Source organism: Sulfuricaulis sp., from assembly GCF_040901545.1.
In the GTDB taxonomy this organism is placed as follows: Bacteria; Pseudomonadota; Gammaproteobacteria; order Acidiferrobacterales; family Sulfurifustaceae; genus Sulfuricaulis.
Map to the genome: position 1 here is coordinate 87,365 of NZ_JBBDYL010000024.1, position 55,093 is coordinate 142,457.

Consider the following 55,093-nt stretch of genomic DNA (forward strand, 5'->3'; position numbering starts at 1 on the left):
CACTTAACGTGTGTACGCGCCGCTGAACGCCAGGCCACGGGCGAGGCGGGGATTTCGCAAAAGCCCACTGGGCTTTTGCGCCGCCGAACGGGCAGGCCACGGACGGCCTGCCCCGGACCGGCAAGCGAAGCGGGATGCGTAGCGCAGCCGGGCCTGGCTGGGGATTAACGAAGCAATAACGTCGCGCCAAGGATGGCATGCATCATGCTTGAGTCGGCGGAAATACAAAGTGCCATACCGCAAGCGCGCTGAACGCGCCTGCGGATAAAAGACCTATCGTCGCCGGCCATGATGTTTCCGAAGCTGACAGTTCGGTGCGGGGCGGAATGACTTGTAAGACGGATTGGCTTCTGAAGACCGCGGCAATCCATGGCGCCTCTTGAGTGTGCTCCTGACCCGGGGTAACGTTCATACACCCTTTTATCGCTGCCACGCTCCATGTCCATCGGCATCCTAGTCATCGGCGATGAAATCCTGAGCGGCCGACGCCAGGATAAACACCTTAGCCACGTCATCGAGGTGCTCGGTCACCGCCAGTTGCGATTGCGTTGGGCCCGATTCGTCGGCGACGAGACCGCCGCGCTCATCCGCGAATTCCGCGCGATTCGCGACCGCGGAGATATCTGCTTCAGCTTCGGCGGGATTGGCGCGACACCGGACGACCTTACCCGACCATGCATCGCCGAGGCATTCGAAATCCCCTTGCGACGGCACCCGGAGGCACAGGCAATCATCGAAGAGCGCTTCGGTGCCGAGGCCTACCCAAACCGAATCCTGATGGCCGATTTCCCTCAAGGCGCAGAGATCATCCCGAATCCGGTCAATCGCATTCCGGGCTTCCGTATCGGGCAGATTCATTGCCTGCCGGGGTTTCCCAACATGGCCTGGCCGATGATGGAATGGGTCCTGGATACCTATTATGCGCAACTGCACCGTGACAAACCGGCCGAGGCCAGCGTAGTCGTCCATGAGGTTCCGGAGAGCGTGCTCATCCCCTGGATGAACAGCTTCATCGCGCGCCATCCGGACCTCAAGCTTTTCAGCCTGCCGCGTTTTACCGAGAACGGCGGTGCCGAGATCGAACTGGGGATCGCGGGCAACGAAACAACCGTGCGCGACGGTCTCGCGGAAATCAGGCATATGCTCGATTCCCGGGGTTACCGCTACAGCGAATGCAAATAAGTGTTATCAGGCCGTACACAGGGAAGTGTTATATATCTGCTTAAGTCAAGGGAATGGTATTCACCCTTTTGAAACAGGAGTAAAGTAAGTTCCTGCCATAGCTGACTCCGTTTGAAGTAGGAGGGTGTCATGAGAAGGCGGCTTTATTTCCTGCTACCGAATGTCAAGCATGCCAAACAGGTTTACCACCAGCTGTTGCTGTCACATATCGAAGAGCGCTATATCCACGCGCTCGCCCGCGAGGGAATTACGCTCGGTGATCTGCCCGAGGCCACCGTCATGGAAAAAAGCGACGCACGCCATGGTCTAGGGCTCGGCTTGATCGTGGGCGGGCTAACCGGTGCGCTGGCCGGCGTCGTCGCGCTCATGTTCCCGCCATCCGGTCTGGCCATGAACTTAAGTGTCATTCTGGCGATGAGTGTTATCGGCGCCATTATGGGTCTCTGGATATCCGGGATGATTGCCTCGGATGTGCCCAACACGCATCTGAAGGAATTCACCAAAGAAATTGAAAACGGGAAAATTCTGCTGATCGTGGATGTGCCCAAGGAACAAGTCCAGACGGTCACGCGCAAGGTGAAGAAACTTCACCCCGAAGCTGACATGCGCGGCCGCGATCCCACGATACCGGCGTTTCCTTAATCGTATAACGTCAACTTCCGGCACCTGCCCTGCCCAGACGTATGTTGCAAGACAGATCCATCCCCCGGTATACGGCGTCCGACAATCAAACCTGGCAGTGCTGAAAACTATTCAGCCTTCCACACCTCGATGCTGCGGATGATATGTTTATTTAGATGAAACCTGCCCGCTTGCCTCGCGCGCCGGCTCCCGGCGGCAAGGCTTCAATTGCCGTGTTAAAACCGGATTCCGTCACCGCGCTGATGGCGGCGGCGAATCTGGCGCAATCGCTGGAATTTCCCCTGGTAACTGCCGATCTGGCAGAAAACTATGATCTGATTCTGGCGGCCACCGGGGAACATCTCGAGTTGCGTGACAACCTCAGCCCGCGCATGAAACCGGTGAGCGTGGATTTCACGGATATGGACCTGCGGCGATACGGTCTGAACCTTTCCCGGCGCCAGCCGTTGGCGCGCGCGATTGGCAAGAAATCGCGCCTGGTGGTAGATGCCACCGCGGGTTTTTGCCGGGATGCATTACTGCTCGCCCTCATGGGCTTTCGCGTGACGGCGCTCGAACGATCACCGGTCATCGCGGCCCTGGCGCAAGACGGCCTCCGGCGTTTCACCGCGCGCACCGGCGTCGCTCTCACCCAGCGTCTCCAACTTGTCACGGGGGATGCCCGCGACCTGCTTGCTTCGACTGTGCCCCGCCCGGAGACGATTTATCTTGATCCCATGTTTCCATCCAAACGCAAGAAATCGGCGGCGGTAAAAAAAGAGATGCGCTTGCTGCGTGCGATTGTCGGTGAGGATCCGGATGCCTTGGAACTGCTCGACATCAGCCGCCGCGTGGCGATCGATCGCGTGGTAGTGAAACGCGCGGATGACGCCCCGCCGCTCGCTCCCGGCCCGAACTTGTCATTGTCGGGCAAACTGGTGCGCTATGACATTTATCTCACCCGCCGCTGACCGAGACATGACTGATCCGTTATTTTATTGCGAGCATCTGGCCGAACCCGGTGCGCTGCTCAGCCTGTCAGGCGACGAAGCGCACCACGCGGTGGCCTCCCGCCGGCGGCACCCTGGCGATACACTGTGGCTTTTTGACGGGCGCGGCGGCGGGGCGCGCGCCACTGTCCTGCGCGTGACCGGGCGCGGCCGGACACTCGATCTGCGGATCGAAGAACGCTATACCGAACCGCCGCCGAAACAGGTCATTCACCTCGCCAGCGCCCTGCCCAAGGGGGACCGCCAGACTGTTATGCTGGACATGGCGACTCAGCTAGGCATGGACGAATTCACTCCGCTGGAATGCGAACGGGGAATTGTAAAACCAGGCAAGAACAACACCGATCGCTGGCGACGTATCTGCATCGAGGCATGCAAACAAAGCCGCCGGTTACATTTACCCTTAATCCATCCACCCGCTACAACCCAGGAAGTAATAACCGGTGCCGCGGCACGAGGAGATGCCGTTTGGATCGCCCATCCCTCCGACCAGGCAATATCCCTGGCCGCTGCCGTGCAACCGGGAAACTCGGGATTTACTACAATTCTGCTCGGGCCGGAGGGTGGTTTTACGGATAAAGAAATAACTCTGGCCATCCGTGGCGGCGCCAGATTGTTGTCGCTGGGAACCGCAATTCTAAGAATAGAAACCGCGGCGGTGGCATTGGTCAGCGCTTTCGCCACGCTGGCTGATCGCACGCGCCGGTGAAAACAGGATAAAAACTTTAAATTAATCCGTGATGTGGGGGGATCCCCTGCCGGGGCATTCAGGCGTTGTAGACCAGATTCACCAGGCTGAAATATGTCTCCATTGCGACATCGCCGAAACTCAGGCCGGCGCCTTTTTCCGTTACCCGCCGGATTTTCGCCGGGATGCGGATTTGTTTGGATTCGCCACCGGCGTTCAGGGTAAGCCCGAGTTCCACGGGCGCGTTGAAAAACGGTACTTCCATCGGCAAATCCCCGATTAGCGCTCCGTTCAGGCTGATATCCCGAATCGTGCAGGCCATGATCTGTGCCTGATAATTCAACACAGCATTCATCTCAACCGGGATGCGTTGGCTGTCGCGCCTCTCGTTCATTATTCCCCCAATCCCTAACCAGCGGACCCGAATTACCCGACCTGAGTTTTCCACCGATAGAACAGTGCGCGATTTTATTATTAAAAGCGTAACTCCACCAGCGGATAATATTGCTCCATTTAACCGGATTTCTTGAAGATGGCCGATAACAGGTCGTTACCAATACTATTTTTCCGCTGGTCAGCGCCATGGCATGGCCACGATGTCATTCCGGAACCAGCCACGCCAGGCGTGACCGACCGGTACTTTGCGACTGCAGCAGCTTCAACAACTGCGGCAAAAGAGTTTGCAGCGTCTCCTCCAGCATCCAGGGCGGATTGATCACGATCATTCCGCAACCGTTCAAGCGGAAACTGGTATCTTCGGGATAAGGGGCGAATTCCGCCAGTAGCATCTTGCGAATTCCCGTGGCCACGAGGGCTCGGTGGAAGCGTTCGACCGGGGGACGGGTTTTGATGGGATACCACAGTGCGTAGATGCCAGAGGACCAGCGGTCATGAGCTACTTTCAGACCTTCCACCACCTGTTCATATTCCCTATCCGATTCGTATGGAGGATCGATGAGCACCAGGCCGCGTTTTTCCTTCGGCGGCAGATACGCCTTGAGGCCGGCATAACCGTCTTGCACCCGAACGGTAACCTGCCGGTTTCCCGCAAAGGTTGACTGCAGTTTTGCACACTCATCCGCTTGGCGCTCGAGCAGCACCATGCGATCCTGCGGCCGCAGGAAGTACCGCGCGATCACGGGTGATCCGGGATAGTAACGTAATGCTCCAGCTGAATTTTGCGCGCGAACCACTGCGAGGTATTCGGCGAGTTCCGGCGGAGTCTGCGTGTCCCACAGACGTTGAATGCCGTCGAGACATTCGCCGGTTTTCTGCGCCGCTTCGCTAGCCAAATCGTAACGACCCGCCCCGGCATGGGTGTCGAGATAGCAAAACGGAGTGGTTTTGTTGTGCAACGACTTGAGGAGCAAAGCCAGCACGACGTGCTTGGTGACGTCGGCGAAATTGCCGGCGTGGAAGATGTGGCGGTAATTCATAACGGCAGTAGCAAGTGAAAAGTGGCAAGTGGCAAGTAAAATCTTCTCTTGCTACTTGAACCTTGCTACTTGCTACTGTCTTTCAACCACCCAGCGGCGCGTTCGGCAAAATAGGTGAGAATGCCGTCCGCGCCGGCGCGTTTGATGGAGAGCAGGGATTCCATAACGCAGGCGCGTTCATCGAGCCAGCCGTTTTTCACGGCCGCCATGAGCATGGCGTATTCGCCGCTAACCTGATACACGAAGGTCGGAACGCCGAACTTGTCTTTCACCCGGCGGACAATATCGAGGTACGGCAACCCGGGTTTCACCATCACCATGTCCGCGCCCTCTTCGATGTCGAGCGCTACTTCGCGCAGCGCCTCATCCGAATTGCCCGGATCCATCTGGTAGCTGTATTTATTGCCGGCGCCGAGGCTGGCCGCCGATCCCACGGCATCGCGAAACGGTCCGTAGAAATTCGAGGCGTACTTGGCGGAATAGGCCAGAATACAGGTGTGGATCTGGCCGGCCTTTTCCAGTGCGTCCCGAATCGCGCCGATACGCCCGTCCATCATGTCCGAGGGCGCCACAATATCCGCGCCGGCCTCGGCATGCGTCAGGGCCTGTTTCACCAGCACCGCAACGGTTTCATCGTTCAGCACATATCCTGAACTATCGATAAGACCGTCCTGACTATGCGACGTATAAGGATCGAGTGCGATATCCGTGATCACGCCAAGTTCGGGAAAATTTTTTTTGAGCGTGCGCACGGCGTGCGGCACCAGGCCCTGGGGATTGTAGGCCTCACTGGCATTGTTATTCTTCTTCGTGGCCGGTATAACCGGGAACAACGCCATCGCCGGCACCCCCACACTCAGCAATTTCTCCGCCTGCTTGAGTAACAGATCCACTGAAACGCGGCTGATGCCAGGCATGCTCGGGACCGGCTCCGTGCAGTTCTTGCCTTCGATGACGAACACCGGCTGAATCAAGTCATCCGCATGAAGTCGCGTCTCGCGCATGAGCCGGCGCGAAAAGTCATTGCGGCGCATGCGGCGCATGCGGACTCGCGAAAATTTTCTTGTGTCAGTCGCCATGACGCGGTTGTCGTTATTCAAGGAGATCAATCTTCTTAAAAGAAAGAACGACCGGCGTTACTTGACCTTTTTGGCTTTGGCTTTGGTCTTGATCTTGGATTTGGCTTTTGATTTGACCTTGGCCGCCGGTTTGGAAACTTTCCTGGCTTTGGCTTTCGGTGCCGCTTTCCTGGCCAGCGCTTTTTTCGCGACGGGCTTGATTTTCAACGCGGCGGCCGCTTTGACTTTCTCCTTCGCCGCCGCCTTGGCCGCTGCCGCTTTCTCCTTCGCCGCCGCCTTGGCTTCGGCTTTTGCCGCCGCCGCCTTCGCCACCGCGGCCGCCTTTTCCTTGGCCGCTTGCCTGGCCGCTGCCGATTCAATTTTACCCATCACGTCCGCCAACGGCCGGATCTGGGATTCGATGATGTCGGTGACATTCTTGAATATCACGCTCACGGCGCCCACGCCGCGTACGGTGCGGAGCTTGCCCTGGGCCTTGTAGTAATTCACCAGCGGCGCGGTCTGCTGTTGGTAAACCTTGAGACGGTTGCCGACCGTTTGTTCGTTGTCATCGGAACGATGCATCAGCGTGCTGCCGCATTTGTCGCATTTGTTGGCCGTCTTCGGCGCGGAAAAGTAGATGTTGTATATCGCGCCGCAGGAGCCGCAGTTGCGCCGTCCGGTGAGGCGCTTCAGCAATACATCGGTATCCACGTCCACCAGCAGCGCGAGTTGCAGCGGCAATCCCAGGCGCGCCAGCATGGCATCCAGCGATTGCGCCTGCGGAATATTGCGTGGAAACCCGTCAAGGATGAAGCCGCTTTTGGCGTCGGGTTTGGACAAGCGCGCCTGGATCATGCCGAGTACCACCTCGTCCGAGACGAGTTGACCCGCGTCCATGGCGGCCTTGGCCCGCTTGCCCAACTCCGTTCCGGCCGCGACCTCCGACCGGAGCAAGTCGCCGGTAGACATCTGCGGTATCTTGTATTTTTCTACCAATAACTTAGCTTGCGTTCCCTTGCCGGAACCCGGGGCTCCCAAAAGGACAATTCTCATGGCGCTCTCGCTTTTTAAGTTCTTGGACGTGCGGTTGCTTCGGATTTTCCCTGGTTCATTCGCAGGGGCGCGTAAACTACAATTTTGCCCACCCCGGCGTCAATGGTCTGGACCCGGTCCCGCCATATAACAACGAAGATCGGCGTGTCCCGGGGCAGAAAAATTGATAAATTTGGCATATCCGCGCCGAATGGCCCCCATGCATCCCGTGGCAAGTCTGCCCCCATCCATGCCGGAGAAGCTTGCGAATATCGAATATTATAGATACTGACAGCATTATTCCTTGAGGCAACTGAAAATCCATGCCGCAACAACATGCCAAAAACGCCTTCTACGCCCAATCGGGGGGCGTGACCGCCGTGATCAATGCCTCGGCCGCCGGGATCATTGAAACGGCTCGGAAATACCGGAACAAGATTGCCAAGGTCTACGCCGGGCGCGACGGCATCATCGGCGCGCTGACCGAAGACCTGATCGACACCAGCAAGGAATCCGCCGCCGCCATCAAGGCGCTGCGTCACACGCCCTCGGGCGCCTTCGGCTCCTGCCGCTACAAGCTGAAAAGCCTTGAACAAAACCGGCGCGAGTATGAACGACTGATTGAGGTATTCCAGGCGCATGACATCGGTTTTTTCTTTTATAACGGCGGTGGCGACTCGGCCGACACCTGTCTCAAGATTTCACAATTGTCCGATACCATGGGATACCCCATCCAGGCCATCCATGTCCCCAAAACCGTGGACAACGATTTGCCGGTCACCGATAACTGCCCCGGATTCGGCAGCGTTGCCAAGTACATCGCCGTATCCACGCGCGAGGCCAGTTTTGACGTGGCTTCCATGTCGAAAACCTCGACCAAGGTATTCATCCTCGAGGTAATGGGCCGTCACGCGGGATGGATCGCCGCGGCCGGCGGGATCGCCTCCAGCAAGGATACCGAGATTCCGATCGTGATCCTGTTCCCCGAGGTGGCGTTCGATAAATCCAGGTTCCTCGCCAAAGTCGACGAGATGGCCGGTCGCTACGGTTACTGCTCGGTGGTGGTATCGGAAGGAGTAAAAGGCGCGGACGGAAAATTCCTCTCCGACCAGGGTCTGCGCGATGCCTTTGGGCATGCGCAACTCGGCGGCGTCGCGCCGGTGGTGGCAGGTATCGTCAAGGAGGGTCTCGGCCTCAAGTACCATTGGGCCGTGGCCGATTATCTCCAGCGCAGCGCACGCCACATCGCCTCGAAGACCGATGTCCAGCAGGCCTACGCCATGGGCAAGGCCGCCGTGGAACTGGCCGTGAAAGGCTGTAACTCGGTGATGCCCACGATCGTCCGTCTCGCCGACAAGCCCTACAAATGGAAAATCGGCAGCGTGCCGCTCGATCAGGTGGCCAACGTCGAAAAGATGATGCCCAAGGATTTCATTTCCGACGACGGCTTTGGCATCACGGCCAAGTGCCGCGCCTACCTGGAACCGCTCATACAGGGCGAGGATTATCCGCCGTATAAGAACGGCATGCCGCAATATGTCCGGTTGAAAAACGTGCCGGTGAAACGGAAGCTCAGCGTCGAATTCAAAATTTGAATCCGTAATTAAATAATGCCAGACGGGGATCGTCGATTACACTCGGGATCGGTAACAGGATAAAACGGTTCAAGGTCCGCCAAACCGTGGAGAAAATAATGTCTGGATCGATTTAAGAAATGCGGACCGCACGCCTGGTTCCGGCGACAAAGCCGATTCGGCAGTAATAAATTTATGCTCGGTTGGTCTTGATTTGGCTCAGCGATAGGGTACATTCTGTTCCGGTTATCGCGCACTGCGCGTCGTACGGCGCGTTTCGTCCAACCTGCGGGAGGAAAACATGTCTGACAGTCTGCTCATCGCGCTTTTCTGCGCCATCGCCGCCATCGTGTACGGAGTTTTGTCCATCAAATGGGTGCTCGACAAACCGACGGGGAGCGATCGGATGCGCGAAATCGCGGCCGCGATTCAGGAGGGCGCCACGGCCTATCTCAACCGCCAGTACAGCACCATCGCCTTCGTAGGAGTCGGGCTCTTTATCGTCATCTATTTCGGGCTCAACGCCAAAACCGCCATCGGGTTTGCCATCGGCGCTGTCCTCTCTGCCGCCACCGGCTACATCGGCATGAACATCTCGGTGCGCGCCAACATCCGCACCGCCGAAGCGGCCAAAAGCGGTCTGAACCCGGCCCTGCAAGTGGCGTTCCGGTCGGGCGCCATCACCGGAATGCTGGTGGTGGGACTCGGCCTGCTGGGGGTCGCCGGGTACTATGCGATTCTCGAGTATCTTTCACCCTATGCCAGTCAAACCGATCTGATTGCTCCGCTGGTGGGGCTGGCTTTTGGCGGATCGTTGATTTCCATCTTTGCGCGGCTGGGCGGCGGCATTTTCACCAAGGGCGCGGACGTGGGCGCGGACCTCGTGGGCAAAGTCGAGGCCGGCATTCCCGAGGACGATCCGCGCAACCCGGCGGTGATCGCGGACAACGTCGGCGACAACGTCGGCGACTGCGCCGGCATGGCCGCCGACCTGTTCGAGACCTATGCCGTGACGCTGATCGCGACCATGCTCCTGGGCAGCCTGCTGCTGCCGGACTTCAGCAACGCCGTGCTCTATCCGCTGGTTCTCGGCGGCGTGTCCATCATCGCCTCCATCATCGGCACCTTTTTCGTCACGGTCAAAAAGAAAGCCAAAATCATGAACGGCCTGTACCGGGCCGTAATCGTCTCCGGCGTGCTGGCGGCCAGCGCCTTTTATTTTGTGACGGACATCATGATGACCGGCAACGGCCTCTACGGCGCTACCCGGATTTTCGGTGCAGCGTTGATCGGGCTTGCGCTGTCCACCGTCATGGTGGTCATCACCGAGTACTATACCGCGACCCAGTACCGCCCGGTGCGCAACATCGCCGCCGCCTCCGTCACGGGTCATGCAACCAACATCATTGCCGGCCTGGGGCTCTCCATGAAAGCCACGGCGCTGCCGGTCATCGCGGTCTGTGCCAGCATCTGGGGCGCCTATGAACTCGCCGGCCTGTACGGCATCGCGATCGCCGCGACCGCGATGCTCTCGATGACCGGCATCATCGTGGCACTCGACGCCTACGGCCCGGTCACCGATAACGCCGGCGGCATCGCCCAGATGGCGGGGCTTCCGAAGTCGGTGCGCGATATTACCGACCCGCTCGATGCCGTGGGCAACACCACCAAGGCCGTGACCAAAGGCTACGCCATCGGCTCGGCGGGGCTCGCCGCGCTGGTGCTGTTCGCGGATTACACCGACGCGCTCAAGCATGCCGGCAAGGCGGTCGAATTCAGCCTGTCCAATCCCAATGTGATCATCGGGCTCTTCATCGGCGGGCTGGTGCCCTATTTGTTCGGCGCCATGGCTCTCGAGGCGGTGGGCCGCGCCGCGGGCAGCGTCGTGGTGGAAGTACGCCGCCAATTCAAATCCATCAAAGGCATCATGACCGGCAAGGCCAGACCGGATTATTCACGGGCCGTGGACATGCTGACCAAAGCCGCGATCAAGGAAATGATCATTCCCTCGATGCTGCCGGTGCTGATTCCGATTATTGTCGGCTTCACCCTCGGGCGCGAGGCCTTGGGCGGCGTGCTGCTCGGTTCCATCGTCACGGGCATCTTCGTCGCCATCTCCATGACCACCGGCGGCGGCGCCTGGGACAACGCCAAGAAATACATCGAGGACGGCAAGCACGGCGGCAAGGGTTCGGACGCGCACAAGGCCGCGGTCACCGGCGACACCGTGGGCGATCCCTACAAAGACACGGCGGGGCCGGCGATCAACCCGATGATCAAGATCATCAACATCGTGGCGCTGTTAATCGTCCCACTCTTATAGAGTGCGCGCCCTACGCGCTTCGGCTCGCTCCCTTCTCCCCTTGCGGGAGAAGGGATGGGGATGAGGGGTAAGGGGGAAATCTATCAAACGGGGCCGGCTTTGCCGGCCTTTTGTTTTGGCGTCCCTCGGCTCCACAGACAGTACGTCCCTGTACTGTGGATTCCTGTCGTTTCAGCGAACGATTTTCTCCAACTCCAACCTCGTCGCGGGCGGCAATTTTCTCATTCCCTGTTTCAACGGCGCCTTGAACTTGGCTGGCCAGTATCCGTCATTTTCTGTTGTTGACGGATACTATGGTATCCACTAAAATTTTATCATGACGGATACTGATCGGCAGCATCCCTTGTTCATCCCGCACCGCCGTGCGCTGACGGTGTTGTACGCCGATCTGGAGAGCCACGCGCTCAACCAGCGCGAGGTCTTCGTCGGCACGGCCGGCTCGGTGATCGAACGCACGAATGCCTCCGGCTTTCGCTTCTACACCCACCAGTTCTACGACGGCGAGGGCCGCAAGCGCGAGCGCTACCTAGCCGGGCCCGTGGGAGACCCGAAGGCCGATGCCGCGGCGGCTGACCTGCGCGAGCGTATCCGGGAACTCAAGGAGATCGTGCCCTCGCTGCGCCTGCTAGGGCGGGAAGGGTTCAATCTGGCCGATGCCAAGACCTATGCCACCCTGGCCAGTCTGCACAACCATGGGGTGTTTGCGGCCGGAGGGATGCTCATCGGCTCGCACGCCTACGGGGTACTGCTGAACCGCTTGGGCGTCCGTGCCACCCCGTACGCCACCGAAGACATTGACATCGCCCGGCGGCGCGAGGCGCTCGCCTTTGAAAAGCAGCCCGAACAGGGCCTGCTTGAGATGTTGAAGGACACCGGAATCCCCTTTGTCGAAGTCCCCTCGCTTAACCGCAAAAAGCCGCCGACCTCTTTCAAACAACGCGGCCGGTCGCGGTTTCACGTTGATCTGCTGGTGCCCTCGGCCAATGAAGATTTTCCCGTTGTCCCGGTTCCGGAACTCAGAGCCTACGCCACCGGCTTGCCGTATCTCGATTGTCTCCTGGCCGAATCCCAAACGGCAATGCTGATGGCGCGCGAAGGCTGTTGCCCAGTGCGGGTGCCGTTGCCCGAGCGCTTCGCCGTCCACAAACTCATCGTGTCGCGCCTTCGTAGCGGGCGCGAGGCGAAATCGGACAAGGACGTCTTCCAGGCCTGCGTGCTGTGTGCGGCGCTCGCGGAGAGCCATCCTGGCGCCATTGAATCCGCGGTAGCGCAGATTCCGCGCCGGGCGAAGAAATACCTTGCCCCCGCGATCGAAGCGGCGCACCGACTGCTAGCGCCTGTCCACGCGCGGGCCTGGGAAGAGCTCTCGGAGGCGGCCAAACCGTAGATGTGCCCTGGTGGAAGTATCCGAAAATGAGCGAAACCGAATTCATTATCATTATTAACGTGATGGAACCAAGACCTTCGGCGCGGTGCTGCTCGGCGCCATCGTCACCGGCATTTTCGTCGCCATCTCCATGACCACCGGCGGCGGCGCCTGGGACAACGCCAAGAAATACATCGAGGACGGCAAGCACGGCGGCAAGGGCTCGGAGGCCCATAAAGCCGCCGTCACCGGCGACACTGTCGGCGATCCTTACAAGGACACCGCGGGTCCGGCCATCAACCCGATGATCAAGATCATCAACATCGTGGCGCTGCTGATCGTGCCGCTCTTATAAGAGATTCCCACCAACTTCCCCGTTCCCTCCGGGAGAGGGCAAAGGGTGGGGGCAGCTTCAACACAAAGGGCCGGTTTACCGGCCCTTTTATTAATGACGTGAATCAGAAAGACTATCGCACAACTGAATATCAGGCCTCGGCGGTTTTGCGTTCCGGCTGCGGTGATTCAATTGCCAGAGGGTGGATCCCCAGTTTCTCGAACAACTTTTGGTCGGTGTCGGCATTCGGATTTGGGGTCGTGAGCAGTTTATCGCCGTAGAAAATGGAATTGGCGCCGGCGAGAAAGCACAGCGCCTGAAGGTAATCCGGCATCAGGCTGCGGCCGGCGGACAGGCGCACGAACGAGGTCGGCATGGCGATGCGCGCGACCGCGATGGTGCGCACGAACTCGATCGGATCAAGTCTTGCGGCCGTCGTCGCGTCAGTAAGCGGTTTTATACTGATCTGAGACTTTGTATTTTCGTCTGAGTCCATACTTTCCGACGTCCGCGCCCGACTCGCGACGGTCGCATCCCCATCGTTATCGTGATGGGGCCCCTGCTCCCTGCTCGCAGGCGCTCCTCCTCCAAGCGGCGTGCCGGGGATATGCACCAGCAGGTTGATCGGCACCGACTCCGGCGGCGGGTCGAACGCGGCCAGTTCGGCGATGAACTGCACCCGATCCGCGCGCGACTCGCCCATGCCCATGATGCCGCCGCAGCAGACCTTGAGGCCGGCGGCGCGGACTTTTTTCAGCGTATCCAGCCGGTTGTCGAAACTGTGGGTATGCACGATATTGTCGTAATGGGCGCGCGAGGTATCCAGATTGTGATTGTAGTAATCCAGGCCCGCCTGCGCGAGCGCTTCGGCCTGTCCCTCGTGCAATAAACCGAGCGTCGCGCAGGTTTCCATCCCGAGGTTTTTCACCGCGCGGATCATGTCCGCGACCCGTACCAAATCTTTATCTTTCGGACCGCGCCAGGCGGCGCCCATGCAGAAACGCGTGGCGCCGCGTGCCTGGGCCGTACGCGCGGCGGCAATGACTTCGTCGCAGGACAACAACGGCTGGTTCAACACATCGGTGTGAAATCGGGCGGACTGGGAACAATAACCGCAATCTTCCGAACAACCGCCGGTCTTGATGGACAGCAGCGTGGAGAGCTGCACCGCATTCGGGTCGAAGTGTTGCCGGTGCGTAGTCTGCGCGCGGTAGATCAAATCGCTGAACGGCAAATCGAACAGCGCGGCAATCCGGTCCGTGTCGTGTCGCATTGATAATGATCCGGGTAAGTTACGCCACGCTAGGGGAAGCGGCCGCCGTTGTCAACTCGCCACCATGAACCTGGTTGACTGATAGAATTTACGCGCGCGAGCTGGTTTCACGCGACGCGCCGGTCGCCAGTCTGCGCAGCCGTTCTAGATTCCGCAAACCGATGTGGCGTCCCTGAACCGTGATCATGCCCTCCTCCTGGAACCGTGAAAGCAGACGGCTGACGGTTTCGAGAGCCAATCCAAGATAATCGCCGAGATCCTTGCGTGACATGTTGAGCTTGAAGGACGTGACAGTGGTGCCAAGATTTGCAAGACGGCGGGAAAAACTCAGCAAACAGGCAGCCAGCCGTTCCTCCGCGGTCATGCGCCCCAGCAGCATAAGCATTTCATCGTCGCGCACGATCTCCCGGCTCATGAGCCGGATCATCTGGTGCTGCAAACCGGGAATCTGTTGTGCCAGGTTTTCGAGCGCCACGTAGGGAATTTCACAAACTTCAGAGTTTTCGAGCGCCTCAGCGGTGGTGGGATGCACGTCCGCGCTGATCGCGTCAATTCCGAGCAATTCTCCGGGCAGGTGAAAACCGGTCACCTGGGCCCGGCCGTCTTCGATAAGGCCGACGGACTTGAGTGCTCCTACTCGAACCGCGTAAAGCGAGCGCAGGTGATCTCCCGAGCGGTAAAGCGTCTCTCCCTTCTTCAACTTTCGCCGGCGCTTGATAATTCGGTCGAGCGCGGAAATATCGGCGGCGTTGAGTCCAAACGGCAGGCACAATTCACGCAACGTGCAGCTTTGGCAGGCTGCCTTGATGCTGCTGATGCTGATTACCTTGGCCGTTCCCTCATTTTCCATCGGCGCTATTTTTTGACCCAGATAGTCATTCAAGTAATATATCCGTGATGCACCAATTGCGTCTATGGGATCCATGAATTTACAGTGGATTCTGAACCATCCCGCGACAGGAACTCGCCGCTGCTTAATTCAGATCCAATGGCTTGAGGTCGCCAACATGACATCAAATCCGGCTATCGATTTGCCAACAATGGTGAATGATAATGTGCCGTTCCCGGCCATGAGCAAGACAGAACCATAATTCAGGGTATTTCCGGCGCTTATTTCGGGAGGCGGGATAGCCTCGGCAACGGACGAAATAGGGGCCTCCACGTTGACCAACATCGCCGGCCGTGCACGGTACGCGGCCCGGCACCACGGATGAAACCAGGTTGTGCGGGTTGATGTCCGAACAGCGCACCGTCAACCGCGTCAGATAATCGGACGCGGAACCGCCAGAATATTATTTAATCGCGGAAGTGCAATGCATGCAGCGCTTGGCCGCGAGCGGTATCTCCGAAAGGCATTCCGGACATTTCTTGGTGTCAGCCGCCTTGGCCGCTTCGGGCTGCTTCATCCGGTTCATCGCCTTGATCACCATGAACAACGCCAAGGCAATGATGATGAAGTCGATCAGGGTATTGATGAAAGCCCCGTAATTCAGCGTCGGGGCCCCCGCGGCCTTGGCGGCTGCCAGGGAGGGAAAGGTTCCACTGCCGAGATTGACGAACAGGCCGCTGAAGTCCATCCCGCCCATGGCCAGGCCGATTGGCGGCATCAACACATCGCCGACAAATGAACTGACGATCTTGCCGAATGCCGCGCCGATCACGATACCGACCGCCATGTCCACCACGTTGCCACGCATGGCGAATTTTTTGAATTCTTCCAACATGACAAATCTCCTTAATTGTTATTGTTGCCGAAACGTGATGTTAGATTATTACTTCATCATGTTTATGACCGCTTTGCCAATCCCATAAATTAAGCATGCAGATTAGTGTCAGATCACCTTTGAAAAGCGTCGTTGCTGTTTTTCCCGCAGGTACCGGTCGAATACCATGCAAATGTTGCGGATCAGCAATTTTCCCGCCGGACGGACCCGGATGGCGCCAGCATCCATATCCAGCAAACCGTCCTGCTGCATCACCCTGAGGTCCGCCAACTCGGTCGAAAAATATTCCGAAAAACGGATGGCATGCGATTTTTCGACGGTGCGGACATCAAGCATGAAGTGACAAATGAGTTGCGTAATGATCTCCCGCCGCAGTTTGTCGTCGGCGTTCAGCGTGATCCCACGCATGACCGGCAGGTGGCCGCCGTCGATCGCGGCGTAATATTCCTCCAGTGTCCGCTGATTCTGGCAGTAACTGTCGCCGACCATCCCGATTGAGGTTACTCCCAGGCCGACCAGATCGCACTCCGCATGCGTCGAATACCCCTGGAAATTCCGGTACAGGGTGCCGTTGCGCTGGGCCACCGCCAGTTCATCGTCGGGCCGGGCGAAATGATCCATGCCGATATACACATAACCCGCCTGTGTCAGGCGCTCGATCGTGAGCTGAAGAATATTGAGCTTCTCCTGCGGACTTGGCAGGTCTTCGGCGCGGATCCGGCGTTGCGGCTTGAACATTTCCGGCAAGTGGGCGTAATTGAATACCGAAAGCCGGTCCGGTCCCGCATTGATGATCTTGTCCAGGGTGCGCCCGAAGCTCGCCACCGACTGGTGTGGCAGGCCGTAGATGAGGTCCATGCTGATGGAGCGGAAGCCAAGCGCGCGTGCCTGGGTCAGCACGGCAAATGTCTCGGCTTCGCTCTGAAGGCGATTCACCGCTTTCTGCACCACGGGATCGAAATCCTGCACGCCCATGCTCAACCGGTTGAACCCGAGCCGGCGTAATAATGCCAAGGTTTCCGTGCGAACCTCGCGCGGGTCAATCTCGATGCCGTACTCGCCCTGGTCGTCATCGCGCAGGTGAAAATGCCGACGCGTGACGTCCATCAACTGCTGCATCTCTTCGTGACTGATGAATGTCGGCGTACCGCCGCCCCAATGCAACTGCTCCACAACACGCTTTCGATCGAAGAGTTCCGACTGCCGGGCGATCTCGCGGTGCAGATGGTCGAGGTAGGGCGCGGCGCGCCGGCGGTTCTTGGTGACAACCTTGTTGCAGGCACAATAGAAACAGACGGTGTCGCAGAACGGTATATGAAAATAGAGCGACAGCGGACGCGGCGGGGTAATATCGTTGCCGCGTTCGGCCCGCGTTCGATACTCGGCCTCGGTGAATCCGCCGCGGAATTCGACGGCCGTGGGATAAGAGGTATAGCGCGGCCCGCTCTTGTCGTAGCGACGAATCAGATCCGGGTCAACAACGAGCTTGTGCATCACTTATCCCCCGGTTCGGGATTAGACAGGTGCAGTTAAAAACTTGATAGGGTGAACATACCCGTTTGCGCCAAGGCATCGGCCGGCCGCCGCATATCTCCCCCGGAAAAAACGTAAATCGGCCCGGAAAGCCGCGCTACTTGATATTCGCCACCAGGTAATCGACAGCGGCCTTGACTTCGGCGTCGGTTTTCGCGCCACCCTTGGGCGGCATTATTCCCTTGCCCTTGATGACCGTGGCGACCAGCGCGTCCTTGCCCTGCTTGAGCAACGGCTCCCATTTCGCCTTGTCGCCCGTCAATTTCGGGGACATCATACTGTGGCAACCGGCGCAGGACTTGTCGTACACCGCCTTGCCGTCGGCGGCGGAAGCCTGACCGACGATGAGCAGCGCCGCAAAACTTGTAATCGTGATAATCGCGAGTTTCATGTCAATCTCCTTTCAAGTTGAGTGCAACCAATCGCTTACATAACCTCTGAGTAAATCGTTGATCAGTACAAGCCCGCCGCAAGCGGCGCGCCCAGCGGAATCCAGTTTGCCAATACAGGGCTTGGTGGATTCCGGGTTCGCTCGAACAATGCTATCACCGTAGTGAGTCAGCGCATTGACGCCGATCAAACTCGAATCTCCGTCTGTCCGGCTTCCGGTCATTCTATGATGCGAATATGCCCACCCTCTCTCTCGATGACCTGCGAAGGCGGCCTAGAGAACCACATCTGATACATGGACACCACCCACATAAAGGCAAAACACATGCCCATGATCCCGCCAGAAATCATCACGACCCATGCGAACCAGGCATAAAGCTTGGTGATGTACCAGGCGCTGACGTCCAGCACGACGCAAATAAAGGGTGTGGCGACAATGGCGGCTTTTAACCACACCGGCCGCATATAGGCATGACTGAAGATCGTGCCCATGACGAAAAAGATGAAGGTGAACCCGAACAGGTGAATGTGCGACACGCGAACCAGCGTGAAAATATTGGTGCCGGTGTCCTTTTCGGTCACCTTTTTGAGATTATCGTATCCGGTAAGATTGACGAGGTGCGGATTGCTGCCGTCGTGGCAGGCCATGCAGCGCTTATCCAGCACCTGCTTGAATTCCTTCTCGTAACCGTCGCGACTGGCGCCTTCCTGCACCCACTTGATGAGTGGAATAATCTCGTCGCGCGGCAACATGGTGGACATCGGTCCGCGCAGGGCCGATTCCAGACGCGAGCCCTGACCGCTGCCGCGGTAGGTGAGCACGATATCCCGGTAGGAAAGCGTATTCGGATTCCCGTCCCGCCCGGCGTGCGCGTGAAACAAATAGATCAAGGCGAAGATGTAGCCGAAGCCGAGAATGATGAGCGACGCCGTATACAGCACGCGCAGGCTTAAAGGCAATTCCGAATAGTGGTGATAAAGCCTGTGCAGCGGGATGTCGCTCATGGTCCGTTCCTCTGTGTTTTATAGCTCGTTCACTTGCCCAGTGGAATCACGAACACGACGGCCCGCGCCTTCTGGCGTGCGTAGTGGGCCGCGAGGTTTTCGATATCCGCTTCGTCCAGCACGTCGGACATCGCCGCCATCGGCGGGCTTTTCCTGGCGCGAGTCCGGTAGTCATGCAATACCTTTTCGAGATAATCCACCCGCTGCCCGGCGAGGGCCGGTGTCAGCGGGTCGGTGCTGTTGCCGTTGATGCCGTGACAGCGATCGCATTTCTGCGCCCATTCGGCGGTAGTAAGGGGCATGCGTACGTTCGGCGGCTTCGGCGTTTGCGCCGCGTAGAACGCCGCCAGGTCATTAATCGTATTGTCATCGAGCGCGGCCACCGGGCCTGTCATCGTTTCATCTTTACGCGACCCGTCCTTGTAGGCCTTGATCGCGGTCACGAGGTATTGCGCATCCTGACCGGCGAGGCTCGGGGTAACGGGATTCCCGCTGACACCCTGGTTGCCGTGGCAGCCGGCACAGGCTGCGGCGGCGGCCTCACCCGACTCCGGTTTTCCGCTGATGGGCGGCGTCTTCGCGCGTTCGGGTTTCTGGAGCGCATAGTAGAGCGCGATGTTCTCCAGCTCACTATCGCTCTTGGGCATGAGAAAAGTTTTCATCAAATCATGCTTGCGGTCACCGCTCTTGTAGGCCTTCATGGCCGCAACGAGGTATTTCGGGTGCAGCCCCACGAGACTCGGCATCCCGGGAATTTTACTGACGCCGCCCTCGCCATGACACCCCGCACATCCCGCCGCGGCGTCCTTGCCCGCCTGCACCGGATCGGGCTTGGCCGGTCCGGATTTTACCGCGCTTGCTGGAATCGGCTGCGGGGGATCGAGGCTGGCATAGTAGGCCGCCACCTGGACCAAAGCGTCATCGCTCAAGTACTTGACGGCGCCGTCCATGGCCTTTTCACCGCGGACCCCCGTCTGGTACGCCCGCAGCTCAAGATGGAGGTAAGCCGGGCGCTGGCCGGCAATATGTGGAATACCCTTGGTTTTACTGACGCCGTCCAAGCCGTGACAACGGGCGCATGAGGCTTCGGCGACGTGCTTGCCCTCCGCAACCTCCAGGGCCGAGGCGTATACGGCCCGGAGATCGTCGCTTTTGCCGGGCGTCACGCTCACGGGTTGCGTTTCCTCGCTCGTGGAATAACGCACCATGGCCGCGATTACCACACCCGCGGCAACCACGGCCACGGAAGCAATCCAGTAAAATTTCCGCGCGCGTCGTTTCACCGATGTTCGCTCGAAATGGCGGCCTTACTTATTTCGACGGCTGATTGGCATAGCAAAACACGACACTCATTTATATATGATGGAACCGCTAGTATTCGCTAGTTAGGTAAACTCATCATGTACATTGTAGTACTTTCGTGTCGGTCATCGCGATACGCCCTCTGCGCCATGATGAGATAGTCCCTGTCCTGTCCTAACTACGATGACCCCATAAATAAATCCGACGGTTATTTTAGCTTGGTGGCTTGAATGTCAGCCTTGGCACCGATCCCGAGCGTCTTAACGAACGAAACATGGTGACCGCGCGTGGTGATGTTGTCGTCATGCACCGCGAAGCCGATGTGGTAGACGCCGCCCGCCTTGAGGGCCTTGTCGTCATCGTTCGCGAGGCCGAGCGGACGGATCATCACGACGGTCCATACGCCGTTCTTCCAGTTGCCTGTGGCCTTGTTGTCGCCCGCGGAACCGCTGACCTCGCTGGTCGTGACGTAGCGCGGCAGCATATCGCCTTCTTTCCACCCGGCCTTGGGGTCAAAGGGAACGGCGTTGACGCCCTTTGTCAGAAAGTGGTTCTTCTTGCCGACCTGATCCGCGATCACGGCCCTGGCGCCGAACTTCTTGGCATCGAACATGAACTTGGGCTGCTTGGTTCCTTTGTCCAGGTTGGAGTCGAACATCTTCTTGCCCGAATCGAAGTTGCGATATTCGAGCACATAGCCGTCGTCGGCCATGCCGACCGGGTTGCTGCGGTGGGCACGCCACTGCATGAGGTCGACAAGGCCGCCGGCGGCCTTGAGCTTGGCGATCTCTTCGAGCGACTTGCCGGTCGTCCAGTCCGAGGGGTTGGTGCGCGTGGCCGGCAGGTATTTGCGCACATCGTCTTTCTTGATGGCCGCCATGAGCGGGTTGGCCGCCACTTCGCCTTTTGCTTTGACACCCGGCATGTCGCGGGAACCATCGTGGCAGGTCAGCCAGCAACCCTGTTGCGCGAAACCCGGCACCTTGCCGTCGTCCAGCATCATGGTCAGACGGTCCTCGTAGATAGCGGGCTGCTTGCCTTCCTGGACCGCCTTGTCGAGGCGCGGCCCGCCGTAGACCTTCCACTCCTTGCCGTCGAAACGATAATAGGGATATTCGATGCCGGCCTTGCCGTGGGTCTTCCACTGGTAACGGAAGTAGGCATTCTTGGCGTCGTAGGCCACCTGGACCTTGAGATCGACCGAGCCGTTCTTGCCCTTGACCGGCGTCGGCTCCAGCGGACCACCCTTGACCAGTTTGTCGCCCATGGCCTTTTCCTTCCCCGCATGGCACATAATGCAGGCTTGGTTTGTTGTTACCACGGCGGCTCCCGGATGAGTGCCGCCGCGTATCCACTCGTACGACGACTGGCCGGGATAAAACAGCGTTACGGTGCTTACGGGAACCTTGGACCAGTCAATCTTGGCTGGATCGGCGGCCATGGCTGGCCCGGCCGTAAGCGCGACAACAATAAATAAAATTGTCCTTTTCATGGGTGACTCCTTGCTCAAGTTAGGTTTATGATCATTGAACTGATTTTTTGTGGCTTTTCGAAGATGCACGAATTAATTGAATTGTATCGACCGCGGCGGCTGATGAGTTTGATCCAAATCAACCTTTTCCAATATACCCGCGCCTGCGGGGCAGGCGCGCGGCGAAAAGCACGAATCAAATCCGACCCAAACCAAAACCGAATTGCCTAAACGATTTTCCTCAAGCGTGGCGCGGGTCCGGTAACCACGGCGGCAACAACTTCGTCAGCACCCAAAGCATGCCGAACGGGAGCGCAAACACGATGACGGTAGCCAGGAGACCCTCCCGTCCCAGCACGGGCGGATAAAAGTACAACAGGCCGTGCATGGTCTTCGAGAGTTCTTGCCCGCCGATCACCACATTCCAGCGCATCGCCAGCACGGCGATCAGCATCAGCACCGCCGAAACCAATACCCCGACGATCAGTCGCCGGTCTTGCGTGCCGCGCCAGATGACGTACGTCAGAATAATAAATGCCGCCACCGAGCCTCCCACTTGCAACACCCAGACGCTGAACCATATCGGCCCCGCGACCAGAGCCATGATGGTCTCGACGCCTTCCCGGCCCTTGTAGACGATGTTGGCGAACTCGAGAAACTCCAGAACCATGGCAAAGATCAGGAAGCCCCACAGCATGTACGCCAGGCCTTTCAGACAGGTTTTGTCGATGGGTGTCTGGCGGAATCGCGATATCAGCAGATAGAGAACAATCAGGATGGAGATACCCGAGACGATCGCGGATACCAGAAAGATCGCCGGCATCAAGTCCGATCCCCACCACTCCCGCGACTTCAGCGAGCCGAACACAAATCCGACGTAGCCGTGGAGCCCGTGGGCGCCGGCGATGCCGACAATGGCGAGTGCCTTGATCCACTTGGCGTCATAGGCCCGCGTCGTGGCGGAGATTTCATACGACCCTAATGTCAGCGCCCGGTAGAACTGTCCCCGCAGGCCCTTGCCTTCCCGTGCCCAGACGACAATATCCTCGCGGTAGGAAAACCAGATTTCGAGCGTTACCAGGATCACGTAGAACGCCGCGAAAAATCCGAAAGCCGCAAAGGCCGACGTCAGGTGTGGCGTCAACATTACATTCAATGCCCGCTCGGGATGCCCCAGGTGCAGGAGCAACGGCACGGGCACGAAGATCATGAAGGACAACGAGGTCAACAGGGCAAAGCGGGCCACGGGTTTGAACCGCGTCACGCCGAACACGTGGTAAAACGTGGCAACCGTAAAAGAACCCGCGACGAGACCGGTGATGTACGGGTAAATGACGATCATCAGGCTCCAGGGGATATCGGTCTCGTTGGGGAAAACGTACCCGGTGAATGTGGCGAAGCGCTCCATCACATCACCTCCTTGTCCAGCCCGATGTAAAAGACGTTTGGCGAGGTACCCATCTCTGGTTTCAGCACGCGTGTCCGGTTTTCGCGGATAAACTTGCTGATCGGACTCTCGGGGTCGTTCTGATCTCCGAAAATACGCGCATCGACCGGACAGGCCACCACGCACGCGGGCTGGAGCCCCCTGACGATGCGGTGATAACACCAAGTGCATTTGTCCGTCACCCCGAACTCATGGTTGAACAGCCGCACGCCGTACGGGCAGGCTTGGACGCAGTACTGGCAACCGATGCAGTAGTCGTGGTCGATAAGCACCACGCCGTCCGGGGTACGGAAGGTGGCGCCTACCGGGCACACCTGGACGCACGGCGGATGCTCGCACTGGTTGCAGAGTTTCGGGACGAAGAACGCCTTGTCGATGTTCGCGTCCTGATAACGGTTGTCGAACCGATAGGTTTTTTCCGAACCGGAAGCGGCGATATTGGCCGGATCATGTTGGCTGTCTACGAGCGGTTTCCGCTCGCCCTTGAGATAGACATAACGCTCCACCCAGGTGCGGAAGTGGCTTGCGTCCTGAGCCACGCCGTTTTCGATCTTGCAGGCCTCGACACAGCGCAGACAGCCGATGCAGCGGGTCGCATCCACCCCGAAGCCCCAACGATGCTTGGTCCAGTCGTAACCGGTTTCCGATAATGGCGGTATGGCGGCCGCCAGGCCGCGCCGGCCCATGAGCCCTACGGAGACGAGCGCGGCGCCGGCGAAAACAATGGCCCTGCCAAGGAGCCGCATGAATCGGCGTCGGCCGGGTTGGTGCTCGCTGATGCTCCACTTCATGGCGCGGCTCCTTCAGCAGCAGAAAATGTCAGCGGCCTGGGAACGGGGTTCATTTGCATTTCAAGCCGGCGTAGTAAGCCGCCAGCTGCCCGATCTCGGCATCGCTCAAACCCTTCACCAGTCCGGCCATCATGGGATCCTGGCGGACGCCCGATTGATAGGCCTTGAGTGCGGTAACCAGATAAGTCTCCTGCAGCCCGGCCAGGCTCGGCCATGCGGAATTGCCGCTCACGCCGCCGGCGCCATGGCAGGCGGCACAACCCGCGGCCTTCGCCTTGCCGGCGGATATAATCGTCGCCGCCGCATTTGTCCCGGCGGATTTGCAACCCAGGCTCGCGTAATAGTCAGCGAGCTCATTAATATCCGGCTCAGTCAATTCCTTTGCCAGATTGGTCATCATGGGATCGCGGCGCGCCCCGGCCTTGTAGGCCTGCAACGCGCTGACCAGATACCCGCGCTGCTGGCCGGCGAGGCTCGGCCATGCGGGATTGCCGCTCACGCCGTCGGCGCCATGGCAGGCGGCACAACGACCGGCCTGCTGCTTGCCGGCAGCGACGGCGCCGGGCTGCGCTTTTTTCGAGACGGCGGCGACGGCGATCTCGGGGGAATGGGCGTTATGGCAGACGGTGCACGCCTGTCCTCCGGCATGGGCATTGACTTCGATCTGTCGCTGTATCGCGGGCCGTCCCGGCATTTTTTCGTGGCACAAGGTACAGAGTTTTACGGCGTCCGCGGGAACAGACAAGTTGAACTTGTCATAGCGCGAGCTCGCAATGAGATTGTGCGCACGCATATCGGAGACAACGGGTGGTTTGATCTTGGGATGTTTCCCGGCCGCGCCGTGGCAGGTCTCACAATTGACGACTTTATGGATGCCCGTGGACCATTGGTCAAAACGCTCGTGGTGACAGCTTTGACAATAGGCCGCGCCTTGGTAGATCGGAGTATCTGCCGCAATCTCGGCCACGGCGTCGGCACGATAGTGACCGTAGACGCCGAAGGACTTGTCGAGGAAGTAAAACCTGGCGCCAAGCATCACGACGCCAGCGATCGCCATAAGGAGCAGCAAACGGACGATATGTTTTGGCATAGGTTCGCGACTGTCCGAGCCGCACGTCCACAAGTTTTTCCATATCCCGGTAATGTTAAAGGATAGCCACTAAAGGACAGCGCACATTGACCAAGATCAATATGTGGCTTTTTTTTGAGCGGCGAATATTCAAGCCTGATAACCGGTGACAAGATATCGGCAATCGAGATCAACTTTCGTGCGCAGACGTGGTCGGGCTGTGATTTTTTCCGCGGCTGACATGCCGCGTTGCCTTTACCTGACTGCAACACTCTGGCTTTCGCTGACGCCCCACTTTCCCGAGATTGGTCTGTGCCTTTTTTGCTCATAAAAGCGTAAAACGCCAAACTACGACTGGCTCGGATGTCGCGCGTAACCTGTTGAATCGCGCGTTCATGCCCGTCATACGAAGGCGCATTAATTTATCAACTTAACCGGCGTGCGCTGCCGACATTTTTGATCTAACGCAATCTCAGCATGAATTGTTTATACTACGTGCTCTCAAGCGAAATTTTTCTTTGTGTGAACATGTCGAATACCGCTAACGGCGCTTTGATTCATTGCCAACCCGGACATTGCATTCTCTACGAGGCCCGGCTTTATTCGGGACTGACGATGAGGCAGGCCTGTGCCATCCGAGGCATGTTCATCAATCATGAATTTGACGCCCATGAAATAATTTTTCGTGAAGGCGAACCCAGCACCTATCTCTATGTATTGCGCCAAGGCCTGCTGAAGTTAACGTCCGTGGGGGTAGGCGGTCGTGAGCAAATAATCGGCTTGGCAACACCGGGTAGACTGCTCGGCCTTCAAACCAAGCACGGCAATACTTACGGTTTCACGGCCGTGACGCTGTCACCCGCCTCCGTCTGCAAGCTCCGGAACAGCGACATGCTGCAGGTGCTCGAGCAGAATCCCGCCGTGTCCCTCAAGCTGATCGACATGCTCAATCAGGAATTGACCGAAGCCCAGGTATTAATCCGCGTGCTCGGCCAGAAAACCGCCGAGGAACGGGTTGCCTGGTTCCTGCTCACCTTGGCCCATGCGGACACGCGGAATACCGCCGATATGATCTCGATATGGTTGTCGCGCCGGGAGATGGCGGAAATGCTCGGGCTTACAATCGAAACTGTCAGCCGGTTGATTTCGTCATTCCGCCGTGAAGGATTGATTGATGTTTCGCGCCGCTCGATGCGCATCTTGAATCTGCCGCGCCTGCAGGCACGAGCGAAATTCATGAGCGAAGCGGATAACGGAATTCAGCAGTGGGTGACGGCGGGTTGATTCCGCCTTCCCGAAAAAATCCTTTTACCAGCCTCATAAGTGCAAGCACACTGCGCGCCGATAGCGATCGAATCCGCGCCGTTGGTTTGCACATGCGATGCAACGAAGTACAACGACCGACGCCGGTCAGTCAATGCCGAGCTGGTCCCATATATCGCTGATTCGCTGTTTTACCTCGTCATTCATGACAATCGGCTTTCCCCACTGGCGATGCGTTTCTCCCGGCCATTTGTTGGTGGCATCGAATCCCATCTTTCCCCCGAGACCTGACACGGGGCTCGCAAAATCCAGATAATCGATCGGGGTGTTGTCCACCAGCAATGTATCGCGTACCGGGTCCATGCGCGTGGCCATGGCCCAGATCACTTCCTTCCAGTCGCGCACGTTGATGTCATCGTCGGTCACGATGACAAGTTTAGTGTAGGTAAACTGCCGCAGAGACGACCACACGCCGAACATGATGCGTCTGGCGTGGCCGGGATAGGATTTCCTGATGCTCACGCAGGCCACGCGATAAGAACAACCCTCGGGCGGGAGATAAAAATCCACGATCTCCGGAAACTGCTTTTGCAGCAGGGGGACAAATACCTCATTCAACGCCATCGCCAGCACCGAAGGTTCATCGTACGGAGAGCGGCCCATGTAGGCGCTGTGATAAATAGGATTGTCACGAGTCGTGATGCGGTTGATGGTCATCACAGGGAATTTTTCCTGGGAATTGTAATAACCAGTGTGATCGCCGAATGGCCCCTCGAGCGCTTCCTCGCCCGGTTCGATGTGGCCTTCCAGCACCATTTCGGCCGAGGCCGGCACGTGCAACGTCCCGTGCTGGCACGGGACCACTTCACTGCGCGCGCCGCGGAGCAGACCGGCGAACTGGAATTCGGACAAGGTATCGGGAATCGGCGTAACGGCCGCCAGCATGGTCGCCGGGTCGGCGCCAATCACCACCGCCACGGGAAAGCGTTTGCCCGGATGCGCCTCCCGCCATTCGCGAAAATCCTGCGCCCCGCCGCGATGCGGCAACCAGCGCATGATGACCTTGTTTCGCGCGATCACCTGCTGGCGGTAGATGCCGATATTCTGACGCTCCTTGTACGGACCCTTGGTGATGACCAGTCCAAAGGTGATCAGCGGACCGGCGTCTTCCGGCCAGCATGTCTGGACGGGCAGCCGGGACAGGTCCACGTCCGCGCCGTCAATGATGTTCTGGCGACAGGGGGCGGCGCTCACCTGTCGCGGCAGCACATACAGCAACTGCTTGAAGCCCGGGAGGTTATCCAGCGCCTCGCCGATGCCTCGCGGGACTTGCGGTTCCTTGAGAAAAGCAAGCAACCGTCCAACCTCATACAGTTCCTCGATGGATTCATGCCCCATGGCCAGCGCCACGCGGCGCGTGGTTCCGAACAGATTGCACAACAGCGGCATGCTGAACCCTTTCGGATTCTCAATCAGCAACGCCGGTCCGCCTGCGCGCAAGGTGCGCTGAGAGACCTCGGTAATCTCGAAGCGGGGATCCAGAGGAATCCGCACGCGCTTGAGCTCGCCGAGTGCTTCCAGATGCGCGATAAAATCTCTCAGATTTTGGAAACTCACGGACATAACCATAGGGTTGAATACGCCTGTCTTATTTGACGCAGATCAACAATCATGGAGATTTGGGTCTGATATTCGCGTTACCTGTTATCCGGTATACTTTTCCGACATGATCCCTTATCCATTGTTCTTGCCGCTCACGCTGATTCCCGATGCCGTGCACGCGGAATTCCTCGCGCGCGCGTTCAATCACCTCATGCGGGGTCAGCCGATTACCGGTCGCCTGGCGGAAATCAACGGAAAATCCGTGTGCCTCCAAATCAAGGATGCCTCGAGTACGATCTGGTTGCGGATCGAAAACGCGAAACTGCGGGCGGCGACACCGGGAATGGCGGACGTCCGGATCACCGGAAACGTGGAGGATTTCTGGCGTCTCGCCGCCCGGCGCGAGGACCCCGATACGCTTTTCTTCAGTCGCCGATTGTGCATGGAAGGCGACACCGAAACCGGCGTGCATATCAAGAATCTCCTGGATGCGCTGGATTATGATTGGGAATTGCATTTCCAGGAGGTTCTCGGGCAGACACTCGGCTCCGTCGCAGTGCTGGTTCTACACCGCACGGCCGGTCGATTTTTCGCGGGCCGCGGCGACGTCCGCCCTCATGCGTGATTCACCTGGTCCATCCCGGGCGCGCCATGCCAATAACCGTTGCACGAACCCGCCGGTTGACAACCGGCAAGGATGTCCGCCGCGACGGGGGGCGGCATCACTCCCTGCAATACCGAATCAAAGGCATCGATGATTTCGAACATGCCTTGTCTCTGGGGTATCAGGCGGAGGATGTCCACTTTGAGCTCCGCCAGGGTTTTGATTTCATTCAGCAGGTTGTACGTCCTGGCCGAAAGCACCTGAATTCCATTGAGATCAAGGAACGACGCGCCTTCGCGTGTGTGCAGCCGCATGCCGTCGGGATAGTCCGCGCAGCGGATGTTGCACTCGTCTTTCGAAAGATTATGCGCGCGCGCGGTAAAACAGCGTGCCGAGAATGACAGTGGCAGACGACCGAAAACGATCACCTCTGTTTCCAGTCCGGTGGGTCGTTGTTCCTGAATAGCCGCCAGCGTGTCGCGATCCAGTTCCACGGGCATCACCCAACGTTTTGCCCCCGCCTGCGCCAACACGGCCAGGGTTCGCGCGTTGTAGACATTGATATGCGGCCCGATGACAAATGGCATCGCGCCTTCCAGCATGTTGACCGCGGCGTAATCATTGGCCTCGACCGCATGGCTTCCGTTTTCCGCGATGGTCCTTAAATAGGCGACTTCCGACTCGGCTTCGATCAGCGTCAGCGTCGAGAGCACCACCTCCTTGCCCGCCGCCGTGAGGCGTCCGGCGATATCCAGCCAGTCCGGTAACCGCAGGGCGCGTCGTTTTGAGCAGATCGTTTCGCCGAGGCAGACAATAGCCACCGGCGCTTCGGCCACGCGCGCATAAAAATCAAACACGTATTCGCGGTTCCAAAGATACGGAATCGGCCCAAGGGAAAGTTTCATTGCCATGGCCGGGAATAGGCGCCGAGCGTGTGGCAGCGGCCTTCCGCGATTTTGTCGAGCTGCTCCACCCAAGAAGCGCGCGGCGAGAATTTTTCCGGGCTGGAAATACAAGCGTCGATGGCCTCGCGCAGCACACGGGTGATCTGCGCGACGTAGGCCGGACTGCGCTGGCGGCCTTCGACCTTGATGGCGGCCACGCCGGCTTGATACAGGTCAGGCAGTATATCGAGCACGTTGAGACTGGTCGGCTCTTCCATGGCGTAATACACATGGCCGCCGACTTCAAACCGCCCTTTGCAGAGCGTGGGGTATCCCGCGGGCTCCCCGGGCGCATAAACATCTATCAGCACCCCATTGAGACGCGAACTCCGTCCGGAAGATGTTTCCTCCCACTTAACGGCCCTTGCGGGAGAACACACGCCGCTGGAATTTGGCGAGTCACCGGTAACATAGGAAGATAACGTGCACCGCCCTTCGACCATGACGCACAGACTGCCAAAACCGAATACCTCGATCTCCACGTTGACGCGCTTCAGGACATTCCGCACCTGGGTGAGCGACAGGACGCGCGGCAGCACGACCCGCTGCACTCCGAAATGCCGCACGTAATAATTTATCGCTTCGTGATTGGTGGCCGATCCCTGCACCGATAAATGCAGCCGCAGATCGGGATATTTCTCGCGGCAGTAATCCATGAGACCGGGATCGGAGAGAATCAGCGCATCAACATCGAGTTGCGCCGCCCGGTTGACGGCGTCGCACCATTTCCCCCACTGGCGCGGACGAGGGTAGGTGTTGATCGCAAGAAACGCGCGCGCGCGTCCCTTGTGCGCATAACTCACCGCCGTTCGCGCTTCATTGAAATCGAAATTCAGACCGGGAAAATTCCGCGCGTTGGTTCCATCGCGAAAACCGATGTATACGGCGTCCGCGCCGTTATCCACGGCGGCTTTCAGCGCCGGCAAGCTGCCCGCGGGGCATACGAGTTCCATATATTCGTGAATCGCTGGTCGTATAGAGTGACTCGTGAAAACGGTTTTTTATTCCCCGCAACTCACGGCTTACGTCTCACGAATCACGACGTCAGCCCACCTCATCCAGTACGCGCTGACGGAAACCAACACCGAGTTGCCGGGCGATTTTTTCACACGCGTTGATATCGACACCCGGTAATCCATCAATCGCCGTCAAGGTGATATCCGGGACAAAATCGCGCGCGCATTTCACAAAATCCAGCATGGCTTCGTATGTCCCCGGAACCGGCGGGCGGCAATGAAACTCATATATCGCGGCGTCCTGGGCATTGAGCGATACGGATAGCGCGTCAATCAATCCTTCCATGTCCGGCGCCACGTCGCGCTCATACACGAGATTGGCCAGGCCATCGGTATTGATACGAATGCGCCTGGCGCGCGACCGGATTTGTGACACAACATCCAGCAGCGTGTACAAGCGTAATGTCGGTTCGCCCAGGCCGCAAAAGACGATTTCGCGGTAATCTTCAGGGTTGCCCACGGCGGCGATAATTTCCGCCGGGGTCGGTTCATGGGCCAGACGCAGCGAATAATCCTGCACCGTCCATAATCCGTTGAACTTCGGACAGAATGCGCAACGCAGCGTGCAACGATTGGTTATATTAAGGTACCGGCTTTCCCGCAGGGTGTAACCGACAGTTTGTTCCGGAGCGGCATTTTTTGCGATAAAGAACTGATGAGACATGCCCTGTCCCTCGACGGAAAAAACGGAATCATAACCATTACCCGCGCGCGCGCCTTGACCCAAATCAAAAAAAGCCTTTCCCCCACCGGGATTAACGTGGGGAATGAAATGATCCGCAACAAAGTGTCGGTTTACGGAAAGCCTAGCGGTTTGGTCGGGATATGACCGCGATCTGGTAGGCGGCGTGGCAGGCCACGCACTTCTTCATCGTCGCGGCCAACTGGCTCAAGGAAAGACGGACATCGTTCAGTGCCTCGGCATCCATGGCAATACGGTCGAAATCATCGTGCACGCCGTGTCCCAGCGTTTTGAATTCCAGCGGCAGTTTCGCCGCCAGGCTGGCGGGCACGTGTCGCGTCGCGGACAAGCCGAGCGGGCGCGCGATCCGCGCGATGGCCGCCGCGTCATTGCGCTCGGCGGCCTCGAGCATGCCCTGAATCCCGGCGAGAAACTGACGCATCTCTCCAAGCACCATGGCACGTTCAGAGGGCTCGAGTATGATCGCCTGCCTGCCGTCCTCTCCCGTTGCCGTCGTCCCTAGCACAATAAATTTCAGCACCAAGCCGGCAATGGTGAGCAACAACAACCCGATGATTGCCCAGTAAATCAAGATGGTTTGGTTTTGTTTCACGATAATTTATTGAATCCGTAATTCGCTATGGTTCGACTGCGAAATTATTTGTGTTTCAGAATGTCCTTGAGGTTGGCGAAAGGATTGTAGGTTGAGGATTTTTTCGACTCACCGGTAACCGCATAACCCTCTCCCCGCACCAGATAGGCGAAACGCTGATGCTCGTTGTCATGGCAATAAAGGCAGAGATTCTCCCAGTTGCTGCCATCGGGCGGATTATTGTCGTGATTGTGGTCCTTATGGTGCACCGTGAGTTCGTGCAGGTTCTCGCGCGTGAAGGTACGGCCGCAACGCCCGCAAACCCAGGGGTGGAGTTTCAGCGATTGCTCGCGATAACCCGCTATGCGAGCGTCGCGGCCTTTGTGAGCTTTTGCGACGATGTCATCAAGCTTTTGATTATCGAGCGGCGCGGTTGGTTTGCGCGGACCTGAATTTTTCCCGGCCATGGATATCTCACCTGAAGTTCGTTCTATCATTATATAAAGCATGGGATGATGGGGATATGAGCACTTGGCTGCTGAATTGTCGTGGATGAACTGAGCCTGTGGGGCCTTTTCATAAGTTCTTTTGTTTCAGCTACCTTATTTCCAGGCGGATCCGAGGTGGTTCTGGCAGCGCTGGCAAATATTCAACACTATGGCTTTTGGACTCTGTTGGGTGTGGCGACGCTGGGTAACACGCTCGGCGGCATGAGTACCTAGCCGCCGGATCCCGAGGCGCAGCTCTTTCGGAGACGGCGGCAGTAGCGCTCATGGATACACGCTCATTGCGGCTATCTGTGCCCATTGCCGAAGGGGCCGCCACCGCCCGAGGCGCAAGCTCTTTCGGCGGTGGCGGCCAGGCGACTCAATGAACATTGTCTCGTGTGGCGGCCCGGCGTCCTCCCTTCGATGGGGCTTCGCCTCGGAAGGGAGTCGCCCGTTCGCCTCGGGCACTGGGCACTAGCTGCTCGGATGGTTGCTGGCGGTACGCTATCCACTGGATCAGCCGCACAAGGCTGGCCGTGAGCGGGCAATCAGACACCTGAAAAAATATGGCAGTTCTCTGCTACTGCTATCGTGGCTCCCGATCGTGGGTGATCCCTTGTGCTTTGCCGCCGGATGGCTGCGGATGAATCCATGGCTTTCGGCGCTATTTATCGGCGCCGGCAAGGCGGCACGCTATGCGGTTATTCTGTTTTTGATGTAGCGTCCGGATCGGCGTGTGCGCGCAAATTTTCAATTACCTGCGCGAACGCTTCGAAAGCCGTAAGACCTCTGGCGATCCGCATATCCTTGACTTCGTTGCCTTCGATTTTGCCGATCACAAAGGATGGGGTGCCGGTGATGCCCAACCTTCTCGCCTCAGAGACATCTCGCATGATGGCCCGCGCGCGTGCTGGGTCCCGGAGACAGGCCGAGAATTTATTCTCATCCATGCCGAATTCGCGTGCCAGGCGGTAATAGAGTGCGGGCGCCAATAGGCCATGATTCGTGAACAAGGCTTCGTGCATCGGCCAAAATTTGTTTTGCTCGCCGGCGCAGTTTGCCGCCAGCGCGGCGTTCATCGCCTGGGGATGAATCGACTGCAACGGCAAATCCTTATATATAAATTGCACCACCCCGGTGTCCACGTATTCTTTTACCAGCCTGGGAAATATATGGTTGTGAAATTGGCTGCAATAGGGACACTGATAATCCGAATATTCGACGATGCCGATTTTTGCCTGCGGGTCACCCAACCGTGGTTCGCCTTCAAGGCTCACTCGGATAGCGGCCATCCCGATGACTGGCACAGAACCGTCCCGGTATGCCATGCCGGATCCTCGGGACGATCTTTGGGGAGTCGCCGTAGTCGTGTCGTTTTTTTCCACAGCCAGCGGCGGAGTGGGACTGACGCAGCCCGTCAGATGCGCGACCAAAATCATCGCGGTCAATGCGATTATACCGCCCTGCGATCTGTGTGTTTGATACGGTCTGTTGTCTATCACTGGTAGGATGACCGTTGTTATGATGCACGTGACGCGTATATCCGAGTGTAGATGACGCGGACACGGCGCGCCAACCTGGGAACTCAGGCCAAGAGGCTTTCGAGAAGTTTCCCGTCCTCGAGTTCCTTGAGAAACCAGCGCAGCGCCTTACCCTTGTCCGCCGTGCGCCAGGCGATCAGTAACGGCACACGGGGTTTGGACTCAAGCACCTGTTTCACTACCAATTGGCTGGAAGCGAGTTCCGCCCGCACCCGGTGCGCGGGCAGGTAACCCACGCCGAGACCGGCGCACTGAAACGCGATCTTGTGGCGCATGTCCGGCACCGTCAGCACATCCTGACCGGAGAGCAGTCCCGAGGTGCGCGGCGGCAGGTTGCGCGAGCTGTCGGCGGCCGCGACCGAACGGTATTTGAGTATTTCCTCGGGCGGTATCGGCTCCGGCGCGCTCGCCAGCGGATGCGTCGGTGCCACCGCAAACAGCCAATTCACCGTGCCCAGCGGTCGCGTGGAATAGCCGCCGCCGGCCGGTCCCTCGCCGGGAGCCCCGATCACGAGATCGGCGCGCCCCGACGCCAGCACGTCCCATGCCCCGCCATAGACTTCCATCAGAAGGCGCAGCCGTGTTCCAAATTTCTCGTCATAGAATTTGCGGAACAGCGGATGAAGCCGCTCCATGGGGATGACGTCGTCCACCGCGATACGCAGCTCGACCTCGTAGCCCGTGGCCACGCGTTTGACGCGCGACTCCAGTTCGGCCGCTGCCTGCAGGAGATGACGGCCCTCGCGTAATAATTCTCTTCCCGCCTCGGTGAGTTGGGCGCGGTGGCCGCGACGGTCGAAGAGCAACACATCCAAGTCTGCTTCCAGCTTTTGCACCGTATAGGTAACGGCGGACGGCACACGATGCAGTTCCTCGGCCGCGGCCGCGAAGCTGCCTTTGCGGTCGATGGCTTCCAGTACAGCCAGGGCGTCCAGGGTCAGGCGCATAATCATTCAGTGATTTTGAATAACTCGGCCAGAATTATTCGCTATCATGCGGGGAATTACTAGAATAGGCTTTCGAATATATTCAAATGACATGAATAAATGGACTGTTTAGGAGCTACGGTATGTTGAACGTACGCAGGTGCAAGGACCGGGGCCACGTTAACTATGGCTGGCTCGACTCGTATCACAGCTTTTCCTTCGCCGATTATTGCGGCGGCAGGGATTCACTTTCCCGGCCCACTTGCGTCGCCGGCACGCGGTATAACCTCTGTGAATCGGTGTCGTTATCGCAAGCGCGGGCGGCCATGGGGATGAACGAGCCTGGTACCTCCGGCCATTCCTGGATCCACGCTCCACCGCCCGGCATTCGCCGTCATCGCATGGCGCCCTGATGCTTCCTCGATAAATACCAGACTGCTCGGATTTTAACCTAATCCACAACCCCTAAATAAATGGAGAAACAACCATGATTGACAATCGCACTGCTCCCTACGCCGCATTCATACTGCGCATGAGTCTGGGCGTCATGTTTATTGCGCACGCAATGCTTAAACTGCTTGTTTTTACTCTGCCCGGCACCGTACAGTTTTTCCAATCGGTAGGTTACCCCGGATTTCTCGCCTACATCGTTATCGCAGCTGAGCTAATGGGAGGCACACTGTTGGTGCTTGGTGCTTACACACGCTGGGTCGCGTTGGCACTGATCCCGATTCTGCTCGGCGCCGCCCTGGTGCACGCACCCAACGGCTGGGTGTTCAGCGCACCGAACGGTGGCTGGGAGTATCCGGTGTTCCTCGCGCTGGCGGCTTTGGTGCAGGCCCTGCTCGGTGACGGCGCTTTGGCGCTGCGCGCTGCTTCCGCCGGAGTTGCACGTCGGCAACCGGCCTGATTTCAAGCTGTCGAATCACACACGGGAACATCGCCATGGGATATTTGCAAAAAGGCGTCTGGCACGAAGGCTGGTACGACACCAGCAAAACCGCGGGCGAATTCGTACGTCAGGAAAGTCAATTCCGTCGCTTTGTCACGGCCGATGGTTCGAGCGGCTTTCGCGCCGAACCGGGGCGGTACCATTTATATGTCTCGCTCGCCTGCCCGTGGGCGCACCGCACGATCATCTTCCGCAGGCTGAAGCAACTCGAAGACGTGATATCGATGTCGGTCGTCGAGCCGGTGATGTCCGACCAAGGTTGGACGTTCACGGATAGCGCGGGCTGCGCGCCCGACAGCGTCAATGGTTCGACTTATTTGCATCAAGTGTATACGCGCGCGCAACCGGACTACAGCGGTCGAGTCACCGTACCGGTGCTCTGGGACAAACAGACGCAAACCATCGTGAACAACGAGTCGTCCGAAATCATCCGCATGTTCAACAGCGAGTTCCACGCCTTCACCGGCGTGAAAACCAACTACTATCCCGCGGCGCGGCGCCAGGATATCGACGCAATCAATGCCTTTGTATACGAGCGCATCAACAACGGTGTGTACCAGGCCGGCTTCGCGGGCAGTCAGCGGGTCTATGAGCGCGCGGTCAAGCGCCTGTTCGACGCGCTGGATGAAGTCGAGGCGCGGCTGGAGCGGACGCGGTATCTGCTCGGCGATGCCGTCACCGAGGCGGACTGGCGGCTACTGCCCACGCTGCTGCGTTTCGACGCGGTGTACGTGACGCACTTCAAGTGCAACCTGAAGCGGATCGCGGACTACCCGAATCTGTCCAACTACGCGCGCGACCTGTACCAGCAGCCCAAAGTGGCCGAGACCGTGAGCCTGGATCACATCAAGCGCCATTATTTTCTGAGCCACCGGCACTTGAACCCCTCGGGTATCGTGCCGCTGGGACCGATGCTCGATTTCAGCCGCGCGCATGACCGCGACCGGTTCGAACTACCGGTCAGACGAAAGACGCGGTGAATTTTTGATTTACATCAGGCCCGCCGCCGGCAAACACGGCGCGGGTTTTTCAGCTAAATCTGACACAGGAGATATACATGAAACTCTATTATTACCCGGGCGCCTGTTCCATGGCGGTGCATATCGCTCTGCGTGAAGCTGGCATTCCGTTCGATCTGGACAAGGTGGACCTCGCCAAGAAGCGCGCCGCGAGCAGTGAGGATTACGCCGAGGTCAATCCGAAGGGCTATGTCCCCGCGCTCCGGCTCGACGATGGTCAGATCCTGACCGAGGTTGCGGTCCTGCTGCAATACGTGGCCGACCTGAAACCCGCCTCCGGCCTCGCGCCCAAGGCCGGGACGATCGAGCGTTACCGCCTCATGGAATGGCTGAACTTCATCTCTTCTGAGGTGCACAAAACGCTCAGCGCCCTGTTCAACCCCAAGATCACGCCGGAGTGGAAGGACAACCAGATCGCCCTGTTCGGCCGGCGCTGCGATTTTCTGGTGCAGCAGCTCGGCGGCAAGCCGCACCTGATGGGAGATAAATTCACGATTGCCGACGCCTATCTGTTCACGATTCTCGGTTGGGCGAACCTGTTCAAGCTCGACATGGGTAAGTGGCCGGCGCTTCAAAGCTACGCGGCCCGCATCGCCGCCCGCCCGGCGGTCCAGGAAGCAATGAAGGCGGAGGGATTACTCAAGTAGCGGAGCTTGCCTGACCTCCGAAGACGAAATTATCCAGTCGATCCGCGACGATCAAGACATCCGCTGACGGTGAACGCCGTCCGGGTCCTTACCCGCTTGCCGGCCGCACCCCGCTGGGGCAGCATGTCAAAGCGCCTGCCGGTCAATCACAAGGAAGACCCCGATGGGCCTGTCATTGGTGAACGAAGCGGTCGTGTTTTTGATAGCGACAGTCATCGCCGTGCCGCTGTTCAAACGGCTGGGCATGGGCGCGGTGCTGGGCTATCTGACCGCGGGCGTGTTGATCGGTCCGTGGCTGTTCGGTTTTGTCAGCGACGTCGAAAACATCCTGCATTTCTCCGAGTTCGGCGTGGTCCTGCTGCTGTTCGTGATCGGACTGGAACTGCGGCCGTCGCGCTTGTGGGAACTGCGCCGGCCGATATTCGGCCTCGGCGGGGCACAAGTCGCGGCGACCGGGCTCGCTCTGGCCGCCGCCGGCATCGCGTTGGGATTGCCGCCAATCACCGCGCTGGTGGTCGGCCTCGTGCTGGCGCTCTCTTCCACCGCCTTCGCGCTGCAGATGCTGGCGGAGAAAAAACAGCTCACCACCCATTACGGGCGTGCGTCGTTCGCGATCCTGCTGTTCCAGGATCTCGCAGCGATCCCCTTGCTCGCCCTCATTCCGCTGCTGGGGATTAGCGGGGCGGGACAGGCCTGGAGCTGGCTCGCCGCTGTCAAGGCCGTGGCAATCGTGGTGGTCGTGGTCGCCGGCGGACGCTGGCTGTTGCGTCCGTTTCTGCGTCTGGCGGCCTCGGCCGCAATACACGAAGTATTTATCGCCGCGGCATTACTCGTAGTACTGGGCACGGCGTTACTGGTGCAACTGGCCGGCCTGTCGATGGCCCTGGGCGCGTTTCTCGCGGGCGTGTTGCTGGCGGATTCTGAATACCGCCACGAACTCGAGGCCGACATTGAGCCGTTCAAAGGACTGCTGCTGGGTCTGTTTTTCATCGCCGTCGGGATGTCCATGAATCTTGGCCTCGTGGCGCACCGGCCGCTCGCCATCCTGGGTCTGGTCGTCGGACTCATGACGATAAAATCTCTGCTGCTGTACGGGCTCGGGCGCGCGGCGAAACAGAACCACGGCGCCGCCGTTAACTTGGCGCTGTTCATCTCCCAGGGCGGTGAATTCGCGTTCGTCTTGTTCGGCACCGCCGTGGGGGTACAGATTCTGGATAAAGCGCTGGCGGACCTGTTAATCGTCGTCGTCTCCGTCTCGATGGCAGTTACACCCCTGTTAGTGGCCGTTAACGAGAAATTCCTGAAAATCGGGTTTGTCGCCGATAAACCGGAGGAATTCGACAAGATCGAGGCGCGCGAGCATCGCGTGATCATTGCCGGTTTCGGGCGCTTCGGCCAGATGATCGCGCGCACGCTACGCATGAAAAAAATCCCGTTCACCGCGCTCGAGGCCAGCTTCGAGCAGGTGGACTTCGTGCGCAAATTCGGCAACAAGATTTATTTCGGCGATGCCTCGCGCCTTGACCTGCTGCGCGCCGCGCATGCCGATCAAGCGGAAATCTTCGTGCTCGCCATCGACGACGTCGAGGCCTCGATCAAGACGGCGGAAATGGTCAAGAAACATTACCCGCGCCTCAAGATCTTTGCGCGCGCCCGCAACCGGCTTCACGCCTACCGCTTGATGGATATCGGCGTGGACAAGCTTATTCGCGAGACCTTCATGTCGAGCGTTGAGCTCGCGCGTGCAGTGCTGATCGCATTGGGTCACACAAAAAAAGAGGCGGATGAAGCCGTGCGCCGTTTTCGCGAGCACGATGAGGCGTTGCTGGCGCGGCAGCACAAAATCCACCACGACGAAGCAAAACTTATCGCCAGCGCCAAACAGGGCGCGGAAGAACTGGAACGGTTATTCGAACAGGACGCCTCGTTTTCAGATGATCCGGCGCACCCTGAAAGGTCTGGCAATAAATCGGCCGCTTCAATTCCAAGAAATGAAAAATGACGGCTGATGCGAACCGGACACCGGTTGTTTTTTTCGGGCACGGCAATCCGATGAATGCGCTCGGGCGAAACTCCTTTTCCGACGCCTGGCGCCGTCTTGGTGCGGAAATACCGCGACCCAAGGCGATCCTGGCGGTATCGGCGCACTGGTACACGCGTGGCACGTCTGTGACGGCGATGGAAAAGCCGCGCACCATTCATGATTTCGGCGGATTCCCGCGGGCGCTCTTCGAGGTCGAGTACCCGACCCCCGGTGACCCGGCATTGGCCGCGCGCGTGCGCGACCGGCTCGCGCCGGTCGGCGTGTCGCTGGATGAATCGTGGGGGCTGGATCATGGGACCTGGTCGGTGCTGGTGCATGCCTTTCCCGCTGCGGACGTTCCCGTCGTGCAACTGAGCATTGACGGCACCAAGCCGCCGCGATTCCATTACGAACTGGCAAAAAGGCTGGCGCCGCTGCGCGATGAAGGCGTGCTGATCATCGGCAGCGGCAATGTGGTGCACAACCTGGGCCTGATTCAATGGACGGAGGGTTCAAAGCCTTACGATTGGGCGATTCGCTTCAATGACATTGTACGTGGCCATCTCGCTGCGAGCCGCCACGAACCGCTGATCGAGTATGACAGGCTGGGCGAAGATGCCCGCCTGAGCGTGCCCACACCCGATCATTATCTTCCGCTGCTGTATATTATTGCCATGCAACGACCAAACGAAACAATTTCATTCCCCGTCGACGGGATCGAGCACGGTTCCATCGGAATGCTGTCGGCGGCGATAGGTTTGCAATTATCATAAAATTGTCTGTCACGCGCCGGTTTACCCCGCCGGTTGAACCGTCCTTACCGGGACGGTTCAACTGCGGCCATACACCGGCACGGCCGCGCCGGTGACCGAACGCGCCTCGTCCGACAACAGAAACACGACCACGTGCGCGAGATCATCGGGCGCGACCCAGGTGGAGAAATCCGCCTGGGGCATGGCCGCGCGGTTCTGCGGCGTGTCGATGGTGCCCGGCACGATGCAATTGACGTTGACGCCGCGCGTCTTGAGCTCTCCCGCCAGGCTTTCGGTGAGCCGCAACACCGCCGTCTTGGCGGCGCCGTAGGCGGCGTAATGCGGGCTGCCCTGATAGGCATTGCGGCTGGCGACGTTGACGATGCGCCCGCGTTGGGCTTTGAGCATGTACGGAATCACGGCGCGGCAGGCGTTCAGGGCCGTGCGGACGTTGATGTCGTACAGGAAATCCCAGTCCGCGAGATCGGTCTCGTGCACCGGTTTGCCGCCGCGAAACCCGCCCACGGTGTTCACCAGGCCGTCGATCCTTCCGAAGCGCTGGTACGCCTCGGCCACCACGGCGTTCACCGCGCTGGCATCGGTCAGATCGATACCCGGCGCCAGCCAATGCCGTGGGGTTTTCTTCAGGTCGCGATATGTTTCAGCCAATCGATCGCCCGACCGGTCAACCAGCACCATCCTGCCGCCCTGCGCCTGGACGCGCTCCGCGACGGCGCGGCCAAGATTGCCAACCGCCCCGGTGATGATCACGACCCTGTCTTTCAAGCTCGACATGCTCATTCATTCCCGTCAATCAAGGAATTCGCCATATTGAAGCATATACCCCTCCCCCTCAAGCAGAATGACCATTCACTGCGAGCTACCAATTTATTAACTATTGGTAATTCCCTCGTCCGGTGGACAGTGGATACAATCTCGTTTGACATATTACGCCATGCGTAATAGGCTTATCGAAGATGATCCGTTCTTTCCGCGATGCCACGACCAAGGCACTGTTCAACGATGAGGACGTGCCGCGGTTCCGGGCCATCGAACGGGTCGCCCGCCGCAGGCTCTTGTATCTGCATCAGGCAAAACGCCTGGACGATCTCCGGGTCCCGCCCGGCAATCGGCTCGAAGCACTACGGGGCGACCGCAAGGGGGAATACAGCATCCGCATCAACGACCAGTGGCGGATCTGCTTTCGCTGGAAGGACGGGGATGCTCATGACGTTGAGATTGTCGATTACCACTGAGGTGCGCCATGGCCGCGAAACAAAAGCTCCTTAAGCCGATTCATCCGGGCGAGATTCTGCTCGAAGAGTTCATGAGGCCGATGGATATCAGCATCAACCGGCTTGCGCGTGACATCGTCGTGCCTCCGGGCCGTATCAGCGCCATCGTCAATGGCAAACGTGCCATCACTGCCGACACCGCTCTCCGTCTCGGCAAATATTTTGGCGTGTCTCCCGAAGTCTGGATGGGGCTTCAAGCCGACTACGACCTGCGCGTGGCGCAACGCGCCATCGGCGCCGAGGTGGAAAAACGCGTACAGCGGCACGCTGCATGACTTGAGGAATTTTGTCGTGAATAAGAAGTTGTTTGAAAAATCAGTTGAGGGCGCGAGAACAGCTGGCGATATTTTCCGCAGCGAGCGCCGCACCACGGCGCTCGACAAGAAGTACACTAAAGCCCTTGAGGGGACGCTAACCGAGTGGTTGTCGAAGAAAGACGAAAAAGTTTACCGCAAGCTGTGATCATGCGGTAACCAAGAGCAGGTTCGCACGCCTGGCCTGTCGCATACTCTGCCGCCTGCACCAGCGCGCTGCATGGCACGCATACCAATCACTCGACCGGTCAACTAGGATCGTCCTGCCGCCCTGCGCCTGGACGCGCTCCGCGACGGCGCGGCCAAGATTGCCGACCGCCCCGGTGATGATCACGACCCTGTCTTGTAATCGGGACATATTGCTCCGCGCTACCTCAGTCATGGAAATCACTCGTGCCAGCGGCTGCTTGAAGCCGTCGCATACGCTTCAGTACGATGAACTAAACCGATTTCTATCGCGGAAGGGAATCGATGCTTATGCCGCGCTCAGCTCCCAGTCATTCAGGAAAGTTCAGGCTTTGCCGGCCTTCGGGATGAACCGCAGCGCTAACCCGTTATTGCACCAGCGCTGACCCGTGGGTGGCGGTCCGTCATCGAACACATGCCCGTGATGACCGCCACAGCGCACGCAGTGGTACTCGGTCCGCGGAAATACCAGGTAGTAATCCTTCTTCGTGGCGAGGTGGCCGGGGATGAAGGTAAAAAAGCTCGGCCAGCCGGTCCCGCTGTCGTATTTCATCGCCGATGTAAACAGCGGCAGGCTGCAGCCGGCGCACACGTAAACGCCCGGCCGTTTTTCACCGTTCAAGGGGCTGCTGCCAGCGCGCTCGGTATCTTCTTCACGCAGCACGCGGTATTGCGCCGGCGTGAGAATCTTCTTCCACTCATCTTTCGAGCGTTTGAGCGGCTCCGTCGTCAACGCCACGTCGGCGCCCTGCGCGAGAAAATCCTTCCAGCTTTTCTGCAGGGCCTCCACGCCGGCCGAACCGCGCGACGGGGCGCCCGCCCATGCGCGCCATACCGGCGCGACCAACAGGGGCACTGCCGCCAAGCCTTTCAGAAGATTTCGTCGTTTCATTGGACCTCCGATTGCAGGGCCTGCCAATGACCCCGCGGGTTTCTGGTACGCCTTATGACCGGATTACCGAGACGGTGTTCACCCGATTGCTCCTACCGCCTGCGTCAGCCAAGTGGCTGAGTTTTTGAACTACCAATTTGCCACCAATTTTTCATTTTTGGTAATTCCCCTTGCCTCCTCGATAGAGTCTGATAGTATTACGGTATTACTTCATTACCGTAATGAGAGTGTTACCCCATGCAGCAGCTTTCCAAGCTCACCAGCAAGTTCCAAACGACGATTCCGCTCGCGATCCGCCGTAAGCTGGGCCTCAAACCCGGCGATGCAGTGGTGTTCGAGATCGAGAACGACGTAGTCATAGTGCGGCGCGCCACAGCGATCGACAAAGACTACGTCAAATCCCTCGAGGGCACGCTGACCGAGTGGCTCTCCAAGGAAGACGAAGAGGCCTACCGTGGACTATGACCGCTTCGAAGTGGTCACTGTCCCGTTTCCCTTTACGGACAAAGCACAGGTAAAACGCCGGCCGGCCCTGGTGCTGTCGAGTCATGCCGCCTTCGGCCGCAAGGCCGGGCACAGCGTCATGGCCATGATCACGAGTGCACAAAATCCACCGTGGCCACACGACGTGCCCATTTCCGACCTCAATACCGCCGGTCTGCCGGCACCTTCGGTCGTGCGCATGAAGCTCTTCACTCTCGATCATCGTTTCATCATCGCCAAACGCGGCAAACTTTCGGAAAAAGACCGGAAGGCAGCAGGCCGGGCGCTGAAGTCGGCGCTCGATCTCTGAGGGCGCAGACCTCGCCTACCGAGCGTCGTGCGCAGCCAACCTTACGGCAGTAACTCGACCGGTCAACCAGAACTGTTCTGCCGCCCTGCGCCTGGACACGCCCGGCCACGGCGCGGCCGCCAAGCCTTTAAGCAGATGATGTCGTTTCATTGGGTCTCCGAGCTGCGGCGGCTGCTCGGGCAATCGCCGGTGAGCGGCGGCGAGATCCGCGTTTTCGGGTTTCGATTGCGCTAGGGAGGCGCGCGGGGTGCTATCTGTAAAAAACGTGTTTTCCGATCCGCGCGACGGGCTTGCGGCCACGGGCCCAGCTAGGCTTGATGTACACGGAATGGTAATGCAGCGCGCCCGCAACCGTTGGCGCATGTCGCCCGTGGTAAACCGCTTCCGCGACTTTCCAGGCATTTAGGTAGGTCTCGTCTTCGAGCGACGGTCGTTCGTCCAGCTCGTTCCAGGAAAAGGCGCTGACGTAGCGTCGGCGCAGTGAGTCCCAGTTCTTCTGATGCACCACCCCGCAGACCGTGTCGGGGTAGCGGCCCGAAGCCACACGGTTCATGGTGACCTCGGCCACCGCGAATTGACCGGCTGGCGGTTCGCCGCGCGCCTCGAAGTACACGTTGAGCGCAAGACAGGTCAGGTTCCGCATGTCGGCTTGCGTGGTGAAAACCGAGTACATGAGAAAACCGAACGTGGCCATGACCAGGCCAATCACGATGACGAAGATTAGTGGGGCCTTGCGAGTCGCGTACCAGTGAAAACGCAGGTTTCGCCACTTGCGTGACAGCATCGAGGTGCGGCGATGGGAGCGGATCTTGGAAATTCGTTTCTTAGACATGTCTCCGGCGTCTCTGCCCGCGGGGCCGGATGGCGTCCACCCCCAGTCTCATCATCCAAGGCTAGGATCCAGGGGTCGGCTTGCCAAGGCGGCACGGACCAGTGGAACGGACGCCCGGATCCAGTGGCGCGGCCTTCCCGGGAGTGACTAACGCAGCTGCAGCGCACAAGGCGTGCTAGCCGCGCCACCGGGTGAGCCGGTAAAGTACGCCCCATGTCTTCCGTCGTGCAAATCACTGGTCTGCGCAAACAATACAATGGCCGGGAGGTCGTGCGCGGGATCGATCTGAACGTGTCGGCCGGGCGCTGCTTCGGCCTGCTCGGTCCGAACGGCGCGGGCAAGACCACGACACTGCGGCTGCTGCTCGGCCAGTCGCCGGTGAGCGGCGGCGAGATCCGCGTCTTCGGATTGCCGATCCCGCAGGCGGGGCGCGCGGTGCGCGCGCGCACCGGGGTGGTGCCGCAGGCCGACAACCTCGACCCCGATTTCACCGTCGCGGAAAACCTGCGCGTCTACGGCCGTTATTTCGGCATCCGGTTGGCCACGCTCGCAACCCGCATCGCCGAGCTGCTCGCATTCGTCGGCCTCACGGAACGGGCGGATGCGCGCATTGCGACGCTTTCGGGCGGCATGAAACGGCGGCTGACGATCGCGCGGGCGCTCATCAACGATCCCGAGCTGGTGGTGCTGGACGAGCCGACCACCGGGCTCGATCCGCAGGTGCGCCACATGATCTGGGGGCGGCTGCGTGACCTGCGCCAGGCCGGCAAAACGCTGTTGCTCACCACGCACTATATGGAAGAGGCCGAGCGGCTGTGCGATGAGCTCGTGATCATGGACCAGGGACGGATACTGGAACAGGGCACGCCGGCGGCGCTGATTAAAAAACACGCGGAACCCGAGGTGATCGAGGTGCGCGGTGAGGAGCAGCTCGCGCGCCAGGTGCTCGCCTCCTCCGGCGAAGGGCGCTTCGAGGTTGTAGGGGATACTTATTATTACTACACGCGCGACGCCCGCGCGGTGGTCAAGCGTCTCGAAGACATGGTGGGGCTCACTTTTTTACACCGGCCGTCGAATCTGGAAGACGTATTCCTGAAACTCACCGGGCGGGAATTGCGGGACTGATCATGGGGAATCTTTTTCTTCCACGCTTTCAGGGCGCCGCGCTGGCCGTGTGGCGGCGCAACACGCTGGTGTGGCGCAAGCTCATGCTGCCCAGTATCTTCATCAATTTCGGCGAGCCGTTCCTGTACCTGCTCGGGCTCGGCTACGGTCTCGGATTGTTCATCGGCGAGATGATGCACATGCCCTATCTCACGTTCCTCGCCTCGGGCATCCTGGCCTCGTCGGCGATGAACACGGCGAGCTTCGAGGCGATGTTCTCGGTGTACACGCGCATGATCCCGCAAAAGACCTATGAGGCGATCCTCACCACGCCGCTCGAGGTGCAGGACATCCTCGCGGGCGAGATGCTGTGGTGCGCGACCAAGTGCGTCGTCAGCGGCACGGCGATCCTGATTGTCGCCGCGCTGCTGGGCGCGGTGCACACCTGGCACGCGCTGTGGGTGCCGCTAGTGCTGTTCCTGGTCGGACTGTGTTTCTCGGGGATGGGGCTCATCATGACCTCGCTCGCGCCGGGATATGATTTCTTCAACTATTACGTCACGCTGGTGCTGACGCCGATGTTCATCCTCTCCGGGGTTTTTTATCCGGTCACCTCCCTGCCCGAAGCGCTGCAAATCATCGTGCAGATCCTCCCCCTGGCGCACGCCGTGGAGCTGATCCGGCCGCTGGTGGCGGGATTGCCGCTGGGCAACGTTCCGCTGCATTTGGCGGTGCTCGTGGGTTATGGCGCCGCGGGTTATTTCATTGCCGTGCGCCTGACGCGCCGGCGATTGCTGGTCTAAGCCTCGAGTGTGCAGCACAGCTCCGGGTTCGAACTGGACCATCGGCGTTCCTACGGCGACAATGAATCCTCGACCCAGAGAAACCCGGGGAAGTTTGCATGCCCTATGCGGCCACAGCCGATCTGCCGGACCCGGTGCGTAGTCACCTGCCGGCCCACGCCCAGGAAATTTATCTGGCGGCGTTCAATAACGCCTGGGAAGAATACGCCCGGCGCGAGGATCGGGAAGCCCTCGCGCACAGGGTTGCGTGGGCGGCGGTGAAGCAACAATACCGGAAAGCCGGAAAAGACTGGGTGAAGAAATAACCCCGTGGACATCCGCAACAAAATCCGCGCGCAGGACATCGAGCAGTTTTATTCCCGGGCGCTGGAATGCACATCGGCGTCGCGCGCCGCCATTCAGGTGGCGCTGGTTTCCGGATTCGAAGTCAGGCGCAAACCGGACAAGAGTTTCGTCACCAGCGTGGACCTGCGGGTGGAGGAACAATTGCGCGCCCTGATACAGCAACATTTCCCGGATCACGGAATCATCGGCGAGGAATACCCGCCGACGAAACCGCAGGCGCCGTTTCAATGGATTATGGATCCGATCGATGGCACGGAGGATTTCGTGCACCGCCTGCCCACCTTCGGCACCATGCTCGGTCTGTACTACCGCGGCGCGCCGGTCGTGGGCGTCATCGATCATCCGGTGCTCGATCTGCGCGTGAGCGCTGCGTTCGGTTTGGGTACTTACAAGAACAACGAGCGCATTCGTCTTGTTGACATCGAGCCTGCCGCCATGGATGGAAGCGAGCGCGTGATGATTCCGGCGCGCGCGAATTTCATCAAGCACGCCGACGAGGGGCGCCTGTTCGACGCCGTAACCCGGGCGCACCCCAACCACCGGATTTACCGTACCTGCTTTACTCACGCCTGCGCGGCGATCGGTGCCGCGGACGCCACCATCGACTACGGTAATCCGGTGTGGGATTTTGCCGCCACCCGAATTCTGATCGAGGAAGCCGGGGGAAAGTTTGTAACCGTGCGGGAAATGGATGTCCCCAAACTCGGTAAGGTTTATGGCTCGGTTTTCGGAAAACCGCGGCTGGTTGAGAAACTGGTTGCGCTCTTCAATGCTCCCGCGTGAACATTACCGGGTTTAGTCGGTCAGTAGGATACATCACGGCAGACAGAGGTGACCCATATGGATACAGCCACATTCGGCGCCGGTTGTTTCTGGGGGGTGGAAGCGGCGTTCCGTAACATTCCCGGCGTTATCTCCACGACGGTCGGTTACGGCGGCGGCAAAAAAGAAAATCCGACGTATCAAGAAGTGTGCACCGACACCACCGGCCATGCGGAACTGGTAGAGGTAACCTTCGACCCCGCCAAGGTGTCCTATGAGCAGCTGCTGGAAGTATTTTGGCAGAATCACGATCCCACCACGCGCAACCGGCAGGGTCCGGATGTCGGGTCGCAATACCGCTCGGTGATTTTCTATCACTCACCGGCGCAGGAAGCGGCCGCGCGCGCCGCGAAAGAAAAACTGGATAAATCCGGCAAGTTCCGCCGCCCAATCGTGACCGAAATTGCGCCGGCTCCGCCGTTTTACAAGGCCGAGGAATATCACCAGCGCTACCTGGAGAAACGCGGCCTCGCGACCTGCCATATCTAAGACCGTCCGCTTCCCTGGCGTGAACCGCTTTCTGGTTTCCGGTCCTTCAGTTCCGTGCCGGTTCCATCAGCGCATCGAGATTGCGGTTATCGCAAAAACCGGTGAATTCGTCGCGCAACCGCCCGATGTGAACCGCGGACGGTATGCTCACAATCAAGTTAAGTGAAAACATCGGTGTCCCGGTATGCGCCGCGGGATATGTCCAGGTGCTCATCTCCTCGATGTTGATTCCACGGCTGGCGAAAAATTCAGCGACGTCGTGAACAATGCCCGGATGGTCCATGGCCACGACATCGACCGTATACGGCATCATGTCCTGCGTGCCGGCCCGTGGTTCCGTGTGCCGGGCATGAACGGTCAATTCCAGATTTTTTTCCACCACCGGGAGTTGGCGCTCGAGCCGCGTAATCGCGCCCCAGTGTCCTGAAACCATCAGAATCAGGGAAAACTCGCCGCCTAATACCATCATCCGGCTGTTTTCGATGTTGCAACCGCAGTCGAGAATCGACTTGGACAGCTCGTTGACGATACCGGGGCGATCTTTTCCCAAAGCGGAAATGACAAAATATTTCTTCATGAAGGAATTATCGGATTTCGGATCGGCGCGCAGGAAGCGGAAAGTTTATCGCCTTATATTGCCGTCGACCAGCGAAGATCGGCGATTCTATTCCGGTCAGCGGGAAAGTTTAAGTTCCTTGACCACGAGATTACGCTTGTCGCCATTCCAGGACGAGACGCCTAACAGTTTTCCGGAATTATTAGCGTCGAGATCGTAAAACGGGACAATGTCCCAGACCTTCTTCAGCCCCTTCCGGTCGTAAACAAAAAAATAATTCTCCCGTCTTTCATAACTTGGGCCGGTGCTGATCTGGAAGGCCACCTGATTGCCAGTCGCGTACTCCACCCGCATCGCCGTCTGCTGATAATATTTCACGGGGAAACGGTAAAGCAGGTCGAGACGACCGTCACGGTAGCGCACAAGATAGGCTTCACGCTGGTAGGCCATGAACAGGACAAAGTCCTTGTCCAGGGCAAATGCCCCGCGCAGGCTGTAAATCCACGTGTCCGGGATTTCAACCAGTTTGACCGTTGCCTTACGCCCGGCATCGAGATACCAGACATGGTTGTCCTGTTGCCAGTAATTTTTCTGCACGATGAATTTCATCTCGCCGATTTTGTATCCGTTAAATAGCGCGTTTTCCAACACGAGAGGCGGGATAGCGGGAAATGCCGCCGCCAAGTCGGGAGCGGATGCCGCTTTTTTTCGAGCGGTCTCGTCGTCGAAGGAAATGGGTTTTTTCTCGATCAGGCTTCCGGCCACCGCGTCAAACACCAGATCAACGCCGTTGACATCACCGTCTGAAATGCTCGCCTTCAACGTCGTGGCGCTTGTCCAGACAAAGCCGGATACAAAACTTTTGTACACGGCAAATTCGCGTGATGACCGCGAATCGAGCAGTGTCTTGACCTTGAGGGTTTTCAGGTCGAGCACCAGAATTTCGTTCAGCTCGACCGTGCCTTCGTGAATAACACGGGAAAAAGCCAGATGGCGCGAATCCGGGGAGAAAAGCGGCAGCACATAATCGCCGTCATCCAGAACGATAATGGATTTCCCGGCGACGGACACTTCACCCGACGGCATTACCGGCAAGGATACAAACGGATTGGCCCACACGGGCACCGGTAACAACGCCGCGATCACCACCCACACCCAATGCCGCATGTACGTTTTTGGCAGGTTAACGAGCCGCCTGAGTATACCCTGCTTTTAAAAAGTGGGCATAACCTTGGTGACGTTACGGCGCCGCACCCGCGGCCGTACCGGTCTGAAACTTGGTGAGGCCGGTTTCGCGCACCGATAATTCAAGGCGATAAAGCAGGGTTGAGACCGCCATGTTATCCGATTCCATAGCGAAGCAGATCCGGATCAATGGCTGGTACCCGCTGAGCGGGTGATCTTGTTGTAGACGTTGTACTTGCCAGAGGGTTTTTTCATCGGCAGGCGTTTCACTTCCTTGAAGGTCGCGGCGTCATAGACCACCAGCGCGCCGTCCATTTCCCAGATACTTACCAGCGCGTATTTGCCGTCGCGCGTGAACTCGGTGTGCGCCGCGGTCTTGCCGGGTGCAGGCCTGAGCGTCTTGACGACTTCGAGTTTGTTTTTGTCGATGATCTCGAGCGCCTCCTTGTTCGGGCTGAACATGGAATCGGTCCAGGCATAGGGCGTGTTTTCGTGGGAGCGCATGAAAAATCCCGGACCGAGGGTCTTGATGTTCCTGATGGTCTTCCAGGTCTTTATGTCGATGACGGTGATGGTGCCTTCCTTGAGGTTGGGCGTGGCCAGCACCGGCGTGCCGCGCCAGTCCCAGGTAATGCCCGATCCCAGGTGCGGCAGGCCGGGCAAATCCACGTCGGCGATCTTGCGGCCCACGATCAGGCTCACCACCTGGCCATTCTTGCCGTTGCGCGCGGCGCCGATCAGATGCTCATACGGCTGGTCGAAGAAAAAGTCATCGAGATAATCATCAAGGCGGATGCGGCGCACCGGACAATCTTGTAGGGAACAAGATTGGACGCGCTTTAGCGCGCCCGTAGGGCGAGGGCCAGGATGGCCCGAGTCAAACGGCTCATCCGCAATGAGCGCCTCGCCCATGCGGTAGTCGTGCACCAACCCCGGATAAACCGGCTCGGCCTTGTCGTCGTAGGGAATTTCCCACACCTCGGGGATGTCCTTGAGCGCAGCAATGAAACTCTTGCGCGGCGCGGCATCGTAAACCGCACTCACGCGCGAGCTTTTGCCGGCGTCGTCCCGCACCGGAATGATCTTGAGCGGCGTCAGGTCCACGGCATCCAGCAGCACCAGGGTATGCGGCAGGTAATTACCCGCGATCACAAAACGCCCGTCACTTGAGACCGCGATGTTGCGCATGTTGATGCCGGCGCGGATCTCGGCAACATATTTCAAATTATAAATATCGAACTTGCTCACCCAGCCGTCGCGCGAGCCGAAATAGACGAAGCGCCCGTCGGGCGAGAACTTCGGCCCGCCGTGCAGGGCGAAACGTGTCGGGAAACGCAGGATCGGCTCGAAGCGGTCGCCGTCGAGCAGGGTTGCGTGATGGTCACCTAGCTCGACCACGATGAAAAGATTGAGCAGATCGGCCTTGAAAACCGGCTTGTCCGGCAGGCTCCCGGGTTTGTTATGGATGACCTGCGAGGCGCGCATGTCCGCCAGTTCCCAGCGCGGCGCCTGCGCCGGTGGCGTGTAGATGAAATCCGCCAGTGCCTTGATCTGCGCATCCGAAAGTTTTTCGCGGAATGGCGGCATTTGCGTCAGCGCGCGCCCATCCCGGATGACGGATAGCGCCTCCTCGCGCTTCAGCCTTCCCAGGTTCTCCGGCAGCAGCGCCGGACCCATCTTGCCGAAACGGTCGGCACCGTGGCAGGAAACACAGTGCTCCGCGTAAAGTTTTTCCACGGAGGGCGATTCAGCGGCCAGGACATCAGCCGCGGAAAATGCAAAAGCCAAGCAGAGAAAAAAAGCGGAACGCCGGCAAGCATGCATCATGTGGCAAGTCTATTTGCTGGCGCTGACGATGGGAATACGCGTGTAGGGCCGGTTCTGCAGACGCTCTCCAAGGCCTTGCACGCCGATTTCTTCATCGGTGAGATAGCACGCCGGGTCCTCGGCCCAGGGATCGTTGGTGAGCTGGTGCGCGCGTACGCGCGTGTTGCCGCCGCAGATATCGAAATACCTGCAGGCGCCGCAGCGGCCTTTGATGCTGCGCGGACTGGCCTTGAGCCCGGCCATGAGCGGATCGGAGGTATCCTGCCAGATTTGCGAGAACGGTCGTTCCTTTACATTGCCCAGGCTGTAATGCCACCAGAAGGTGTCGGGATGGACGTTGCCGAGATTATCGATATTCGCGATGTTCACGCCCGAGGAGTTGCCGCCCCACTGTGCGAGCTTGGCGCGCAGGTGATCCTCGAGTTGCGGGAAATGCCGGCGCACCCAGAACAGCAGGTATACCCCGTCGGCGTCATTATTGCCGGTGACGAATTCCTTGTGCAGGCCGCGCTGGGTGTAATCCCAGCAGCGGTCGAACAGCAGGTCCATGGCCCAGCGCGTGGTTTTCAAAATCACGTCGTCCTTGCGGTTGATGTTGCCGCGACCGGCATAGTTGAGATGCGACAAATAAAACTTGTCGACGCGTTCTTGCTCCATGAGATCGAGCAATTCGGGAAGCTCGCGGGCGTTGTCCTGGGTCATGGTAAAACGCATGCCGACCTTTATTCTCCGATCACGACACAGGCGGATGGCGTTCATCGAGGCGTCGTAGGCTCCTTCGCGGCGGCGGAAACGGTCGTGGGTTTGTTTGATCCCGTCAATGCTGATGCCGACGTAGTCGTAACCGACTTCGGCGATGCGCCCGATGCTGGATTCGTCGATCAGCGTGCCGTTGGTGGACAGTCCAACATAGAAACCCATTTCCTTGGCGCGGCGCGATACGTCGAAGATGTCGCGCCGCATGAGCGGCTCGCCGCCCGACAGGATCAGCACCGGTACATGGAAACGCTTGAGGTCGTCCATGACCCGGTAAACCTCCGCGGTCGAAAGCTCGCCCGGGAAATCGGTGTCGGCCGAGATCGAGTAGCAGTGCTTGCAGGTCAGGTTGCAGCGGCGGATCAGATTCCAGATCACCACCGGGCCGGGCGGCTGGCGTCTAGGCCCGAGCGGCGTCGGGTGGTGGATTTCCTGCATGTATTGCGATATCCGGAACATTTCACCTTACCATCAAAAAAATCAATTCACAGGATTAACAGGATTTTTCAGGATTTACAGGATTAATTCAAAAATATTTTGGGTTTAATCTTGTTAATCCTGTTTTAATCCTGTGAATCCTGTTAATTAAAAATTTTAACTAATCCTCAAGCCGGTTTTTTTGAGTATACGGGTGCTGTACAGCAGCGCATGGCCGCGGTCGGCGGTACCCAGCAACGCGGCGATCTGCGCCACTTTGGCTTCCACTTCCGGGCGATCGCGCCCGTGTACCATGGCGAACAGGTTATACGGCCATTCCGGCAAGTGCCGCGGACGATGATAGCAGTGACTGACGAAATCAAGTTCACCGATCCTATTTCCCAGCTCGCGCACGCGCCCGTCCGGCACGTCCCACACCGACATGCCGTTGGCCCGGTAACCCAGCGCGTAATGATTCGGGACCGCGCCGATACGGCGGATGATTCCGGCATCGAGCATGCGTTGCAGGCGCGCCATCACCTCCTCGGCGCCGATCTGCAGTTGCCCGGCGATGACATGATACGGACGGCTCACGCGCGGCAGGCCTTCCTGGGTCGCCACAATGATACGGCGGTCAAGCGCATCGAGTACGGGCGCGGCCCCGGTCCGTTGTTCGCGCAAGGCGGGCGCCGTGCTCATGCCTCGAACCTCAGCCCGACGAAGTATTCCTCCAGCTTGGGCATGTTGTAGACGGGATAACCAGTAACCGTTCCGATTTGAGCCAGCACCTCGGCGATACGCTCCGGTGTTTCGGTCGCGAGCACGAACCACAGGTTGAATGCGTGCTCGCGCGCATAGTTGTGCGCCACTTCGGGAAAACCGTTCACGATCTCCGCCACGCGCTCGAAATCGCCGGCGGGAATTTTCATGGCCGCGAGCGTCAGCGCCCCGCCCAGGCGCTCGGCGTGATACATCGGTCCAAACCGGGTCAGCGTGCCCCGATCCAGCAGCGCATCCAGGCGCCGGATAAGGTCAACCTCGCTCAGGCCCAGCCGCGCCGATATTTCGGCATAAGGACGCTCGCAGATCGGGAATCCCCCCTGCAGATCATTGACGATGTCGCGATCGATCGCATCCATCAACGTTCCCCTGCGGCGTATGAGTATACCGCCCCGCGCTGTTTGAATCGGCGGCGGCTGAAGAGAACCTCATGCGGCAGACTTTGCAGACCGCAATGATTGACCATCCACTCGAGTTGCGACAGCACTTCCTCCCGGCTTTTCCCGTGAATCATGCAATAAAGATTGTAACGCCACCGCGGCAGGCGCCGCGGGCGCCGATAACATAACGTGATGAATTCGAATTCGGCCAGGCAGCGTCCAAGTTCCATCACCCGGTCATCCGGCACGTCCCACACCACCATGGCATTGGCCGAATAACCCAACTCACGATGGCGCACCACCACGCCGAAACGGCTGATGACGCCGGCTTCCTTGAGCCGGGTCAGGCATGCCATCACTTCCGCTTCTTCCAGCCCGAGGCGCGCGGCGATTTCGGCATAAGGACGCGGTACCAGCGGCAAACCCGGTTGTAGCGCGGCGAGAACACGCCGTTCCGTTTCACCCACACGCTGATGGCGCGTTTTCGCTTCGGGATGCCGGACCAGCGTCAGTTCCATTGGAGCTCAAATCCCAGGTCGATGTGATAGTCCTGTTCGAGCGGTAACGACAACACCTCATAGCCGGTGCGCACGACAATCTCATCGAGCACATCCTGAAGCCGCGCGACATCCGTGGAAGTAGCCACGAACCACAGATTCAAGTGATTCTCACGCTCGTAATTGTGGTTGACCTCCGGGTATCCGTTTACGAGCGCGGCCACGGATTCAAGCGTTTCCGCCGGCACCGCCATGGCGGCGAGCGTGCTCACGCCCACGGTGTTGGGGCGCACCACGGCGCCGACGCGGCTGACGGCGCCGGCGCGCGTGAGCGCTTCCAGTCGTGCCAGCACGTCATTTTCCGTCACACCGAGACGACGGGCGATCTCGGCATAGGGCGCGGGCGACAACGGGAAATCCCGCTGGAAATCGTTCAGCAGGCGTTGATCCAAATCGGTCAGTTCCGGTTTCATTGGCCGATCCGATGGGCGCGCGCCGTGAAGAAAATTCCGCTTGGTTTGTCCGCCGGCAGCGACGCCAACCGTTCAAACGTAGCGGTGTCGTATACGTCCACGCGATTTTCATCGCGCACGGAAATCCATACCTGCTCCCCGCGCGGCGTGAACTCCATGTGCAGTACCGCCTTGCCGGGCTTCAGCGTCTGAATCACCTTGTGTGACAGGGTATCGATCACCTGGACCTTGTCGTTCTCGGGCGGAGCGAAGTTTACCCATACCTGACGTCCATCCGGCCGCGCGATCACGAATACCGCCTGTCCCACGACGTCGATACGCCCCGCTTCTTTCCAGTTTTTTTGATCAATCATTAATACTTCGTGGCGCCCCACCGCAGGCACAAAGGCGGTATCGTTCGATAGCGCCCAGTAGTCCATGTGCGGCATCTTGAAAACCGGAAGCGGTTGCCGGCCGCGCCCGTAACCGTCCAGGACACGGCGCACGCCCAGCGAAGGCTGCCACAAATCGAGCAACGCCAGCCCGTCTTCGCCGAACAGTCCGGCAATGTAGTAGTGGCCGTCGGGAGTGACGGTGCCGTCGTACGGCTGCCTGCCGACATCGGCAAATTTCTGCACCCGTGGCGCGCGCGGATTGCGCATGTCCACGATCCAGATCTCGCCGG

The 55,093-nt window shown here is 58.9% G+C and carries 60 protein-coding genes and 3 pseudogenes (1 of these 63 only partly in view); 28 read left to right on the top strand and 35 right to left on the bottom strand.

The features are described from left to right. The first annotated feature begins 438 nt into the window (after nt 1–438). From WD823_RS04165 to WD823_RS04180, 4 genes are all read left to right on the top strand, one after another. The gene (locus tag WD823_RS04165) at nt 439–1,182 is read left to right on the top strand and encodes a competence/damage-inducible protein A (RefSeq protein ID WP_368428225.1); all 744 of its coding nucleotides are present in this window, start codon (nt 439–441) and stop codon (nt 1,180–1,182) included. Nucleotides 1,183–1,311: 129 nt separating this feature from the next. Beyond that, entirely contained in the window at nt 1,312–1,824 is a 513-nt protein-coding gene (locus WD823_RS04170; RefSeq protein WP_368428226.1) for a DUF1269 domain-containing protein, read from the top strand. Nucleotides 1,825–1,979: 155 nt separating this feature from the next. Next, nucleotides 1,980–2,774: a class I SAM-dependent methyltransferase gene (locus WD823_RS04175; protein WP_368428227.1), complete on the top strand. Its 795-nt coding sequence runs from the start codon at nt 1,980–1,982 to the stop codon at nt 2,772–2,774. Nucleotides 2,775–2,781: 7 nt separating this feature from the next. Beyond that, the gene (locus WD823_RS04180) at nt 2,782–3,522 is read left to right on the top strand and encodes a 16S rRNA (uracil(1498)-N(3))-methyltransferase (RefSeq protein ID WP_368428228.1); all 741 of its coding nucleotides are present in this window, start codon (nt 2,782–2,784) and stop codon (nt 3,520–3,522) included. A gap of 58 nt (nt 3,523–3,580) precedes the next feature. On the opposite strand, the gene WD823_RS04185 is transcribed toward WD823_RS04180, so the two are convergent. From WD823_RS04185 to WD823_RS04200, 4 genes and pseudogenes are all read right to left on the bottom strand, one after another. After that, on the bottom strand, nt 3,581–3,895 hold the full coding sequence (locus WD823_RS04185; protein ID WP_368428229.1) for a PilZ domain-containing protein: 315 nt from the start codon (nt 3,893–3,895) through the stop codon (nt 3,581–3,583). A gap of 205 nt (nt 3,896–4,100) precedes the next feature. Continuing rightward, on the bottom strand, nt 4,101–4,937 hold the full coding sequence (locus WD823_RS04190; protein WP_368428230.1) for a 23S rRNA (adenine(2030)-N(6))-methyltransferase RlmJ: 837 nt from the start codon (nt 4,935–4,937) through the stop codon (nt 4,101–4,103). A gap of 65 nt (nt 4,938–5,002) precedes the next feature. Next, nucleotides 5,003–6,016, bottom strand: a complete 1,014-nt coding sequence (gene hemB / locus WD823_RS04195) for a porphobilinogen synthase (protein WP_368428231.1) — start codon at nt 6,014–6,016, stop codon at nt 5,003–5,005. A 393-nt stretch (nt 6,017–6,409) separates the two neighbouring features. Beyond that, nucleotides 6,410–7,051 (bottom strand): annotated as a pseudogene (locus tag WD823_RS04200) (adenylate kinase); the annotation flags it as partial. Between the two features lie 302 nt (nt 7,052–7,353). Here WD823_RS04200 and WD823_RS04205 point away from each other — a divergent pair. The 4 genes and pseudogenes from WD823_RS04205 to WD823_RS04220 form a co-directional block, all read left to right on the top strand. After that, nucleotides 7,354–8,625: a 6-phosphofructokinase gene (locus tag WD823_RS04205; protein WP_368428232.1), complete on the top strand. Its 1,272-nt coding sequence runs from the start codon at nt 7,354–7,356 to the stop codon at nt 8,623–8,625. A gap of 280 nt (nt 8,626–8,905) precedes the next feature. Beyond that, a complete protein-coding gene (locus WD823_RS04210; RefSeq protein WP_368428233.1) occupies nt 8,906–10,927 on the top strand; it encodes a sodium-translocating pyrophosphatase in 2,022 nt (673 codons plus the stop codon). A 316-nt stretch (nt 10,928–11,243) separates the two neighbouring features. Continuing rightward, nucleotides 11,244–12,314 carry a GSU2403 family nucleotidyltransferase fold protein gene (locus WD823_RS04215; RefSeq protein ID WP_368428234.1) on the top strand — a complete coding sequence of 357 codons (1,071 nt, stop codon included), beginning with the start codon at nt 11,244–11,246 and terminating at the stop codon, nt 12,312–12,314. A gap of 85 nt (nt 12,315–12,399) precedes the next feature. Further along, nucleotides 12,400–12,648, top strand: a pseudogene (locus WD823_RS04220) (sodium/proton-translocating pyrophosphatase); the annotation flags it as partial. Nucleotides 12,649–12,778: 130 nt separating this feature from the next. On the opposite strand, the gene bioB reads toward WD823_RS04220, so the two are convergent. Continuing rightward, nucleotides 12,779–13,900, bottom strand: coding sequence for a biotin synthase BioB (gene bioB / locus WD823_RS04225; RefSeq protein WP_368428235.1), 1,122 nt, complete (start codon nt 13,898–13,900; stop codon nt 12,779–12,781). 88 nt (nt 13,901–13,988) lie between these two features. Next, nucleotides 13,989–14,783: a fumarate/nitrate reduction transcriptional regulator Fnr gene (gene fnr, locus WD823_RS04230; RefSeq protein ID WP_368428236.1), complete on the bottom strand. Its 795-nt coding sequence runs from the start codon at nt 14,781–14,783 to the stop codon at nt 13,989–13,991. A 40-nt stretch (nt 14,784–14,823) separates the two neighbouring features. On the opposite strand from fnr, the gene WD823_RS04235 reads away from it, so the two are divergent. Next, nucleotides 14,824–14,991: a hypothetical protein gene (locus tag WD823_RS04235; protein WP_368428237.1), complete on the top strand. Its 168-nt coding sequence runs from the start codon at nt 14,824–14,826 to the stop codon at nt 14,989–14,991. A 201-nt stretch (nt 14,992–15,192) separates the two neighbouring features. On the opposite strand, the gene mscL is transcribed toward WD823_RS04235, so the two are convergent. From mscL to WD823_RS04265, 6 genes are all read right to left on the bottom strand, one after another. Next, complete coding sequence (mscL, locus tag WD823_RS04240; RefSeq protein ID WP_368428238.1) at nt 15,193–15,624, bottom strand: large-conductance mechanosensitive channel protein MscL; 432 nt, start codon at nt 15,622–15,624, stop codon at nt 15,193–15,195. 108 nt (nt 15,625–15,732) lie between these two features. Next, on the bottom strand, nt 15,733–17,118 hold the full coding sequence (hemN, locus tag WD823_RS04245) for an oxygen-independent coproporphyrinogen III oxidase (RefSeq protein WP_368428239.1): 1,386 nt from the start codon (nt 17,116–17,118) through the stop codon (nt 15,733–15,735). Nucleotides 17,119–17,254: 136 nt separating this feature from the next. Beyond that, on the bottom strand, nt 17,255–17,548 hold the full coding sequence (locus tag WD823_RS04250) for a cytochrome c5 family protein (protein WP_368428240.1): 294 nt from the start codon (nt 17,546–17,548) through the stop codon (nt 17,255–17,257). Nucleotides 17,549–17,766: 218 nt separating this feature from the next. Further along, entirely contained in the window at nt 17,767–18,552 is a 786-nt protein-coding gene (locus WD823_RS04255; protein WP_368428241.1) for a protein S100, read from the bottom strand. Between the two features lie 29 nt (nt 18,553–18,581). Next, nucleotides 18,582–19,835, bottom strand: a complete 1,254-nt coding sequence (locus WD823_RS04260) for a cytochrome c (protein ID WP_368428242.1) — start codon at nt 19,833–19,835, stop codon at nt 18,582–18,584. A gap of 227 nt (nt 19,836–20,062) precedes the next feature. Next, entirely contained in the window at nt 20,063–21,346 is a 1,284-nt protein-coding gene (locus WD823_RS04265; RefSeq protein WP_368428243.1) for an ethylbenzene dehydrogenase-related protein, read from the bottom strand. 27 nt (nt 21,347–21,373) lie between these two features. On the opposite strand from WD823_RS04265, the gene WD823_RS04270 reads away from it, so the two are divergent. Continuing rightward, nucleotides 21,374–21,556, top strand: coding sequence for a hypothetical protein (locus WD823_RS04270; RefSeq protein WP_368428244.1), 183 nt, complete (start codon nt 21,374–21,376; stop codon nt 21,554–21,556). A 10-nt stretch (nt 21,557–21,566) separates the two neighbouring features. Here WD823_RS04270 and nrfD read toward each other — a convergent pair whose 3' ends face one another. The 3 genes from nrfD to WD823_RS04285 are packed head-to-tail and all read right to left on the bottom strand — an operon-like array spanning nt 21,567 to nt 24,653. Further along, entirely contained in the window at nt 21,567–22,733 is a 1,167-nt protein-coding gene (gene nrfD, locus WD823_RS04275) for an NrfD/PsrC family molybdoenzyme membrane anchor subunit (protein ID WP_368428245.1), read from the bottom strand. Continuing rightward, a complete protein-coding gene (locus WD823_RS04280; RefSeq protein WP_368428246.1) occupies nt 22,733–23,563 on the bottom strand; it encodes a 4Fe-4S dicluster domain-containing protein in 831 nt (276 codons plus the stop codon). The genes nrfD and WD823_RS04280 overlap by 1 nt, the downstream gene beginning before the upstream one ends. A gap of 49 nt (nt 23,564–23,612) precedes the next feature. Next, on the bottom strand, nt 23,613–24,653 hold the full coding sequence (locus WD823_RS04285; protein WP_368428247.1) for a cytochrome c: 1,041 nt from the start codon (nt 24,651–24,653) through the stop codon (nt 23,613–23,615). 507 nt (nt 24,654–25,160) lie between these two features. Here WD823_RS04285 and WD823_RS04290 point away from each other — a divergent pair. After that, the gene (locus WD823_RS04290; RefSeq protein ID WP_368428248.1) at nt 25,161–25,916 is read left to right on the top strand and encodes a Crp/Fnr family transcriptional regulator; all 756 of its coding nucleotides are present in this window, start codon (nt 25,161–25,163) and stop codon (nt 25,914–25,916) included. A gap of 126 nt (nt 25,917–26,042) precedes the next feature. On the opposite strand, the gene ubiD is transcribed toward WD823_RS04290, so the two are convergent. Next, nucleotides 26,043–27,518 carry a 4-hydroxy-3-polyprenylbenzoate decarboxylase gene (gene ubiD, locus WD823_RS04295; protein WP_368428249.1) on the bottom strand — a complete coding sequence of 492 codons (1,476 nt, stop codon included), beginning with the start codon at nt 27,516–27,518 and terminating at the stop codon, nt 26,043–26,045. A gap of 103 nt (nt 27,519–27,621) precedes the next feature. Here ubiD and WD823_RS04300 point away from each other — a divergent pair, with 103 nt between their 5' ends. Further along, the gene (locus WD823_RS04300; RefSeq protein WP_368428250.1) at nt 27,622–28,122 is read left to right on the top strand and encodes an SCP2 domain-containing protein; all 501 of its coding nucleotides are present in this window, start codon (nt 27,622–27,624) and stop codon (nt 28,120–28,122) included. On the opposite strand, the gene WD823_RS04305 is transcribed toward WD823_RS04300, so the two are convergent. The 7 genes from WD823_RS04305 to WD823_RS04335 all read right to left on the bottom strand — a co-directional run bounded on the left by WD823_RS04305 (nt 28,113) and on the right by WD823_RS04335 (nt 34,317). Next, a complete protein-coding gene (locus WD823_RS04305; RefSeq protein ID WP_368428251.1) occupies nt 28,113–29,006 on the bottom strand; it encodes a U32 family peptidase in 894 nt (297 codons plus the stop codon). The genes WD823_RS04300 and WD823_RS04305 overlap by 10 nt on opposite strands. After that, the gene (locus tag WD823_RS04310; protein WP_368428252.1) at nt 29,003–29,998 is read right to left on the bottom strand and encodes a peptidase U32 family protein; all 996 of its coding nucleotides are present in this window, start codon (nt 29,996–29,998) and stop codon (nt 29,003–29,005) included. Before WD823_RS04310 ends, WD823_RS04305 begins: the two co-directional genes overlap by 4 nt. 91 nt (nt 29,999–30,089) lie before the next feature. Further along, nucleotides 30,090–30,725: a TatD family nuclease-associated radical SAM protein gene (locus WD823_RS04315; protein WP_368428253.1), complete on the bottom strand. Its 636-nt coding sequence runs from the start codon at nt 30,723–30,725 to the stop codon at nt 30,090–30,092. A gap of 142 nt (nt 30,726–30,867) precedes the next feature. Then, nucleotides 30,868–31,356: a hypothetical protein gene (locus tag WD823_RS04320; RefSeq protein ID WP_368428254.1), complete on the bottom strand. Its 489-nt coding sequence runs from the start codon at nt 31,354–31,356 to the stop codon at nt 30,868–30,870. Nucleotides 31,357–31,400: 44 nt separating this feature from the next. Next, nucleotides 31,401–31,802 carry a YajD family HNH nuclease gene (locus WD823_RS04325; RefSeq protein WP_368428255.1) on the bottom strand — a complete coding sequence of 134 codons (402 nt, stop codon included), beginning with the start codon at nt 31,800–31,802 and terminating at the stop codon, nt 31,401–31,403. A 722-nt stretch (nt 31,803–32,524) separates the two neighbouring features. Continuing rightward, nucleotides 32,525–33,151 carry a DsbA family protein gene (locus tag WD823_RS04330; RefSeq protein ID WP_368428256.1) on the bottom strand — a complete coding sequence of 209 codons (627 nt, stop codon included), beginning with the start codon at nt 33,149–33,151 and terminating at the stop codon, nt 32,525–32,527. Nucleotides 33,152–33,408: 257 nt separating this feature from the next. Beyond that, on the bottom strand, nt 33,409–34,317 hold the full coding sequence (locus WD823_RS04335) for a LysR substrate-binding domain-containing protein (RefSeq protein WP_368428257.1): 909 nt from the start codon (nt 34,315–34,317) through the stop codon (nt 33,409–33,411). A gap of 116 nt (nt 34,318–34,433) precedes the next feature. On the opposite strand from WD823_RS04335, the pseudogene WD823_RS04340 reads away from it, so the two are divergent. The 6 genes and pseudogenes from WD823_RS04340 to ygiD form a co-directional block, all read left to right on the top strand. Then, nucleotides 34,434–34,520 (top strand): annotated as a pseudogene (locus WD823_RS04340) (quercetin 2,3-dioxygenase); the annotation flags it as partial. A 257-nt stretch (nt 34,521–34,777) separates the two neighbouring features. Beyond that, entirely contained in the window at nt 34,778–35,200 is a 423-nt protein-coding gene (locus WD823_RS04345; protein WP_368428258.1) for a DoxX family protein, read from the top strand. A gap of 35 nt (nt 35,201–35,235) precedes the next feature. After that, nucleotides 35,236–36,222, top strand: coding sequence for a glutathione S-transferase family protein (locus WD823_RS04350; RefSeq protein WP_368428259.1), 987 nt, complete (start codon nt 35,236–35,238; stop codon nt 36,220–36,222). 77 nt (nt 36,223–36,299) lie between these two features. Next, nucleotides 36,300–36,908, top strand: a complete 609-nt coding sequence (gene gstA, locus WD823_RS04355) for a glutathione transferase GstA (protein ID WP_368428260.1) — start codon at nt 36,300–36,302, stop codon at nt 36,906–36,908. A 169-nt stretch (nt 36,909–37,077) separates the two neighbouring features. Continuing rightward, nucleotides 37,078–38,910, top strand: a complete 1,833-nt coding sequence (locus WD823_RS04360) for a monovalent cation:proton antiporter-2 (CPA2) family protein (protein WP_368428313.1) — start codon at nt 37,078–37,080, stop codon at nt 38,908–38,910. Further along, nucleotides 38,907–39,704: a 4,5-DOPA dioxygenase extradiol gene (gene ygiD / locus WD823_RS04365; RefSeq protein ID WP_368428261.1), complete on the top strand. Its 798-nt coding sequence runs from the start codon at nt 38,907–38,909 to the stop codon at nt 39,702–39,704. Before WD823_RS04360 ends, ygiD begins: the two co-directional genes overlap by 4 nt. 57 nt (nt 39,705–39,761) lie before the next feature. Here the strand turns inward: ygiD and WD823_RS04370 are convergent, their stop codons facing one another. Beyond that, nucleotides 39,762–40,478, bottom strand: coding sequence for an SDR family NAD(P)-dependent oxidoreductase (locus WD823_RS04370; RefSeq protein ID WP_368428262.1), 717 nt, complete (start codon nt 40,476–40,478; stop codon nt 39,762–39,764). Nucleotides 40,479–40,660: 182 nt separating this feature from the next. Here WD823_RS04370 and WD823_RS04375 point away from each other — a divergent pair, with 182 nt between their 5' ends. The 3 genes from WD823_RS04375 to WD823_RS04385 are packed head-to-tail and all read left to right on the top strand — an operon-like array spanning nt 40,661 to nt 41,440. Then, a complete protein-coding gene (locus tag WD823_RS04375; protein ID WP_368428263.1) occupies nt 40,661–40,939 on the top strand; it encodes a type II toxin-antitoxin system RelE/ParE family toxin in 279 nt (92 codons plus the stop codon). An 8-nt stretch (nt 40,940–40,947) separates the two neighbouring features. Next, nucleotides 40,948–41,253 carry a HigA family addiction module antitoxin gene (locus tag WD823_RS04380; RefSeq protein WP_368428264.1) on the top strand — a complete coding sequence of 102 codons (306 nt, stop codon included), beginning with the start codon at nt 40,948–40,950 and terminating at the stop codon, nt 41,251–41,253. A gap of 16 nt (nt 41,254–41,269) precedes the next feature. Further along, complete coding sequence (locus WD823_RS04385; RefSeq protein ID WP_368428265.1) at nt 41,270–41,440, top strand: hypothetical protein; 171 nt, start codon at nt 41,270–41,272, stop codon at nt 41,438–41,440. Between the two features lie 363 nt (nt 41,441–41,803). Here the strand turns inward: WD823_RS04385 and msrB are convergent, their stop codons facing one another. Continuing rightward, nucleotides 41,804–42,370 (bottom strand): peptide-methionine (R)-S-oxide reductase MsrB, encoded by a 567-nt coding sequence (gene msrB / locus WD823_RS04390; RefSeq protein WP_368428266.1) that lies wholly within the window; start codon nt 42,368–42,370, stop codon nt 41,804–41,806. Nucleotides 42,371–42,607: 237 nt separating this feature from the next. On the opposite strand from msrB, the gene WD823_RS04395 reads away from it, so the two are divergent. Both WD823_RS04395 and WD823_RS04400 read left to right on the top strand, forming a co-directional pair. Then, the gene (locus WD823_RS04395; protein ID WP_368428267.1) at nt 42,608–42,835 is read left to right on the top strand and encodes an AbrB/MazE/SpoVT family DNA-binding domain-containing protein; all 228 of its coding nucleotides are present in this window, start codon (nt 42,608–42,610) and stop codon (nt 42,833–42,835) included. Next, a complete protein-coding gene (locus WD823_RS04400) occupies nt 42,825–43,163 on the top strand; it encodes a type II toxin-antitoxin system PemK/MazF family toxin (protein ID WP_368428268.1) in 339 nt (112 codons plus the stop codon). Before WD823_RS04395 ends, WD823_RS04400 begins: the two co-directional genes overlap by 11 nt. Before the next feature lie 250 nt (nt 43,164–43,413). Here WD823_RS04400 and WD823_RS04405 read toward each other — a convergent pair whose 3' ends face one another. Then, nucleotides 43,414–43,995 carry a cell wall hydrolase gene (locus WD823_RS04405; RefSeq protein WP_368428269.1) on the bottom strand — a complete coding sequence of 194 codons (582 nt, stop codon included), beginning with the start codon at nt 43,993–43,995 and terminating at the stop codon, nt 43,414–43,416. Nucleotides 43,996–44,208: 213 nt separating this feature from the next. Between WD823_RS04405 and WD823_RS04410 the strand changes: the two genes are divergently transcribed. The 5 genes from WD823_RS04410 (at nt 44,209) to msrA (ending at nt 47,558) form a co-directional block, all read left to right on the top strand. Beyond that, the gene (locus WD823_RS04410; protein ID WP_368428270.1) at nt 44,209–45,120 is read left to right on the top strand and encodes an ATP-binding cassette domain-containing protein; all 912 of its coding nucleotides are present in this window, start codon (nt 44,209–44,211) and stop codon (nt 45,118–45,120) included. Between the two features lie 2 nt (nt 45,121–45,122). Beyond that, entirely contained in the window at nt 45,123–45,902 is a 780-nt protein-coding gene (locus tag WD823_RS04415; RefSeq protein WP_368428271.1) for an ABC transporter permease, read from the top strand. Nucleotides 45,903–46,000: 98 nt separating this feature from the next. Beyond that, nucleotides 46,001–46,207 (top strand): ChaB family protein, encoded by a 207-nt coding sequence (locus WD823_RS04420; protein ID WP_368428272.1) that lies wholly within the window; start codon nt 46,001–46,003, stop codon nt 46,205–46,207. Between the two features lie 4 nt (nt 46,208–46,211). Then, on the top strand, nt 46,212–47,030 hold the full coding sequence (locus WD823_RS04425) for an inositol monophosphatase (RefSeq protein WP_368428273.1): 819 nt from the start codon (nt 46,212–46,214) through the stop codon (nt 47,028–47,030). Between the two features lie 57 nt (nt 47,031–47,087). After that, nucleotides 47,088–47,558, top strand: coding sequence for a peptide-methionine (S)-S-oxide reductase MsrA (msrA, locus tag WD823_RS04430; protein ID WP_368428274.1), 471 nt, complete (start codon nt 47,088–47,090; stop codon nt 47,556–47,558). 46 nt (nt 47,559–47,604) lie between these two features. Here the strand turns inward: msrA and WD823_RS04435 are convergent, their stop codons facing one another. The 9 genes from WD823_RS04435 to WD823_RS04475 form a co-directional block, all read right to left on the bottom strand. Further along, the gene (locus tag WD823_RS04435) at nt 47,605–48,135 is read right to left on the bottom strand and encodes a glycine cleavage system protein R (protein ID WP_368428275.1); all 531 of its coding nucleotides are present in this window, start codon (nt 48,133–48,135) and stop codon (nt 47,605–47,607) included. A 96-nt stretch (nt 48,136–48,231) separates the two neighbouring features. After that, on the bottom strand, nt 48,232–49,281 hold the full coding sequence (locus WD823_RS04440) for a hypothetical protein (RefSeq protein ID WP_368428276.1): 1,050 nt from the start codon (nt 49,279–49,281) through the stop codon (nt 48,232–48,234). A 204-nt stretch (nt 49,282–49,485) separates the two neighbouring features. Beyond that, nucleotides 49,486–51,126 (bottom strand): cytochrome D1 domain-containing protein, encoded by a 1,641-nt coding sequence (locus tag WD823_RS04445; RefSeq protein ID WP_368428277.1) that lies wholly within the window; start codon nt 51,124–51,126, stop codon nt 49,486–49,488. Nucleotides 51,127–51,135: 9 nt separating this feature from the next. Beyond that, a complete protein-coding gene (gene nirJ / locus WD823_RS04450; protein ID WP_368428278.1) occupies nt 51,136–52,341 on the bottom strand; it encodes a heme d1 biosynthesis radical SAM protein NirJ in 1,206 nt (401 codons plus the stop codon). Nucleotides 52,342–52,476: 135 nt separating this feature from the next. Continuing rightward, nucleotides 52,477–52,998 (bottom strand): Lrp/AsnC family transcriptional regulator, encoded by a 522-nt coding sequence (locus WD823_RS04455; RefSeq protein ID WP_368428279.1) that lies wholly within the window; start codon nt 52,996–52,998, stop codon nt 52,477–52,479. Then, nucleotides 52,995–53,438 carry an AsnC family transcriptional regulator gene (locus tag WD823_RS04460; RefSeq protein WP_368428280.1) on the bottom strand — a complete coding sequence of 148 codons (444 nt, stop codon included), beginning with the start codon at nt 53,436–53,438 and terminating at the stop codon, nt 52,995–52,997. The genes WD823_RS04455 and WD823_RS04460 overlap by 4 nt, the downstream gene beginning before the upstream one ends. After that, the gene (locus WD823_RS04465; RefSeq protein WP_368428281.1) at nt 53,438–53,977 is read right to left on the bottom strand and encodes an Lrp/AsnC family transcriptional regulator; all 540 of its coding nucleotides are present in this window, start codon (nt 53,975–53,977) and stop codon (nt 53,438–53,440) included. The genes WD823_RS04460 and WD823_RS04465 overlap by 1 nt, the downstream gene beginning before the upstream one ends. Next, the gene (locus WD823_RS04470) at nt 53,968–54,429 is read right to left on the bottom strand and encodes an AsnC family transcriptional regulator (protein WP_368428282.1); all 462 of its coding nucleotides are present in this window, start codon (nt 54,427–54,429) and stop codon (nt 53,968–53,970) included. Before WD823_RS04470 ends, WD823_RS04465 begins: the two co-directional genes overlap by 10 nt. Beyond that, nucleotides 54,426–55,093, bottom strand: the 3' portion of a protein-coding gene (locus WD823_RS04475; protein ID WP_368428283.1) for a cytochrome D1 domain-containing protein. Its footprint extends 523 nt past the window's final position; only the last 668 of its 1,191 coding nucleotides appear in the window; its start codon lies beyond the right edge, outside the window; it ends in the stop codon at nt 54,426–54,428. The genes WD823_RS04470 and WD823_RS04475 overlap by 4 nt, the downstream gene beginning before the upstream one ends.

What these genes read in the sequence shown, in the direction of transcription:
- WD823_RS04165 (WP_368428225.1), top strand. Translation starts at nt 439, where the DNA reads ATGTCCATCGGCATCCTAGTCATCGGCGATGAAATCCTGAGCGGCCGA.
- WD823_RS04170 (WP_368428226.1), top strand. Translation starts at nt 1,312, where the DNA reads ATGAGAAGGCGGCTTTATTTCCTGCTACCGAATGTCAAGCATGCCAAA.
- WD823_RS04175 (WP_368428227.1), top strand. Translation starts at nt 1,980, where the DNA reads ATGAAACCTGCCCGCTTGCCTCGCGCGCCGGCTCCCGGCGGCAAGGCT.
- WD823_RS04180 (WP_368428228.1), top strand. Translation starts at nt 2,782, where the DNA reads ATGACTGATCCGTTATTTTATTGCGAGCATCTGGCCGAACCCGGTGCG.
- WD823_RS04185 (WP_368428229.1), bottom strand. Translation starts at nt 3,895, where the DNA reads ATGAACGAGAGGCGCGACAGCCAACGCATCCCGGTTGAGATGAATGCT.
- WD823_RS04190 (WP_368428230.1), bottom strand. Translation starts at nt 4,937, where the DNA reads ATGAATTACCGCCACATCTTCCACGCCGGCAATTTCGCCGACGTCACC.
- hemB (WP_368428231.1), bottom strand. Translation starts at nt 6,016, where the DNA reads ATGGCGACTGACACAAGAAAATTTTCGCGAGTCCGCATGCGCCGCATG.
- WD823_RS04205 (WP_368428232.1), top strand. Translation starts at nt 7,354, where the DNA reads ATGCCGCAACAACATGCCAAAAACGCCTTCTACGCCCAATCGGGGGGC.
- WD823_RS04210 (WP_368428233.1), top strand. Translation starts at nt 8,906, where the DNA reads ATGTCTGACAGTCTGCTCATCGCGCTTTTCTGCGCCATCGCCGCCATC.
- WD823_RS04215 (WP_368428234.1), top strand. Translation starts at nt 11,244, where the DNA reads ATGACGGATACTGATCGGCAGCATCCCTTGTTCATCCCGCACCGCCGT.
- bioB (WP_368428235.1), bottom strand. Translation starts at nt 13,900, where the DNA reads ATGCGACACGACACGGACCGGATTGCCGCGCTGTTCGATTTGCCGTTC.
- WD823_RS04235 (WP_368428237.1), top strand. Translation starts at nt 14,824, where the DNA reads ATGAATTTACAGTGGATTCTGAACCATCCCGCGACAGGAACTCGCCGC.
- mscL (WP_368428238.1), bottom strand. Translation starts at nt 15,624, where the DNA reads ATGTTGGAAGAATTCAAAAAATTCGCCATGCGTGGCAACGTGGTGGAC.
- hemN (WP_368428239.1), bottom strand. Translation starts at nt 17,118, where the DNA reads ATGCACAAGCTCGTTGTTGACCCGGATCTGATTCGTCGCTACGACAAG.
- WD823_RS04250 (WP_368428240.1), bottom strand. Translation starts at nt 17,548, where the DNA reads ATGAAACTCGCGATTATCACGATTACAAGTTTTGCGGCGCTGCTCATC.
- WD823_RS04255 (WP_368428241.1), bottom strand. Translation starts at nt 18,552, where the DNA reads ATGAGCGACATCCCGCTGCACAGGCTTTATCACCACTATTCGGAATTG.
- WD823_RS04265 (WP_368428243.1), bottom strand. Translation starts at nt 21,346, where the DNA reads ATGAAAAGGACAATTTTATTTATTGTTGTCGCGCTTACGGCCGGGCCA.
- WD823_RS04270 (WP_368428244.1), top strand. Translation starts at nt 21,374, where the DNA reads ATGATCATTGAACTGATTTTTTGTGGCTTTTCGAAGATGCACGAATTA.
- nrfD (WP_368428245.1), bottom strand. Translation starts at nt 22,733, where the DNA reads ATGGAGCGCTTCGCCACATTCACCGGGTACGTTTTCCCCAACGAGACC.
- WD823_RS04280 (WP_368428246.1), bottom strand. Translation starts at nt 23,563, where the DNA reads ATGAAGTGGAGCATCAGCGAGCACCAACCCGGCCGACGCCGATTCATG.
- WD823_RS04285 (WP_368428247.1), bottom strand. Translation starts at nt 24,653, where the DNA reads ATGCCAAAACATATCGTCCGTTTGCTGCTCCTTATGGCGATCGCTGGC.
- WD823_RS04290 (WP_368428248.1), top strand. Translation starts at nt 25,161, where the DNA reads ATGTCGAATACCGCTAACGGCGCTTTGATTCATTGCCAACCCGGACAT.
- ubiD (WP_368428249.1), bottom strand. Translation starts at nt 27,518, where the DNA reads ATGTCCGTGAGTTTCCAAAATCTGAGAGATTTTATCGCGCATCTGGAA.
- WD823_RS04300 (WP_368428250.1), top strand. Translation starts at nt 27,622, where the DNA reads ATGATCCCTTATCCATTGTTCTTGCCGCTCACGCTGATTCCCGATGCC.
- WD823_RS04305 (WP_368428251.1), bottom strand. Translation starts at nt 29,006, where the DNA reads ATGAAACTTTCCCTTGGGCCGATTCCGTATCTTTGGAACCGCGAATAC.
- WD823_RS04310 (WP_368428252.1), bottom strand. Translation starts at nt 29,998, where the DNA reads ATGGAACTCGTATGCCCCGCGGGCAGCTTGCCGGCGCTGAAAGCCGCC.
- WD823_RS04315 (WP_368428253.1), bottom strand. Translation starts at nt 30,725, where the DNA reads ATGTCTCATCAGTTCTTTATCGCAAAAAATGCCGCTCCGGAACAAACT.
- WD823_RS04325 (WP_368428255.1), bottom strand. Translation starts at nt 31,802, where the DNA reads ATGGCCGGGAAAAATTCAGGTCCGCGCAAACCAACCGCGCCGCTCGAT.
- WD823_RS04330 (WP_368428256.1), bottom strand. Translation starts at nt 33,151, where the DNA reads ATGGCATACCGGGACGGTTCTGTGCCAGTCATCGGGATGGCCGCTATC.
- WD823_RS04335 (WP_368428257.1), bottom strand. Translation starts at nt 34,317, where the DNA reads ATGATTATGCGCCTGACCCTGGACGCCCTGGCTGTACTGGAAGCCATC.
- WD823_RS04345 (WP_368428258.1), top strand. Translation starts at nt 34,778, where the DNA reads ATGATTGACAATCGCACTGCTCCCTACGCCGCATTCATACTGCGCATG.
- WD823_RS04350 (WP_368428259.1), top strand. Translation starts at nt 35,236, where the DNA reads ATGGGATATTTGCAAAAAGGCGTCTGGCACGAAGGCTGGTACGACACC.
- gstA (WP_368428260.1), top strand. Translation starts at nt 36,300, where the DNA reads ATGAAACTCTATTATTACCCGGGCGCCTGTTCCATGGCGGTGCATATC.
- ygiD (WP_368428261.1), top strand. Translation starts at nt 38,907, where the DNA reads ATGACGGCTGATGCGAACCGGACACCGGTTGTTTTTTTCGGGCACGGC.
- WD823_RS04370 (WP_368428262.1), bottom strand. Translation starts at nt 40,478, where the DNA reads ATGTCGAGCTTGAAAGACAGGGTCGTGATCATCACCGGGGCGGTTGGC.
- WD823_RS04375 (WP_368428263.1), top strand. Translation starts at nt 40,661, where the DNA reads ATGATCCGTTCTTTCCGCGATGCCACGACCAAGGCACTGTTCAACGAT.
- WD823_RS04380 (WP_368428264.1), top strand. Translation starts at nt 40,948, where the DNA reads ATGGCCGCGAAACAAAAGCTCCTTAAGCCGATTCATCCGGGCGAGATT.
- msrB (WP_368428266.1), bottom strand. Translation starts at nt 42,370, where the DNA reads ATGAAACGACGAAATCTTCTGAAAGGCTTGGCGGCAGTGCCCCTGTTG.
- WD823_RS04395 (WP_368428267.1), top strand. Translation starts at nt 42,608, where the DNA reads ATGCAGCAGCTTTCCAAGCTCACCAGCAAGTTCCAAACGACGATTCCG.
- WD823_RS04405 (WP_368428269.1), bottom strand. Translation starts at nt 43,995, where the DNA reads ATGTCTAAGAAACGAATTTCCAAGATCCGCTCCCATCGCCGCACCTCG.
- WD823_RS04410 (WP_368428270.1), top strand. Translation starts at nt 44,209, where the DNA reads ATGTCTTCCGTCGTGCAAATCACTGGTCTGCGCAAACAATACAATGGC.
- WD823_RS04415 (WP_368428271.1), top strand. Translation starts at nt 45,123, where the DNA reads ATGGGGAATCTTTTTCTTCCACGCTTTCAGGGCGCCGCGCTGGCCGTG.
- WD823_RS04420 (WP_368428272.1), top strand. Translation starts at nt 46,001, where the DNA reads ATGCCCTATGCGGCCACAGCCGATCTGCCGGACCCGGTGCGTAGTCAC.
- msrA (WP_368428274.1), top strand. Translation starts at nt 47,088, where the DNA reads ATGGATACAGCCACATTCGGCGCCGGTTGTTTCTGGGGGGTGGAAGCG.
- WD823_RS04435 (WP_368428275.1), bottom strand. Translation starts at nt 48,135, where the DNA reads ATGAAGAAATATTTTGTCATTTCCGCTTTGGGAAAAGATCGCCCCGGT.
- WD823_RS04440 (WP_368428276.1), bottom strand. Translation starts at nt 49,281, where the DNA reads ATGCGGCATTGGGTGTGGGTGGTGATCGCGGCGTTGTTACCGGTGCCC.
- WD823_RS04445 (WP_368428277.1), bottom strand. Translation starts at nt 51,126, where the DNA reads ATGATGCATGCTTGCCGGCGTTCCGCTTTTTTTCTCTGCTTGGCTTTT.
- nirJ (WP_368428278.1), bottom strand. Translation starts at nt 52,341, where the DNA reads ATGTTCCGGATATCGCAATACATGCAGGAAATCCACCACCCGACGCCG.
- WD823_RS04455 (WP_368428279.1), bottom strand. Translation starts at nt 52,998, where the DNA reads ATGAGCACGGCGCCCGCCTTGCGCGAACAACGGACCGGGGCCGCGCCC.
- WD823_RS04460 (WP_368428280.1), bottom strand. Translation starts at nt 53,438, where the DNA reads ATGGATGCGATCGATCGCGACATCGTCAATGATCTGCAGGGGGGATTC.
- WD823_RS04465 (WP_368428281.1), bottom strand. Translation starts at nt 53,977, where the DNA reads ATGGAACTGACGCTGGTCCGGCATCCCGAAGCGAAAACGCGCCATCAG.
- WD823_RS04470 (WP_368428282.1), bottom strand. Translation starts at nt 54,429, where the DNA reads ATGAAACCGGAACTGACCGATTTGGATCAACGCCTGCTGAACGATTTC.